This window comes from Acinetobacter baretiae (assembly GCF_015627105.1).
Classification (GTDB): domain Bacteria; phylum Pseudomonadota; class Gammaproteobacteria; order Pseudomonadales; family Moraxellaceae; genus Acinetobacter; species Acinetobacter baretiae.
Map to the genome: position 1 here is coordinate 1 of NZ_VTDM01000024.1, position 45,962 is coordinate 45,962.

The following is a 45,962-nucleotide window of genomic DNA, read 5'->3' on the forward strand; positions in this document are numbered from 1 at the left end:
AAAAATATAAGACAATATAAAAATGAGTTATTCAGAACATTTTAGACGAAAAGTGATAGCGAAGCTTGAGGAAGGATATTCCATACGAGCGGTCTCTGCACAATTTGAAATTGATAAAAATACAATTTTGAGTTGGAAAAAACGAATTGAAATTAAAAGAACCCGCCCACGGAAACCTTTTAAAATTGAGGATGATGCATTGCGTGCGGATGTTGAGAAATATCCAGACGATTATCAATATGAGCGTGCTGTGCACTTTTCCTGCTCAGCTGCATCTATTGGTTATGCATTAAAACGTTTAGGAATCACAGTGAAAAAAAGACCTTACGCCACCCACAAGCCAAAGAATCCCTCAGATCAGAATTTATCGAAGCTTTAGATCAGCTTAAACAAAAGCACCCCATTGTTTATCTTGATGAAAGTGGGTTTAAATCGCACGATTATAGACCTTACGGTTATTCTCTGAAAGGAACACCATGTTATGGCTCATTTAACTGGCAATTAAAGAACCAAACCAATGCCATTGGTGCATTATATCAAGGTCAACTATTTGCAGTTGGTTTATTCGACTGCAAAATTAATTCAAATGTATTTCATTTTTGGGTAGAGCAGTTTCTTATTCCCGAACTGCCCCAAAATAGTGTCATCGTGATGGATAATGCGGCCTTTCATAAGCGATCGGATATTCGGATATACAGGAGTTATTGGAACACTATGGGCATCAGATTTTATGGTTGCCTGCTTATAGTCCTGATTTGAATTCTATTGAAAAGACTTGGGCATGGATTAAGAAAAAAAGAAAAGAATGTCAAGAGGATTGTATTGATCGACTCTTTCAGATGTTTTTTCATGTCTGTATGAGTAATTAGATTGTTTGACTATATATTATGGTTATTTAAATGGGCTTCATTACTTACTGTACTCTCTTTGTGCTCTTGCCATTTATACAATCAGCATACACTTGATTAAATATACTCGGTGTTTTTCCAAGCTAAATAACTATTTTCTAAAAAAAATAGGCAAATCTAAAAAAATCTCGCTAAATATTCATAATTCAAATTTTTATGATGAATTAGAAAAGGATTACAACAACAATAGCTCTTTAATTATTCTTATTATCGTTATGTTATTCGCCACATTCTACTCATTGGTAAATACTGAAAACAAAGCAAAAGAAATGGCACAGAAAGATTTAGACTCTACAGACTTTAGAAAGGTAGAGCTCAAAAAAGAGAGTAAATCATCTGATCTATTTTTAATAAAGTGCGGCTCTAACGTATGTGCACTCATGGATAAAAACAGAAAGACGTATCTAGAAGATGCAAAAAATATCGTATTTTCTGTTCAACAAATAGATACTAAAAAGTAGTATTTAGTATGAACAATCCGAGTTGCTCATATACACAAAAAATGGAGCATGTTTAAAGCTTTTAATAAACACTCAGCCACTTATAAAGACATTAAAGACTTCCACACCAAAAGTGCCTGTGCAGTTGCTTCAACATCATGCACTCTAACTACACTTGCACCTTGTTGAACAGAAAGTAAATGCCCCGTTACACTACCCACTACACGCTCTGCCGCAATTGAACATTGTGTAATTTCACCAATAAAACGCTTACGAGATAAACCTGATAATATCGGATAACCCAATTCATGTAAGCGCCAAAGATTATTCAGTAATGTTGTATTGTGCGTAGTATTCTTCGCAAAACCAAAACCAGGGTCAATAATAATATGATCCGATTGTATACCTGCACTTTGTGCAAGTACTATTTTTTCTTTTAATTCATTTATCACCTCTGATACAACATCATCATAGCAGGCCAATTGATTCATTGTTGTTGGTTCACCACGCATGTGCATTAAGATCACAGGAATATTTAACTCAGCTGCCATCTCTAAAGCACCCGGACGAGTTAAAGCACGTACATCATTCCAAATGTGTGCCCCAGCCTCCATAGCAGCTTTCATTACTTCAGGCTCGCTGGTATCAATAGACAGCACTATATCTAAGGTTGACAGCGCTTTTACTACAGGAATAACTCGATTAATCTCATCTTCAACTGCAACAACAGATGCCCCAGGACGTGTGGATTCACCACCAATGTCAATGATAGACGCACCTTGTAATATCATATTTTTTGCGTGTTTAATTGCATATTCCACTTGATTATAATAACCACCATCACTAAATGAATCTGGTGTCACATTTAAAATACCCATAATTTGTGGCTGTGAAAGATCAAGTATTCGACCGTTACAATTTAAGATTCTATGAGGTAGGTGAGTAAGTTTCATACTGTATTCCTAGAAACGCTTTCAATGTAAATAAAAAAGAGCCACTTAAAGTGGCTCTTTTTTTAGTGTGTTGTAGGTAATGGCGGTGGTGTAGATGAATTATCTTTTACCACATCAATTACTGGATTTTCAGGAACATATACCTTAGGTGGTCTTGGATCTTGACCTGCCATAATATCTAAGACTTGATCACGATCGATTGTTTCCCAATCCATCAGGGCTTTCACCATCACGTGTGCTTTGTCTTTGTTTTGTTCCAAAATATCCCAAGCAACTTTGTACTGCTCATCTAAAATACGGCGTACCTCAGCATCAACTTGCTGTTGTGTTGCCTCAGAGATAGTACGGCTTGCAACACTACCTAAGAAAGATTGTTGGCTGTCATCTTCATATACCATGACACCCATCTTCTCAGACATACCATATTTCGTGACCATAGAGCGTGCCATTTTAGTTGCACGTTCAAAGTCATTTGATGCACCTGTTGATTGCTGATTGATAAAAATCTCTTCAGCAATACGACCACCAAACAAGATTGCTAATTCATTTAACATTTTATGTTTATAATGACTCACATTATCTTGCTCTGGCAATTGCCATGTCACACCAAGTGCCCAACCGCGTGGCATAATTGTGACTTTATGCACAGGATCTGTTCCTGGAAGAACTTCCGCAACAATAGCATGTCCTGCTTCATGGTAAGCCGTTGCTCGACGCTCTTCTTCACGAAGAACCATTGATTTACGCTCAGGCCCCATATAAATTTTGTCTTTTGCATCTTCAAAATCATGCATATCCACCGTATTTTTATTACGACGGGCAGCAAACAAAGCAGCTTCGTTCACCAAGTTAGCAAGTTCAGCACCTGAAAATCCTGGTGTACCGCGAGCCAACACTTTTAAATCAACACTTGTTACAGAAGGCAATTTCTTAAGGTGTACGCCCAAAATTTGCTCACGACCATTAATATCAGGTAAACCAACCATGACTTGACGGTCAAAACGACCCGGGCGAAGTAATGCTTTATCTAATACATCTGCACGGTTAGTTGCTGCAATAACAATAATACCTTCATTGCCTTCAAAACCATCCATTTCAACAAGCATTTGGTTTAACGTTTGCTCACGCTCATCATGACCACCTCCTGTACCTGAGCCACGATGGCGACCAACTGCATCAATTTCATCAATGAAAATGATACATGGTGCATGGCGCTTTGCTTGTTCAAACATATCACGTACACGTGATGCACCCACACCAACAAACATTTCAACGAAATCTGAACCAGAAATACTAAAGAAAGGTACTTTTGCCTCACCTGCAATGGCTTTGGCCAATAAGGTCTTACCTGTTCCTGGTGGACCGACCATCAATACACCTCGAGGAATAGAGGCACCAAGACGTTTGAATTTGGTTGGATCTTTCAAAAAGTCGACAATTTCGACAACTTCTTGTTTTGCCTCATCACAACCGGCCACATCTTTAAAATTGATTTTAATTTGGTCTTCAGCCAGCATTTTGGCTTTAGATTTACCAAAACTCATTGGGCCATTTTTACCACCTGCACCACCACCCATGTTACGCATGAAGAACATAAATAACAGAATAATCAGCAATACAGGGAAGCTTGCAATGAGTAATTGCATTAGCACACCTTGACGTTGAGGCGCTGTCCCCTCAACAATCACATTATTTTTTATTAGACCCGGCATAAGTTCAGGGTCTTGTACCGCAGGGCGGATTGTTTCAAAACCTGAACCATTCTTTTTTTCGCCAGTGATTTTCTCGCCATCAACTGTGACTTGCTTAATTTGGCCTGCATTAACCGCAGAAACAAACTCAGAATAGTTCATTTGCGATGGTTTATTGTGGTCACTGATGTTGCTGAATATTAAAATCAGCACTCCGAGTATCACCAGCCACAACACGGCGTTTTTAAAGAGATCGCTCAAAGCTTCATTCCCATATCATCAATCTAGTTTGATTTTAAGCCCAAATGACTTAAAACCTTTCACGAAAGTAAGTGATTGCACGTCACACCCTAAATTGTAACCATGCACAATTTTTGCAAGCTTAGCAAGTCACCATTTAGCCATTTTTTCTACGTTGTCCAATCAAAAATACTTCTTTTGATCTTGCACGAGATGCTTCTGGCTTAATTGTTTTCAATACCTGAAAGGTATCAACAACTTGTTTACGAAACTCATCAAATCCAGAACCTTGGAACACTTTAACGACAAACTGTCCATTAGGCCCTAATACCTTTTGTGCAAAATCTAGGGCAAGTTCACACAAATAAATTTGACGAGGTTGATCTACAGCCCGATTACCTGATGTATTGGGGGCCATATCTGAAATTACAACGTCTACTTGCCGACCATTTAAAATATTTAACAATTTTTCAAAGACTTCTTCCTCACGAAAGTCACCTTGTAAAAAAGTCACGTCTGGCAATGCATCCATTTCTAAAATATCAGATGCGATCACTAAGCCTTTTGAACCTACAAGCTTACCTGCAATTTGCGACCAACTTCCCGGGGCTGCGCCCAAGTCAACAATTGTCATACCTGGCTTAATCAGTTTGTACTTTTCTTGGATTTCTAACAGCTTATATGCTGCTCGAGCACGATAGCCCTCTTTTTGTGCTTTTTTCACAAAATGATCATCTAAATGCTCTCTCATCCACGCACGACTGCTTTTAGACAGCTTTTGGTTGGTGATGCGTGTTGCCATAATCATCTAAATTCAAAAAATAATTACTATATTGTACGCAAAAAACCACATACTTGCAGTAAAGAACTGTCAAGTGAGCATAAGTTTTTTGAATCATGTCTATCGTTTATATACACACTTTTTCATACGTCATAGCAATTTTAAGTGTTTCTCATTTAAAATTTAAAGTAGATCTAAAAAATACACCATCATATTTTTCAAAATTTAAACGAGCCACACCACTGACTTCAAGCAATCTAGCACACTTTAATCTACAAAATAAATGTCATACAACATAATGCCTTATAAATAACAACGCTTTCTTTAGTACAAAAGCAAGCAAATTTGATATACTACAACACTTATTTACAATAGGTTAAACCATGGCTTCTTTATCTATCCAAGAAATCAAACGTCTACGTCAAATCGGACACTCGCTCAACCCTGTTGTGATGATTGGTAGTCAAGGCTTGACAGAAAATGTAATTGAAGAAACATTACGTGCACTTAATGATCATGAGTTAATCAAAGTCAAAGTAGTTGGCGAAGATCGTGAAGTACGCAGTCAAGTTATTGAAACATTGGCACAGCAATCCCAATCTCATGTTGTTCAAAAAATTGGTAAAATTGTTTTGCTTTATAAAAAATCTGCACAGCAAAACCAAAAATTATCAAATCTTGTTCGCTTCGCGCATTTGTCTAACTAACTCATTATGGCAAGTTACGAACTGATTCCATTTGAACGCTGTGATGACATCAACATCATTGTTGCCATTGAACAACAGTCCTCTTTACTTAATGTCGGTTTTTGGGTTAAAGACCCATATCAATTTATTCAATGGCCTGCCGTACAACCACAATGTGGCACGGCAGACTTTTTGTGGCAACAAACCTGCTTTGAGCTCTTTATTGGCATAAAAGACTGCGATGACTATGTGGAAATTAATTTATCTCCCTCACAGCTTTGGCAATGTTATGACTTTGAAGAATACAGATACCCCGAAAGTATTCCACCACAACACAGTCAGGGCATTGAATTACTTGAGTTAAAACGTACTCACTATGGCATCAGCTCAACCATTGACATTGCAAACTTTATTGCAAAACACAATGTAAAAATGAATGATATCTTTATGGGTATATGTGCTGTTATACAGACAGCTCAAGGTGAAAAATTCTATTCTCTTCAACATAGTAGCCCTCAAGCAGACTTTCATAATAAAAGAGATTGGCTACATACACTTTAATATTTTCTAATCAAGAACATAAGACCAATAACAAAGTGATTGGTCTTTTTCTTTATCCATCTCATCTTACATTTGTACATCACAATTGATTGCTAGATAACTAGAAATAACATAGACTTTTTTTAGTGATATGCGTACAATGCGTTTTTAAGTTACAAACGTGTCAAAACCTTTAAATTCGGTGAACTCCCCTTCATTTAATGGTTTTCTTACAGCTTAAAAATCAGGAGCTTCAACTTGAGCACCCTCGCCATTTTAGCCCTTGCCGACGGCACCGTATTTCACGGTCAATCTATCGGCGCACAGGGATCCACGACTGGAGAAGTCGTATTTAACACTGCCATGACAGGCTATCAAGAAATACTGACTGACCCAAGCTATGCACAGCAAATTGTAACCTTGACGTACCCACATGTTGGCAACACTGGTTGTAATGTCGAAGATGCTGAGTCTGGTTCAATCCAAAAAGTATGGGCAAACGGTTTAATTATTCGAGACCTACCATTACTGCACAGTAACTTTCGTTCTAGTATCTCTTTGTCTGACTATTTAGTACAACAAAATATTGTTGCTATTGCAGACATTGACACTCGTAAACTCACACGTATTTTACGTGATAAAGGCGCTCAAAATGGCTGTATCTTAGCAGGAGACAATATTACTGCTGAAGAAGCTATTGCAAAAGCACGTGCATTTGGTGGACTAAATGGCTTAGACCTTGCAAAAGAGTGCTGTGATCCAAAAGGCTTTGAATGGACTGAAGGTTCTTGGGCTCTTGGCACAGGTTTTACACAACCTGAACTTAAATTTCATGTTGTTGCTTATGACTACGGCGTAAAAACCAATATTTTACGTATGCTTTCTGACCGTGGTTGCAAGCTAACAGTTGTTCCTGCACAAACATCTGCTGAGGATGTTCTTGCACTTAATCCAGATGGTATTTTCCTCTCTAATGGCCCAGGTGATCCTGCAGCATGTGACTATGCAGTTAAAGCCATTGAGCAGTTGTTGGAAAAAAGTGATATTCCAATGTTTGGTATTTGTTTAGGGCATCAACTATTGGCATTAGCCTCTGGTGCTCAAACTGTAAAAATGAATCATGGTCATCATGGTGCTAACCATCCTGTTAAAAATACAGAAGATGGTACAGTCATGATTACTTCGCAAAATCATGGTTTTGCAGTGGATGATAAAACGCTTCCAAGCAATTTAAAAACCACACATATTTCATTATTTGATGGCACATTACAAGGTATTCATCGTACCGATAAACCTGCATTTAGTTTCCAAGGACACCCTGAAGCCAGCCCTGGCCCACATGATTGTGCCCCACTATTTGACCATTTTATCGACTTGATCGAAGCATCTAAAAGTAAAAGCCATTAAGGATCGAAATAATGCCTAAACGTACGGATATTAAAAGCATCTTAATTATTGGTGCTGGCCCAATTGTTATTGGTCAAGCCTGTGAGTTTGACTATTCTGGTGCACAAGCATGTAAAGCACTTCGTGAAGAAGGCTTTCGTGTTATTTTGGTCAACTCAAACCCAGCGACCATCATGACCGACCCATCTATGGCAGATGCGACTTACATCGAACCGATTACATGGCAAACTGTTGAGCGTATTATTGAAAAAGAACGCCCAGATGCAGTTTTACCAACAATGGGTGGTCAAACTGCACTGAACTGTGCGCTAGATTTAGATAAATATGGCGTCTTAAGTAAGTACAATGTTGAGCTTATCGGTGCAAGTAAAGATGCCATCGAAAAAGCAGAAGACCGTAAACTTTTTGACCAAGCCATGAAAAAAATTGGCCTTGAATGTCCACGTGCAGCTGTTGCTGAAACAATGCAAGAAGCTTTAGATATTCAAGCAGGTTTCGGTTTTCCTGTCATTATCCGCCCATCATTTACAATGGGTGGCTCAGGTGGCGGTATTGCATATAACCGAGAAGAATTTCTTGAAATTTGTGAGCGTGGTTTTGAACTCTCTCCTACCCACCAATTGCTTATTGATGAATCTTTAATTGGTTGGAAAGAGTACGAAATGGAAGTTGTTCGTGACAAAAACGACAACTGCATTATTGTGTGCTCAATTGAAAACTTTGACCCGATGGGCGTACACACCGGCGACTCAATTACTGTTGCACCTGCGCAAACACTCACAGATAAAGAGTATCAACTGATGCGTAACGCATCAGTTGCTGTATTGCGTGAAATTGGCGTTGAAACAGGTGGTTCAAACGTTCAATTTGGTATTAATCCAAAAGATGGCCGTATGGTTGTCATTGAAATGAATCCTCGTGTCTCTCGCTCATCTGCTTTAGCCTCTAAAGCAACAGGATTCCCGATTGCTAAAATTGCAGCAAAACTTGCTGTAGGCTACACACTAGATGAGCTCAGCAATGACATTACAGGTGGCACAACACCTGCATCTTTTGAGCCATCAATTGACTATGTTGTCACAAAAATACCTCGCTTCAACTTTGAAAAATTTCCGCAAGCTGAACCTGTACTGACCACACAAATGAAATCTGTAGGTGAAGTCATGGCAATTGGCCGTAACTTCCAAGAGTCACTTCATAAAGCACTGCGTGGCCTTGAAGTTGGTAGCTGTGGTTTTGATGAAAAAGTTGATCCAAGCTTAACCAATCCAAAAGACAAAATTTTACTTGAACTTAAAGTGCCAGGGCCAGATCGTATTTGGTATGTCGCTGATGCATTTCGCCATGGCTTTAGCTTAGATGACGTCTTTGAAGCAACTAAAATTGATCGTTGGTTCTTAGTACAAATTGAAGATATTATCAAAACTGAAGAATACATTCGTACACTTGGTTTTGGTGATTTGACAGCACAAAATGTGCGTAGCTTTAAACGTAAAGGCCTCTCTGACTTACGTATCGCACATTTAATGGGTATTTCCCAAAAGCAATTTCGTAAACAACGTTGGAGTTTAGGTGTTTATCCTGTTTACAAACGGGTAGATACTTGCGCTGCTGAGTTTGAATCTAGTACAGCATACATGTATTCAACTTACGAAGAAGAGTGTGAAGCGAAACCATCAGATCGCCAAAAAATTATGGTGATTGGTGGTGGACCAAACCGTATTGGTCAAGGCATTGAGTTTGACTACTGTTGTGTACATGCTGCACTTGCAATGCGTGAAGACGGTTATGAGACCATCATGGTCAACTGTAACCCTGAAACAGTATCAACAGATTACGATACCTCTGATCGCCTTTACTTTGAGCCAATTACGCTTGAAGATGTCCTTGAGATTATTCGTATAGAAAAACCGAAAGGCGTAATCGTACAATACGGTGGTCAAACACCTTTAAAACTTGCACGTGCACTTGAAGAAGCAGGCACACCTATTATTGGCACATCGCCAGATGCCATTGACCGTGCAGAAGATCGTGAACGTTTTCAACAAATGATTCAACGTCTTCAACTGCGTCAGCCAAATAACAGCATTGTTAAATCTGCTGAAGAAGGTATTTCTGAAGGGGCAAAAGTCGGTTATCCACTTGTTGTTCGTCCATCTTATGTACTTGGTGGCCGTGCGATGGAAATCGTATATAACGAAGATGAACTCAAACGCTACCTTCGTGAAGCCGTACAAGCATCAAATGACTCACCTGTTTTACTAGATCACTTCTTAAACTCAGCGATTGAAGTCGATGTAGATTGTGTGTCTGACGGTAAAGAAGTCGTCATTGGTGGTATTATGCAGCACATTGAAGAAGCAGGTATTCACTCAGGTGATTCTGCGTGCTCCATTCCACCATACTCTTTATCTAAAGAGATTCAAGATGAAATGCGCCGCCAAACTATTGCCATGGCAAAAGAACTCGGTGTAATTGGCTTAATGAACGTACAATTTGCCGTTAAAGGGCAAGATGTCTATATATTAGAAGTCAATCCACGTGCCTCTCGTACAGTGCCTTTTGTATCTAAATGTATTGGTGAATCACTTGCCAAAGTTGCTGCTCGTTGCATGGCTGGTATTTCGCTACAAGATCAAAACTTTACCCAAGAAATTATTCCTAAACACTTTTCTGTTAAAGAAGCAGTGTTCCCATTTGCAAAATTTCAAGGCGTTGACCCAATGCTTGGCCCTGAAATGAAGTCTACGGGTGAAGTGATGGGTGTTGGTCAAACATTTGGTGAAGCATTCTATAAAGCCGTTCTTGGCTCAAACGAAAGATTACCTGGCTTGCCAACCGACAGTGAAACCAAACATGCCTTTTTATCTGTACGTGAATCAGATAAAAAAGATGTTGTGGCGATTGCTCAACAATTGATTGACTATGGTTTCAAACTCATCGCAACTCACGGTACACAAAAAGTGATTACCGATGCAGGTTTAAGTTGTGAACGTGTAAATAAAGTCACTGAAGGTCGTCCACATATTGTAGACCGCTTGAAAAATGGTGAAATACACCTTATTGTAAATACAACAGAAGGCAAGCAGGCTCAGTTTGATTCGGCTGCGATCCGTCGTGCTGCATTACAAGGTAAAGTGTACTACACCACAACCATTAGTGGTGCAGAAGCTGTTTGCCAAGCATTTGCCGTGAAATTACCAATGGATGTATATCGTTTGCAAGATTTAACCGTAACTAGTTAATCCGTACTACCGAAAGGTCCCGTCACCTACTCGGTGGCGGGATTTTTTATTTTTTAAACCAACTACATTTTATTTTGGAGGGACGACATGCAACGTTACCCGATGACTCCTGAAGGCAAAACTGCACTCGAAAAAGAACTTCAACAACTTAAAACTGTTGATCGTCCACGTATTATTCAAGCCATTGCTGAAGCTCGTGAACATGGTGATTTAAAAGAAAATGCTGAATATCATGCTGCACGTGAACAACAAGGTTTTTGTGAAGGACGTATTCAAGACATTGAAGCCAAACTAGGCGCTTCTCAAGTGATTGATGTAAATGAACTCGAACAAAATGGTCGAGTTGTATTTGGTGTGACTGTCACTATTGAAAACCTAGATACAGAAGAGCAAAAGACCTATAAAATTGTTGGCGATGACGAAGCTGATTTTAAGATTAATAAAATTTCAGTCAACTCACCAATTGCTCGTGGTCTATTAAGTAAAAGCGAAGGTGACGATGTAAAAATTACAACACCGCAAGGTGAAGTTGAATATGAGATTATAGCCGTCAAATACCTATAACTGATATCAGGCCTTAAAGAAAAACTTTAGGGCCTGTATTTATCTAATTTACCGATAAATAACAAGGTAATATATTGTAAATTAAAATATGAATTTTAAAATTATTTTGTGATCTAAATCATCTTATATTGACCATAATTTACTAATAATCACACATCAAGATATTCATGTGAGCGCATTAAGCTATATTTAAAATCCATTGTTTGATAGAAATAAAATGTATCAACAATGGAGAGCAACCATGATAAAAATCATTTTTGCATGTGCATTACTTTCAAGCTCTAGCATATGTCTTGCAAATGACATCTCATTTTCTGGCAAAATTGTTGAAGATAGCTGTCATACTCACCACATAGAATATACCGCTTGCTCATCATATAAAATTTCAAATTACACTCAAAACACTCTTCAACGATCTGCAAACCAGCGCGTATTGACACTCACTTACTTTTAATTCTCCCTCACTGCAAAAATTACTCTTGCGCGATCAGTTATTCATAAAAAATTGCTTTGTGTAAAAAGCATGAGGTATAGCTCCTGCTCTATTTTTCATTAGAGCATGGCTTTTTGTACTTTTAAGCAACCACTTTTCATTTAAGCCAAATTTTCGCTGTTATATCTACATTTTCAATAAATCGGTCACATTTTCTTGAAAAATCTCATTTTATAAATATAATGTGACACTGTTAACATTTTAAAGATTTAATGCACTAAAATACTTAATGATACTATAGGCTTTTAAATGAAAAAGATTGCTTTAGCACTCGTAGCAGTGGTTGCTACAATAACCGCAACACATGCAAGTGATGGAACCATTACAATTACAGGAAGCGTAACAGACAAAACATGTAATATTGCAACTGCGGCAGGTAAAAATTTTACTGTTGCTCTACCCACTGTGTCTAAACAAACACTTGCAAATGCAGGTGACGTTGCTGGGCGTACCCCATTTACGATTAATTTAGACAACTGTTCCGAAGGAAAAGTAGCAACCTATTTTGAACCAGGTGCAAATGTCGATTTCAATAGCGGTCGTTTAAACAATAAAAATGGATCTGCTCGAAATGTACAGGTTCAACTTTTAGGCAGTAATAATGGATTTTTACCGATTTTAGCAACCAATCCAACAGTCTCTGGTAGTCAAACAAATTCTCAGTGGGTTGATGTTGCTAATGGTAAAGCAGATTTAAATTACTATGCAGAATATTACGCAACAAATGCAGTGACTGCAGGGTCTGTGTCTACATCTGTTCAATACACGATTATTTACCAATAATCACATGCTAAAACTGTAGGTGGTCACACTTACTTCACGCTTATTTTTTCTAAAAGTTGTCTGACGATGAAAAAAAATCACATATTTTATTCGTGTTTATGGGTCATCACATGTTTCATCACAACGAATATTCACGCAGAAATGATTTTGCATGGCACTCGTGTGATTTACCCGTCAGACAGCAAAGAAGTTTCATTACAAATGACCAATGATGGCAACAGACCTGCTCTCGTACAAGCATGGTTAGACGATGGAGATGCAAACAGTACTCCCGATCAAGTAAGCTTGCCATTTATGATGACGCCACCTGTGTCGCGCGTAGAGCCCAACAAAGGTCAAACACTCCGTATTACAGCTTTACCCAATAGTGCCGAGTTGAATCAAAGCCGAGAATCTTTGTATTGGCTAAATGTATTAGATATTCCGCCTAAAGCAGCTGGTACCAATGCACCTGAAAATTTCTTACAACTTGCCATTCGGTCTCGTATTAAATTTATTTATCGACCATCTTCGTTAAAACAAGATATTAATAAAGCACCTGAACAATTACAGTGGAATAAATTGGGGCAACAAATTGTCATCAAAAATCCAACCCCTTTTTATATCACCATTACCTCTGCATTTGAAACAACCAACACAAAAAAAACCGATCTCGTGCCTAAAGGACTTATGCTTGAACCTTTTTCAGAGCAAAAAATTTCTTCACCAAATATGCAAATTGATAAGATAGAGTTTATTACGATCAATGACTATGGTGGCCGTACAGAACATATTACTCAACTTGTTCAATAAATTTGAATATGTTCAGTCATTTACCAATGCAACGTTGCAGTTAAAGTCATGGCTAAAACAATATCCATTCGTCACATTGTATTATTATTCGCTGTAATGAGTCTAAAAATCTCTACACATGCAGAAATGGCAAACTTGCAAGAAGCTGATTTTGACCCTGCTTTTATTATGGGAGATAAAAAAAATATAGATGTCTCACGATTTAAATATAGCAACCCTATTTTGCCGGGAGAGTATAATCTAGATGTATATATTAATGGCAATTGGTTTGGCAAAAGAAAAATTGTTTTTCAAGTCAAATCAGATCAAAAAAATGCAACCACATGCTTTGATCTTGCAACGTTACTCAGCTACGGCGTAAAAAAAGAAATACTGACTCAATCGTCCATACATGTTTCACACAATGAGAATATATGTATGGGAATTGACCAATGGGTTAAAGATGCCTATTACGAAGCAGATACCTCTAATTTAAAATTAGAAGTATCTATTCCTCAATATGCCATACAAAATAATGCTCAAGGTTATGTCGACCCTGCACTGTGGGATCGTGGTATTAATGCTGGCTTCATTTCTTATAATACAAGTATATATCAGTCAAAAAACTCAGCATCTATCCATCAAAATCATTTAAATGCTTTTATGAGTTTAACATTAGGGGCAAATATTGCAGGTTGGCAACTGCGCCATAATGCTCAAGTTCAATGGACGGATACACATGCGTATGCTAAAAAATCCCTTATATATACAGCAAACAATACTTATATACAAAAAGCATTTCCTAAATACCGTGGTGTATTGACGATGGGGGAAAGCTTTACCAATGGTGAAGTTTTTGACACCTTAACTTACCGTGGTATTGATTTTTCTAGTGATGATCGTATGTTACCGAGTAGCTTACAAGGCTATGCCCCACAAATCAGAGGGAATGCTAAAACTAATGCGAAAGTAGAGGTTAGACAACAAGGACAGTTAATTTATCAAACCAATGTTTCCCCTGGACCCTTTCAAATCGATGATTTGTACCCTACAGGATTTGGTGGAAGTATTGAAGTTACTATTATTGAAGCGGATGGACACATTCAAACATTTACGGTGCCTTATGCCTCTGTTGTGCAAATGCTCAGACCCAATATGGATCGCTACTCAGTCACCTTGGGTAAACTTCACGACAGCAATTTAGGCAATACACCTACTTTTATTCAAGCCAAATATCAACGCGGCCTCAATAATTATTTAACAGGTTATACAGGTATTCAAGCGACTCATGACTATACGTCTGTCATTTTGGGGTCAGCTTTATCAACCCCGATTGGTGCAGTCTCGTTGGATTGGACTTATGCAAACTCCATACTTAATCATCAGCACTTAAAAGGTCAAAGCTATCGTTTAAGCTACAGTAAATTAATTGTACCCACCAGTACCAATCTGACCTTGGCTGCTTATCGTTATTCAACTGAAAATTTTTATAGTTTACGTGACACCGCATTATTTAATACTTTGGCCCATCAAGACATCAATACTGCCGCTGTTGGAAAACAACGTAGTCAGTTTCAACTTACTTTAAATCAAGGACTGCCGCAGAAATTCGGCAATTTATATCTTGTTGGGTCTTGGTCTGATTATTGGAATCATAGCCAACACTCAAAACAGTATCAATTTGGTTATAGCAATAATTACAATGATATCACGTATGGAATATCTGCCATTCATCGCCTACTCAGCACAGTTGGAGGAACTACAAAATCAGATACTGAATATTTATTGAGCATTAATTTTCCACTAAGCATGAAAAAAATGGGATCTAATATCAATATGAATGCAAGTAAAGACAGCCAATCTTTCGGTATAAGTGGTGTGGTGAATGATCGTTTAAATTATGGCGCGAGTGTCTCTCAACAAAATCAGATGAAGGCATATAATATTAATGGTAGCTACAAGACAGATGTAACCACGCTTGCAACATCTTATAGCTACTCAGCAAACTATCAGCAAAGTATGCTTAGTGCACGGGGTAACGTTGTTTTACATCAAGGTGGATTACAGTTAGGGCCAGAGCAAGGCCAAACCATGACCATAGTATATGCCCCCAATGCTGTTGGTGCTAAAGTAAATAATCTATCAGGATTACGAATTAACAAAGCAGGCTATGCCGTTTTACCATACTTAACGCCCTATCGAATTAATGATGTTACTTTAGACCCACAAGAGATGTCAGATAGTGTAGAGCTTCAAGAAACAACCCAACGTATTGCACCTTATGCAGGTGCCATTACACAAGTCAGCTTCTCAACAAAAACAGGATATGCAATTTATATCCATGCAAAACGTGCAGACCAAAACACCTTGCCCTTTGCCGCAGAAGTATTGAATCAACATGGCGATGTGATTGGTTTAGTCGGACAAGGAAGTTTAGCCTATATACGCAGTCATCTTTTAAAAGATCAAGTGACTGTTAAATGGGGAGATGACATTTCACAACAATGTCAGATTAAATATGATATCCATCAAGAAAAAACATTAAGTCAAACAAGTATGGTCATGACTGAGGCTGTATGCCAATGAAAATTTTAATGACAGGTCTAATCGCCAGCATTTGCATCGGGTACTCCACTTTAAATTATGCAAGTTGTGTTCCGCAAAGAGGATTCACCACTGTTGATATTTCTATGTCAATTGGTCGAATTATTGTTAGACCAGACGACCCCGTTGGAAAAGTATTGAGTAAATCTAATTTTAATATTCCAGTCAACAACTCAACATATGCCTGTGATAGATATGGTGGAAAACTCATTTCTGCATTGACTCAAAATCGAAAATTAAGCAGTTTAGGTGACTCTATTTATGACACAAATATCCAAGGTATTGGCATACGTTTGTACAGAGAATTACCTGCTGTTTCCTATTTTTCAGGGTATTATCCCTATGAAAGACGACTCAACCCTTATCTTCAATATTTTTTAGCAGGTGGATATTTTGTGGTTGAAATTATCAAAACCGCAAATCAAACCGGTTCAGGGCGTTTATCTCAAGGAAAATACAGTAGTTATTATGCTGATGGTTACCCTAATACCCCCTTTCTCACCAGTACACTGTATTTAAACACAGCAAGTATCAGCTCTGCTTCATGTATCATACAAGGAAATACCAATAAAATTGTGACTTTACCTGCTGTCACAACCAGCAGCTTTAAAGGCATTGGATCAACCCAAACAGAACAACCATTTAGCGTCAGTCTGATGTGTAATGGTGGCTCTACAACATCTAACTATTTAGAAAGTAGTCAAGTGAGTTTAAGTTTTAACTTTATTGCTGATCAAACAACCTCTCAGGTCATCGCAAATACAGCAAACGGTTCAAAAAAAGCATCGGGTGTTGGTGTTCAATTATTATCTGATTATAAAAATCAAAATAAAATCATCGCCAATGGAGGAAAAATTGATTTAGGTGCTGTTTCAACCAATCAAAATATACAATACGATATTCCTCTAAGAGCACGTTATTATCAAACCAACCATAAAGTAACGGCCGGTGAAGTTAAAGGATTGGCAACATTAACTATTGAGTATCAATAATAAAAAAAACCTCATAGAAATAATAACTCTATGAGGTTTTTTATTCAAAAATCATAATCGCTTATGATTTTTGAGAAAATTGCAGATAAATTACGCTAATTTTTTAGATACGTAATCAATTGCAGTTTGTACAGTTGTTAATTCGTTTGAATCTTCATCTGGAATTGTAATATCAAAATCATTTTCAAAAGACATAACAAGCTCTACTAGATCTAGAGAGTCTGCACCTAAATCATCAGTAAAAGACGCTTCATTTTTAATTTCTTCAGCGTTCATACCAAGTTGTTCAGCTACAGCTTGTTTTACACGTTGTTCGATGTCGCTCACAGGAGGTCTCCTCATTACTTGCGGCGTTTTAAATTGTCGCTAGTTTAATTGAATATTTAAAATAATGGAAGTTTATACACGGACTTAGCCCATGTATAAACCACCGTTTACATGTAATACCGTACCAGTAATGTAACTAGATTTGTCACCTGCTAAAAAACTTACCGCATGTGCAACATCTTGTGCATTACCTAAACGACCAAGCGCAACTTGCTCAGTCATTTTTTTACGAATATCTTCACTCAGTTGATCAGTCATTTCAGTTGAAATAAAACCAGGTGCAACAGAGTTCACAGTAATCTGACGACTACCCATTTCTTTTGCTAAGCTACGGCTAAATGCTTCCATGCCTGCTTTTGCTGCTGAGTAGTTTGCTTGACCAGGGTTGGCAAAATGTGCAACCACTGAGCTAATATTAATAATACGTCCAAAACGAGCGCGTGTCATACCTTTGAGTACACGCTTAGATAAGCGATATACTGCTTTGAGATGAATATTTAAGATATCATCCCAGTCATCTTCACTCATACGTAACAATAAATTATCACGAGTGATACCCGCATTATTGACCAATACAAGTACAGAACCAAAACGTTGCTCTATATCAGAAACCAATGCATCTATTGCAGTGAGATCACGCACATCAAGTACAGCACCTGTGCCATTATCTGCAAAACTTTGCGTAAGCTTATCTGCACCTGCTTCAGAGGTTGCTGTACCTACCACAAAAAAACCATCTTGGATTAGTTGTTGTGCAATCGCTGCACCAATACCACGGCTTGCACCTGTGACTAATGCAATTTTACGTTGTTCTTGGCTCATACAATTTGTCCTTCTGCGACTAAAATAGTATTTAATGCATCGTCTATACGACTTGGTGTATCTAACGCGAATGTTTTTTCAAGCTGTGGTAAACGTTTTGCCATATTACTCAGTACAACACCTGGCCCACACTCAGCAATATAACGAACACCTTGATCTTGTAAAGATTGGATGGTTGATGTCCATTGTACCGAACGATAAAGTTGTTCTTTTAAGGCCAATCTTAATGCCACTACATCTTTTGCAACATCGGCACTGACATTATGTATGACAGGAACTTTAGGCAACTCAATGGCGGTTTGTTCCAATGCATCTGCAAATGCTTCGGCAGCAGGTTTCATTAAAGAACAGTGTGACGGTACAGATACAGGAAGAGCAATGGCTTTAGCACCTTGCGCCTTAGCATGGTCTATTGCAAGTTGCACTGCTGTCGCTGCGCCTGCAATCACCACTTGGCCTTTCGTATTATAGTTTGCAGCTTCAACTTGGCCTGAGCCTGCTTGTGTTGCAATTTGACACAACTCAAGCACTTGCTCATCACTCAAACCCAAAATGGCAGCCATTGCACCTTGCCCTTGTGGCACAGCACTTTGCATTAATTTGCCACGTAAATGCACTAATTTGACAGCATCTGTTAGACTTAGTGATTGAGCAGCAACCAATGCGCTATATTCACCTAATGAATGGCCTGCTAGATATTTAGGTCGAAGACCGCCTAGTGATAACCACACACGCCAAATGGCTGTACTTGCGGTGAGTAATACAGGCTGTGTATTTTCTGTTTGGTTTAAGCCTTCACCTGATTGTGCAATGTGCCACAGGTCTAAACCTAAAGCATCTGATGCTTCAGTAAAAGTCTCTTTTACAAGGCTAAATTGTGTAGCAAGTTCAGCTAACATCCCTGCTTTTTGCGACCCTTGCCCAGGAAAAACAAATGCTGTTTTTTCCGCTTGAGCACATTGCTCGAGTGGTTTAGCAGACATATTTAGTATCCTTTTATCTTCTTATGAAGTTCAGCCGTGCAATTTATCATTATTTTTTGTGCTTTTTAATTGCCAAATACAACATTTCACACATAAAAAAAGGAGCAAAATGCTCCTTTTTTATCAATCAAGTCGCCTTGACCAACGCCATCATTATTCAGCTGATACTTTAGCGAATAATTGACGACCACGGTAAAAGCCATCTTTAGTCACGTGGTGACGACGATGAGTTTCACCTGTAGTTTGGTCTACAGTTAATGCATTCTCGGTTAAAGCGTCATGAGAACGGCGCATGTCACGGCGAGAGCGACTTTTACGGTTTTGCTGAACAGCCATGATGGCTCCTTACAGAAATCGAAAAAATGGGTCAGAACAATTTGGTTGTCTTATACACAAGTATATCATACTTTATGAATTAAGTTTACCTTTCAAACTTGCTAATACATCAAACGGATTATCCCGTTTTTCTTCAGCGACGTCCTGCTCGGCAGGTCGATGCTTATGTTCACAAGCGTGGTGCTTAGGTGACAATGGCATCAACAATAATAATTCATCTTCTAACAATGACAATAAATCGACAATTGCAGGCTCATCAAATGAGCCTTTACTTGAAGATTCACTTTCACCTAGAACGACGAAATCAGCATCCTCATCCAAGCGCTCTATCAGTGACTCATTTTCAACCAATGCTAAATGCACTTGTGAAGTCAAATCAATATCAACGACATCCAAACAACGTTGGCAAGTCATCGGTACTTTGGCTTCAACATGCGCATCTAACCATACAAGGCGTAAATATGCGTCCATTGATAGTTTACAATTTATTTGAACCTGTTGATGATCAATGGGTCCAACTGTTTCACGGGCAATACGAGCAAAGCGTGACAAGGACAGATTTCCTGACCATGTAAAGCCTTGTTCAGCCCATTTAAACGGCTCAATGTGTGCCGGAAAGGTATTTGCTGACATAGTTTAGGCGGCAATTCTACAAATTCATCAGAACTCTGTCAAAGTTTAAGATACAATTTCTCACTTTTAAACAGAACTAACGGGTAAATAAGTTATGCAATCGCCTTTTTCAAAGCAAAAAACAGCGACTTGGTCACTCATTGATACCCTCAACCAACGTTGCTCACCACAGCCCATCGATCAAATCAAGCAAATGCCTTGGCCAGATCAAGCAACTGAAGCACAACAAGTGGATTGGCTCATCTTACACTTTAATGCATGGTTTTCCCACCATAATGTCAAACTAATTAAAGGAAAAGGTGAACCAGAATATTTTCCAGCCTCGGTAGAACAGCCTGCTCGAATTGAATTTGCGCATGGTTTTTTCAATAGTGCATTACATGAAATTAGTCATTGGACCATTGCAGGCCATGCACGCAGAGCTTTGCCTGATTTAGGTTATTGGTATGCGCCAGATGGCCGATCAGCGGAGCAACAAAAGCAATTTCAACATATTGAAGTAAAACCTCAAGCCATCGAATGGTTATTTAGTACAGCATTTGGCATGAAATTTAATGTTTCATTTGACAATCTCACAGGCGAGTTAGGTGATGATAGTCAAATATTTAAAGACCATGTTTTTAGTCAAGTTCAGGCTTATTTATCGGGCAAAGCCCCCTTACCTAAAGATGCTTTACTCTTTATTTTTTATATTTGTACAGCGGTGCGCAACGGTGAAATGCTCTGTATTGATGAGTTTCACCGTGAAACATTAGATTAGCTAATAAGAAACCGTTACAATGACAGTATCGCTATAGGTTCCCGGACTGACGGCAGTTTGTGCAATATTTGGAATACGACCATACACGGTACTCGTTTGTGCATTCCCTGTACCTGTTAAGTTTACCACTTGATTTGTATTCCATTGTCGTGTGCGAGATGCATCGGCATACAAATCATATGCAAGATACTCTTGACTGGCTGGGTTATACATTCTGCGTAAACCCAAGCTATTGCTATAATGATCACCCAATCCCAATTGAATACTATACGCCGTACCCGAATTACATGTACTACTTAATGCACCTGTTGCATCGTAATTCTGTCTAGATACATTAATACCAGACACATTACCAAAATTCATATTTGCTGTTGTACTGACTTGACAAAATTTTGGAATCACATATGAGGCTGTTAAGGTCATACTTCCTGAATCTGCATTGGTTGAATAATCTTGTGTGGTGTTTCGATCACAGGTTCCAGACCTCGACTGCATATCCCAATATATTGTTGCCGATGCCATATATGTTCCAATAGGGTAAGCCACTAAGCTCTGATTTTGAGCAGGAACCATGAGGCTCACATTATAAGTGATGGTATTGCCTGAACGTGAAGTCGTTACAGGACCATACCAAACGCCATCTAGCATATTAGATGTATTTCCACCACCACCTACGGTACCATAAACAACAACAGGCAAGCTTCTTCCACCATTAGAACTAGTCGTACCGTCAAATGATGCCATCACACAAATTCGAGCTTGACTGGTCTCATTATATGTCCCAAATAAACCCAATATATCCCAAAAAGGTCGAGAATATGTATAACAAACAATTGTACCACTCATAGTTACAGATGCATTAGTTGCAATGCTCGAAGATGTATAATTATACGTTCCTGACGTTGACCCTGAACTACTGCATATCGCATAACTAGCATGACTCAGCAGCAACGCCAATAAACCTACGCTGGTCAGTATAATATAACGCAAGTAACTTCGATGAGAAAAATCCCTACTTATTGACATACAAATGGCCCTATTTTTTCAATACCCGATGTCTTATCGTGATAGTCAAATTGTGCTGTACACTGACCTTGATCGAGCAAATCAACAGTGATTGTATTATGTTTAAGTAATCCATCTACAAAGACTTCACCATCATAACCAAGTACAGCTTGAGTTGTCCCATTTATGGTCACCATATATCCTGCGCCTAGATCAATATTTTTCGCATTCACCAAATGAACAATGGCTGAAACGACTTGACGGGCACCAAAATCAATTTTTGCACCTTTTTTATACCCTGTGGCAATTTTTCTTTCCGTACTATCTATACGCCAATCTAAAGGCAAATTTTCTGGATCTGCATAAATGGCATGTGTTCTGTAGGGGGTTATATCTGCAATAAAGAAACGACCTTTTGAATCTGCTTCCCCCAAAGTCACTCCACCATTAACAATTTTTGTTTTTGGACCTGCATGTGTGACCAAAGCATAGCCATCTCCAACTCTGTTTGTTGCAAAGAATCGATTTTCAGCAAAAACCAATGCACCTGATGCGGACAATCCAATTTGCTGTAAGTCATTACTTCGGCTATATCTTGCTGACAAATAGGCATAGCGGTCGACATAATTTAGATAACCAGATAAAGTTTGTGTTTGTTGACTTTGATTGGCTGTCACTCCCCAACCTAAACTACCTAAGCTTTGTGTTGATGCACTAGAAACATCTAATTGTTTAGAAGTCACACGATTATCTACCCCAATAGTGGATGTAAGATTGAGTGAAGAAGCTTTAGGCATATAACGTAAGGTTAAATAAGCACCGTAATTTTTTCGACTTATTAAATCTTGATATGCCGAGAAAAAAACACCCCATTGACGATTAATCGATGTGGTTAAATTCAAAGCCAATTGCTTGTAACGATTGCTAGGGGTTACTGCTGCATTATAACCAAGATACATGCCTGTACCTGCCGCAAACTGGTAGTTTGCACCCACTCGAAATACTTGTCTTGCTGAAGAGGTACTGTCACTGATATTTGACTCATTCGATGATGCATAACGCGTGGCATAATAATGATCGGATACTCGAGCAAGATTAAAATAACCATCAAAACTATTGAGTAAGCTAAAGTTCACATTGAGTTTTGAAGATACATTTAACTCTAAAGCTGCAGATGCCAAACTTCCCCGTTTCCCCCGATACTGGCTTGTCGCAAAATCCGTACTCAATACGCCTCGATCAAATATGTTTTTTGCCACTCCAACACCAACATTCATCAAACCATTAGATGAAGCCTCTAAACCACTATCGATGGTCATATTTGGTGTTAAACCATAGCGTATAGCGGCCGATGAGAATAACAGTTGTGATGCATAATCATCAGAGTGCAACCCATAATTAAAACGAGGCACGCCCACATCAATGGAAAACTGTTTAATTCCTTTTTGTAAAATTTTAACTGACGTATAGTAGGGCTTTGTTGTAACCATCTGTTGCCCATTCATATCTGTTGTTACAAGAGTGACCTGATTACCAGAGACGAATGGTAATGCCTTAATATCAAAAGGCCCTGAGGGAATGGCTTCTGAATAAATTTTTTGCTGATTCACATATAAATCAAGTGTAGAAGGTAATGTGGCCGAACCTGAAAAATCAGGTGAAGCAATGGTCATCAGATCACTACGTTGTTCATATGCACTTGCCCACTGCAAACCCAGCAAACGTACACTCGTATTCCATTGCGTGCTATTACTGATAAAATCACCAGCAGTATAAGAACGAATCTTAACAGGGTCAACATATTGCCAACTGCTTGAAAGTCTGACAAAATTCTTATTCAGTGGATCGATCTTTTTTTCGTTATTGTATAAAAATTGATTACTCAAACTGCCCCATGATTGATTGATCATCAATTGCCCATTCAGGGAAAAGTACTTTCTATTTTGGCTATAATTTTGATAGAGGTTATAATTTAAAATATTGGCATTAAATGTCTGAGACTCTACATTTTGGTCATCAACATTTGATTTACGTAAATTGACGGCATAAGTGGTTAAACGCTCAATAGGTACATCTAAAGATAAACTTTGATTCGCCAAGTCATAAACATACTTCAACCAAGGTAAATCTTTTAAATTCACCCATTGTGTATCGTTCACATCAGTATCAATTTTAAGCCGCAGTGCTCTTAAATCCATACCTGAAATGAAAAAATGACCGTCTGCATCTGTTTTAATTTTGATTAAGTCACGACTTGGATAATGGTTTACAGACACATTTAAGAATAAATCTGAATTTTGTTGCGCCTTAGACAAATCTAGAGGTATTGCTGGTGCAATGCTTGGAATACTATCTTCATCTAAGCTAAAGCTTGTGGTAGTCGTGTTTGCATACGCGAAAGTGGTATGAGTTAAAAAAATACCAAAAACAAACCGTATTTTTAACACAATAGCATTTAAAGCTGTGTATCTTTACCATTTACGTTAAGCTGTAAATGATATTGATGTGTTGGATCAAACACAAAGTCATGACCAATTGCATAACTCCTTTCACTTCCTGCTAAGACATAACCATTGACCGTACCAATTTGTAATGGGTACTCTTTTTTCGTGGTTGCATCAATCAATTTCACTTCTGTAATTAAACTACGCAAACCACCTTGATTCATAATAATCAATGCACTTTTTTCAGCACGTTGCTCAATTTTCCATGCCAATTTAAATTGGCTTTCTGGGTTACTGATAAATACAGGCAAAGAGATTCTCATCAAGACCGTTAGACCTTGTGACATTTTTCTTGAATCTAATGGTTTTGGAATTTCATCTAAGATTAAACGATAGCTTTTTTCATCTTTGATCGGCATTTTATCTAAACGAACAATGCGGTAATTATATGATGATGTTGCAGCTAAGTTGGTTACAGGTGGACTAACAACCACTTCAGTGGTCGGTACAAGAACATCTCGACCATTTTCTTGCGTCCATTTAAATACGCGAGCTTGTAAAGTTGCAGGTTCAGAAGATTCATTAAACACAGATAATGTTTGACTGTTTTGATTTGATTGAAGCTCAATCGTTGTAGGAGACACTCGAAGCGATACAGCAGCCACACTTGCTGAATATAGCCCAGCAACGCCTGTTAAGATCAGCCCCAAAACAGCAAACCTATGCTTATGCATATTTAATATCCAGTCATTTAAGTATTTTAAAATAAATGTTGGTGAATTCTAAAATTCACCAACATCATGCTTAACATAGAAACAGACTATAAATTTAGTATGTTACTGTCAACGTTACTGTATCTACATAATCACCAACACTTGGTAATATTGTCCCTGCAGGAATTTGACCAAATATTTGTGTAGATTGCACCTCACCTGAACCAGTACCTTTTAAAATGGTGCTACTGTCAATTTTTTGTGAATATGCAGAATCTGAATAAAGATTGTACGGTAGAACGTCATTACCCGAACCACCTTTCATATTACGTTGGCCAGAAGCTGCGTTTCCACCATTATCAAATGAAAGATTCCATGCTGTCCCTTTGTTACATAATACATTTACAGCACCTGCACCACTTGCATTGGTTTGTGCATTTGCATTTGCTGCCAAACTAGAAAGCGAACCAAAATCTAATGTGGTATTACCAAGGCTAGCACCCGTTGCGCTAGTATTTAAAACACAGCTCGATGTGATATTTGCTTTTACGGTCATTGAACCTGTTGTTGTTGCTGCGATTGCTGAGTCAGCAACAGGAATAAGAAGAGCAAACATTGATAAAAACTTATTCATACGTATTTCCCCTAAAGTTGGGAGGTGAGAGAAAATTGAGAGAGATACAACCGAATGTACACGAGGTACATGCCTTACACTAGTTAAGTATTGTAAGATAAAATATTTATTAATTATATAATAGTGGGTCGGCACTCCCTTGCCTTACTCAACACGACAATTTAAATTCTCACCCATATGAGTTTAAAAATCGATCAACCAATAGGTTCTATAATTACAGTGATTTAAAGCGCATATTTACTAAAATATAGTACATTTTATCACACCATTTTTAGCTTATTTTTTGTACTAAAAATCTTTTTCTTATTTACAAAAAATTACAATAAAATCTCAATAACCACATCTTAATTTTATTTTCAATGTCAAAATAAACCAAATAAAGTGCTATTCCGATCATATAGATTGAATATATCAATCGTTAAAATAATGCGATTTTATGCATTTTTGTTTTAATTTTAACCAATAGTCCCCATTATCTAGCCCTATTACAGGATCAATCGATCAATATACATTGGTCATAAATACCATATGATGACTGGCAATATGTACACAGTTTATGCATAATACGCCATCAAAAAATTACTGGAGTGCAGTCATGCTACACCTTCGAGTCCACCCTGATAATCCACAGCAACGACTCATTAAACAAGCTGTAGATATGATTCGTGACGGTAACATCATCATCTATCCAACAGATGCAGCCTATGCAATTGGCTGTAAAATCGGTGATAAAGCGGCGGTTGAACGCATATCTAGAATTCGTCAACTTGATGCAAAACACCAATACACCATTTTATGTAGTGACTTGTCACATCTTGCAAATTTTGCCAAGGTCGACAATCCAACCTATCGTTTACTCAAGGCACACACTCCATCTGCAACCACGTTTATTTTGCCCGCAACGAGCGAAGTCCCTAAACGTCTTATGCACCCTAAGAAAAAGACCATTGGCTTGCGTGTACCAGAAAATACGATTTGCCAAATGTTACTCCAAGAACTTGGTGAACCTTTACTGACCAGTACACTCATTTTACCGAATCAATCAGATCCACTTGATGACCCCTACGAGATAGAAATGCAATTAAGCCATCAAGTCGACGTGTTTATTGACAGTGGTTTTGGCACATTAAAAGAAACCAGTATTGTTGATTTATCTGGTGATCAAGCAGAAATTATTCGTTATGGTGCAAGTGATGTGAGTGCTTTTGAATAACATGTATTTACTTTTGTCATAAATAGACTAGAATCAAGCACTATATACTTTTGATCAAGCACATAACTCACTGCTTGATCTTCTCATGCCTTTGAAAATTCGCGTGGCTTAAATATTTCATGAACTCTGCTTTACAAGCTCCTGTAGCTCAAACACCTGCTATACGTGTATTTGATCAATATCAAAATAACATCCCTAACGATTTATACATTCCACCCGCGGCATTTCAAGTCTTGGTCAATTATTTTGAAGGACCACTCGACTTTTTATTATATTTAATTAAAAAAAATGGGTTTGACTTATTACAACTCGACATTTTACCCATTGCCACACAGTATTTAAGCTACATTGAACACATGAAATGCTCCGACATCGAGCTCACAGCAGACTATCTTGTCATGGCTGCGTTACTTGCTGATTTAAAATCGAGACTTTTACTCCCAAAACCAAGCACACTTCATATTGAAGATGATCCTAAACAACAACTGGTTGATCGCTTAGAACAATATTTACGCGTCAAAGAAGCTGCTTCTGCTCTTGATGATTTAGATATCTTAGAAAGAGATACATTTACACCACAAGTTGCACTCGGACAAACAAAAATTGATATTCATGGCCTCGATGCCAATATCTTAGTACAAGCATTACATTGCCTACTCAATCCACCCTCCCCTGTCGAACACCATATTCAGGTAGAAATGGTATCGCTTGAAGAACGTCTAAGTTACATTGAACATACGATAAAAAGTGGCCACAGTTATTGTTTTAATCAGCTCATTTCTCCTAAACAAGGTCATATCGGTATTGTTGTTACTTTTATGGCCGTTTTAGAGCTAATACGACAAGAGAAAATAACCATTTTAAGTACAGGTGTTGAAAAACCTTTGTCTATTTGTGGAGTGAATCTATGAATACCGCACAGCAACATGAACAATTAATGCAACTCGAAGCCATTATTTTTGCAAGCGATACACCTGTTTCAATTCAGTTCTTGAAAGCCGCTTTTAAAAATAAATATAATAAGCAAGAAATGAAAGTACTATTGCAACAATTAGCCACTTTGCAACATGGTCGCTCTATTGAACTGATCGAAACTGCGCAAGGATACCGCTTTCAAGTCCGTGCTCAATATCGCCCTACTATTCAAGAGATTTGGCCTGACAAACCCATTAAGCTCTCTGCATCTCTCGTTGAAATACTTGCTGTCATTGCTTACCATCAGCCAATAACACGGGCAGATATTGAACACATTCGAGGTGTGAGTAACAACAGTCAAGTGCTCAAAACATTATTTGACTGGGGTTGGATTAAAGAATCAGGATTTAGAGAAATTCCTGGACGTCCTGCCCTATTAATGACCACACCACAATTTTTAAATGCTTTTGGCGTCTCATCATTGAGCCAATTGCCGCCGCTACAGGATACCAAGGACGTATTCATGACACTTGATGCACATGCAACAACGTCGTGAAAAGGTGCACTGTTGATTGATTAATTCTAAGGTTTACTGTTATGAGTGAAAAGTTACAAAAAGTTTTAGCACGTGTTGGCCTAGGCTCACGTCGTTATATGGAAGAAGTCATTGCTGCTGGCCGTGTCAGCGTGAATGGTAAAGTGGCACATGTCGGTGAGCGCATCGAACAAGGTGATGAACTTCGTATAGATGGCCGTAAAGTACAATTTCAGCTTGAAGATGAAATTCGTCGCCGTGTACTCATTTATTACAAACCAGAAGGTGAAATTTGTTCACGCAGTGATCCTGAACAACGCCCAACCGTATTTGAACGCTTACCTCAAATTCCAAACGACCGTTGGGTGATGGTCGGACGTTTAGATATTAACAGTACAGGTTTACTTTTATTTACCAATGATGGTGAACTCGCTAACCGTTTAATGCACCCATCAAACGAAGTAGAACGTGAATATGCCGTCCGTGTCATGGGTGATCTGACGCCTCAAATGCGTAAAAAACTGATTGATGGCGTTGAACTCGATGATGGCCCTGCTAAATTTGAATCTATTTCAGATTTAGGTGGTGAAGGTATTAACCGTTGGTATCAAGTGGTGGTCAAAGAAGGTCGAAACCGTGAGGTTCGCCGTTTATTTGAGTCACAAGAATTGAAGGTGAGTCGCTTATTGCGTACTCGATACGGCTCAGTAATCTTACCACGTGAATTGCGCACAGGACGTTGGACTGAGTTAGATAAAAATGATATTGATGCTTTAACCAAATTGGTTGAGTTAAAACCACGCCAAGGTACAGGACTTTACGGTTTAGCAAAACGCCGTGCTGAACGTATGGCAGAAAGCCCAATGCCTGCACGTCGTGGCGGCTATTTACGCCAACAACCACGTGAAGACGACCAGTCTAACTCCAAATCAGCAAGACCACAGTCAAACTCACGCAAAGGTTATGCTTCAAAGCCTTATGGCTCACCTCGCCGTAATCGTCACAACGAATCAGAATAATTGTATCTAAAAGCCTCAAACGAGGCTTTTTTTATAGCACAGTATTTAAACAGCTTGGTTTAAATCGGGAATATCAATCCACATCGCTTGCGGAAAGTGGGTTTGTACATACTGTTTTAAATAACGCTTGCTATCTTGAGCAATACAGACATCTTTTGCATCATGGCAGACATTATACGCCAAGGCATGTAAAGTTATTTTTCGGTGCTGTAAAGCCTCTAAACTCAATAAAGTATGATTAATACTTCCCAAACGCCCAGAGGTTACTAAAATCACTGGGTAGTTTTTTTGACATATATAATCAATACTTAACAACTCTTCAGTTAAAGGAACCATCAAACCACCAGCACCTTCTAATAACACCACATCAAAACGTTGACTGAGTGTTTGAGTTGCTTGGTCTATTCGATCAAAATTGATTTCTCTTCCATCAATTTTTGCAGCCAAATGTGGTGATGCAGGATAACTAAAAATTTCAGGCATAGTTGTTTTATCATGATCTTCTACAAAAAATGGCGTGGCCATAATACGACGATGTTGCTCAATGTCCTCTGAAACATGGTGATTCCCTGTTTGCACCAATTTTTGAGTAATAACACGTTTTCCTTGTTGTAAATACTGCAATGCCAAATAACCTGTTGCATAGGTTTTACCAATTTCAGTATCTATACCACTAATAAAATAGACATTTTCCATTATTTTTTCCGAGCAATGATATAAATAGGATGGTACGTCAATGCATATTGACGATTGTGGTCTGCATCTAATTGACTAAACTGAAGATAAGCATCATAAAATTGTTGTAATTTTTGTTTGTTCCATACAAATTGATTTTGACTTGCCGTCACCCCTGTTGCCTTTAAATGTTTAAGCACTTTTAATGGATGAGAAAACCACAATGTCATAGTGTGTTGTTCTAAGTGTAACACCTCAAAACCTTGCCGAGTCAACATGGTGGTCGTATCTTCAACAGATAAATATGTTAAACCATGACCTGTTAATGCTTTAATTTCTTGTAAGTTTTTCTCAGAAAAACTAGAAAAGATGAACCAACCATGTGGATCTAAAGCTTGTCGTATTTGTGCAAATAATCTGTTAGGATCATTGACCCATTGCAACGCAGAACTTGATACCACAGCATTCAAGCCCGCAGGTAATAATATTTTTTCGATATCTCCAATACAAAAATGAAGGGCATCATTTGGTGGAAAAAATTGTTGTACTGGTGCGTAAATATCATTGGCAAAATACTGTAATGGTTGATATTGCAACAACATTTGTCGTGTTAAATTTCCAGAACCACAACCAATTTCTAGTATATGATCCAAAGGTTGAAAGACATACTTTTGCATGAGCATCATCAAATGCTGACAAATTTCCTGTTGAGCAATCGCTTGTTCGGCATAGCTTTCTTTGGCTCGTGCAAAACGCTGTTTGACTTTACTTTTGTCGACTGACATCAGAGTATATCTACCAAATCAAAAACATCTTGTTTTTGTATAGATGCCGTCAAAGAAATACGTAACCGTGCTTGATGCTTTGGCACTGTTGGTGGACGTACAGGCATAATGTAAAACCCAAGGTCTTGTAATTGCTTCGATTTTTGTACCGTTTGATCATTTTCACCAATCACAATCGGTACAAGATGACTACTCGATGGACAAACGTACCCTTTGGCCACTACTTGCTGTTTTAAATCTTGGCTCAATTGGTGTAAGTGTTGACGCTGAGTAGACATGCTTTGCATTTGTTCAAACATAAAGTGTGTCCATGCAACATTCACTGGAGGCAATGCCGTGCTAAACACCAATGGACGCATGGTATTAATCAAATATAATTTAATCACTTCATCACAGATTAAATACCCCCCTACAGAGGCCAATGCCTTACCAAATGTGCCCACCAAAAAATCAATGTGTTCGATCACGGCGTACTGTTCTGCACACCCTAAACCACGTTGACCACGCACGCCAATTGCATGAGCTTCATCCACATACAACATCACTTTATTAAATTGTTGTTTAAGTGCCACCAAACCGTGTAGATCGGCTTCATCGCCATCCATACTAAAAACACTTTCAGTCACCACAATAATGCGCTCAATCTCATCATCATGATATTTTTCTATCAATTGTTTTAAATGATTTAAATCATTATGGCGATAACGAACGTAGGTTGCAGCACTTAAGCGAATACCATCGATCATACTGGCATGAATCAACTTATCTGCCAAAATAAGGGTCTTAGAGTTACACAGCGCAGGCAATATACCAATATTCATGTGATAACCACTGTTGAATAATAAAGCTGAGCGCCCCTGAAACGCATCTGATAACGTCGACTCCAAACAAGTGTATTCTTCAAAATTTCCTGTCAGTAACCGTGACGATGAACTTGTCATTAAACTTTCATTTTGCTCAAAAAACTTCTGTTTCAACTCACTATGCTCCGCCAACCCCAAATAATCATTGGAGGATAAATTCAACATACGTTTCGATGCAATCGTGAGCCATTTTCCCTGCTGTTGATACTGCGTTAATTGGCGATAATTGCCTTGCTGTTTCAATACAGTTAAAGCTTGCTCATAAAAATCTAGTAATGACACATTACATCCTTTGATCACTGCTGTACCACATCACACAGTACCGTTAAAAGTTGAGTCAAATCCGCAGTTGAAATGACATACGGAGGCATTACATACACAAGCTTTCCAAAAGGCCTGACCCAAATGCCACGTGCCACAAAAACATCTTGCAATTGTTTTAAATGTACAGCCTCTTTCATTTCTATAACACCAATGGCACCAAGCACACGTACATCTTGCACACCCTCGACATCAATCAGCGCAGAAAGATGCGTGGTTAAAATCTTTTCAATACGTTGAATATTACTTTGCCAATCTTGCTCGAGTAAAAGCGTGGTACTTTTCAAAGCCACTGCACATGCCAATGGATTAGCCATAAATGTGGGGCCATGCATAAACACCCCTGCTTCACCACTTGAGATCACATCTGCGACATGGCAAGACGTTAATGTAGCCGCTAAAGTTAAATACCCACCTGTCAATGCTTTACCAATGCACATTATATCTGGTACGACATCTGCATGCTCCCATGCAAATAACTTTCCTGTTCGTCCAAAACCTGTCGCAATTTCATCAAAAATCATCAGCACATGATATTTTTCACACAATGTTTTGGCTTGACGTAAGTATTCAGGATGATAAAACCGCATCCCACCTGCACCTTGTACAATGGGTTCAATAATCATGGCCGCAATCTGTTCATGATGTGTGGCCAGTGTTTCTTCAAGTGCTTTTATATCATCTACATACCATTCCCCGCCATAACGACTTTGAGGAGCAGGTACAAAATAACGAATAGGAAGTGCTGAACCAAAAATCTGATGCATGCCCGTGACAGGATCACATACAGACATGGCATTCCATGTATCACCATGATAACCAGAATGCGTAGTTATAAAATTTGTTTTTTGATGCTGACCTTGAGCAGTCCAATACTGTACTGCCATTTTCAATGCAACTTCAACCGCCACTGAACCTGAATCTGCATAAAAAATTTTATCTAAGGCCTTAGGCGTTATAGCCAATAATACTTTACCCAATTCAATGGCAGGATCATGGGTCAGTCCACCAAACATAATATGTGACATGTTCTGTAACTGTATTTGAATGGCATCATTGAGTTCAGCATGATTATAACCATGTATTGCACACCACCAAGATGACATCCCATCGATCAATTGTTTTCCATTTTCTAGTTCAATGGTGGTTCCATATGCTCTTTTTACTTTAAATGTCGGCAGTGGATCAAGCATTGAAGTATATGGATGCCATAAATGCAAACGGTCAAATGAATCACTCATGGGCAAAGCTCAAAACAACAATAAAGGCGTTATGTTAATTTTTTCAATACCGCAATGCTATTGCGAGATGCGACAAATTGTTATCTTATCTATTGTGTAAATAATGCTGTATACGTTGGGCAACTTCTGTGGCATAAAATACAGGGAAACTATGACTCATATTATTCATAATTTCATAAGACACATTTTCCGAGAGTGCATGAGCCACAGCGATGGGCACCAATTGATCATGTTGTGCAAAAATATGATGACTTGGAACAGTCGCTAAAACGTCTAATACATTGAGTTGTCTAAGCCATGTAAGACCATTCACATAAAGTTCATGCTTAGCAACTGGTAAAAACTCCAACAATGTTTGCCACTGTGTTTTTGCCTGTGCATCTCCACGACAAATATTAAAATAAAACTGTTTTAATGTGGTTTGAGGATCTTGTAAATACTGTTTTTCAAACTGTTGAAAAACAGATTTTGGCATTGCATGTGACCAATCTTTAGAGGCCACAAAGCATGGGTTTGATGCCAAAGTAATCACTTTTTTTTCTTGTTGATCATGTTGTAAAAGATATGCCGATAACGTCATTGCAAGTTGCCCTCCTAAAGACCAACCAATCAATACATCTGCATTTAAAGCACAATTGATCAATGATGCAGGAATTTGATGAGGATTAAAAATATCGTGTACAGTCACACAATAACCTTGCTGTTGTAATGCATGACTCAACGGTTCTAAAGGTGTGGTTCCCATACCCCACCCTGTAATTAACATGATATGTTTTGTGCACATAATTTTAAAAAGATAAAGTCGACATCGCAATTATACGGTGTTATTCCTTTTGATCGATGCTTAAAATGCTCAGGATAAAAAAACCCAAACATCTTGGTTTGGGTTTTTACATACAATATTTAGAATTATTTAATTTTGCGTTGAATTTCTTGCTTTGCTTCTTCTAACATTTTGTTAAATGCTTTATCTGCATGTAAACGTGCCACGATTGCTGATCCAGTAATGCGCCCTGCATCGACATCACTTTGCCAATGTACGCCACAAATAACACGACTTTGGCCATATTCATAACCACGTTGTAAAATTTCATTTTGACGATCAGGTCTAATTTCCGCCAATACTAAAGCAGATGACCAACCAATGGTGGTATGGCCAGATGGATAAGCACCATTTTTACTTAAATTGGCTTCATCATTCGGGGTACAAGTATGTGAGTTAAAGAACATAAATGGACGTAAACGCATATAGTGCTCTTTTGCCGTTTTGGTCGCATAACTACCTGCATCTGTACGCAACTTTCTTAAAATTTCATAGGTAATCGGAGTATTTTGTGGTGAAATATCAATACCAAAAGCCTGTGAAAAAGGTTTACCTATATTTGCATCAGACAAATCTGCATCTTCTGCGGCTTGTTTCCAACGATCTGTACCTACAAGACTTTTTGCTTGATCATAGACCGCTTTATCTCGTAAAAAATCCACACTGTTATAGGTAGGTGGCGCAGGAACAATGGTTAAGCTGTCTGGAACTTGTGCCAATTGTAAGAAAGAATTACTCTGCTCTAAAGCGTAGCTTGTAGATACAGTACCTAATGTTGCAACCCATGCACATAACAGCGTTTTAATTTTCATATTTTTACTATTTGATAAATTATGCTTGCACTATAGAATCCTCATTTGACAAAAAAATGACACTTATATGTCATTAAAATGACAATATCTTTTTTAATCAAAATCACAAATTAGTCCAACAAAGCAACAACATGTCAAATCAAACGTCTTTTAGACAACAGAAATAAGTGAATTGTTGAACCTATTTCACTCATATAATTCTTATTTTTTATTTAAAATCAAATTTTTACATTCACCATAGAATATAAAATATATCTATTTTTCCATCACTTACATTAATTTTTTCAGTCAAATTGCATGATGTATCATCCAAAATATCCAATAAAGTAGCACAATCTAAATAAAACCATATAAAACAGCAATCTATTTACAAGATTTAATTAAAATTCAGGATATTAAGCTAAAATATGCTTAAAAGATAAATTATACATTTATTGCAACATTGATTTTTTAAATCAGTGCCAAAACTTCATTTTATGCGTTTATAGATGGCAAAACCATTTGATGACTCATACAACGATCAAAATCAAGATCTTTTCGAGTAAGGCGCTTTTCAGATTTATTTGTATGCATTGTTCAATGGTCTTACAATACAAAAAACGTATTTGTGCATGATTTTGTCTATTTTATGGCTCTAATAATCTCATACATTGATTCATCAAAAAAATCTTGCCTCGATCAAGGGCTAAAACCATATTAATATTGAAGCAAATAAACTCAAACCATAATTTTAACTGTTTTCACCCCGACATCACTCTAAAAGCTCATGCCATATATGAGTCAATTCCAATGAAGTCAGTAGATATTTTTAATAAAAAATTCAAACGATGCGATTTTATTGTGTACAAAATATGCCTCATACACCTTCAAAATGATTTCACTGTAGTGATATTTTGACGCACAAAAGCAACACAGTGCGCTCTTTGACTATTTTCCTGCCCTAAACAACAACTCAAAAAATGATCTTGTACCATTTGAGCTTGTTGTTCAATGCCATAATCTAAAAAATGCTTAGTGACTGAAAGTATATACCGATAACGACGATCAAATATTGCACGGCGTATGACTGGCAAACCATACTGTACTTGCCATACATGTACCATTTCATGAATAAACCAAGATTGAGTATAAATGTCTGTCTTTGAAAAATCAGTTTGCCATTGGCACGGGTGAATATAGATATGACCATTTGGACTTAATGCATAGTTTTTCAACATCAGTTGATGTGCCACAATGTTGACCTGATCAAGTGCGATACTCTTTGCAAAAACACGAGACACCAACTGTTTTTCACCGTGTGTTAATTGACGTTTTTTTTGCACAAAATGGGCATTTAATCGATGTAAAAACCGTGTAAAGCGCATACAACACCTATATAATAGAAAAACATGAATGTTATTCGTAATAAACTGTTATTTTTTATTATATTCACATCGTTTTTTAGATATTTAGGCCTAACCTTGGCAGTGTACTCTATAGATCACAGTATACTTGTTTTGAAACCCGATAGTATCAGTATACCATTACAGTGGGCTGAATAATTAAATTCAAGAAATCAACCCATTGTTATCCTTTAAAGGAATAGGATTTTGTTTAAATGAAAAATTTTAAAATAGCACTTGCTCAGTTTTCTCCGTACATTGGCAATCTTGAACACAATACGAAAAAGATGATTGAGCAGGCACATCAAGCCAAAAAAGACGGTGCAGACCTTATTGTCTTTCCTGAACTTAGTCTGGTCGGTTACCTTGCCGAAGACTTACTGCTTCGCCCAAGTTTAAAGAAACGAACTTTAGATGCATTTAAAGCATTAAGTGATGTAAAAGATATTGTTATGGTTTTTGGATTTGCTCATCAAACTGAACAGGGCCAAACCTTTAACTCTGCTGCTGTCATGAAAGATGGTGAAGTACTGGGCGTATACAACAAACAAAACTTACCGAATTATGGCCTATTTGATGAAAAAAGATACTTTACTGCAGGTCAACAGCACCTTGTATTTGAATACTTTGGTCATAAATTCGGTGTATTAATTTGTGAAGATGTTTGGACATTAAGTACCGTACAACAACTCGCTCAACTCAATATAGATACTGTTTTAGTCTTAAATTCATCACCCTACGAAGTTGGAAAACCTCAACATCGTATTCAAACACTGACCAAACTGGCTGAACAGCTCAATATTAATATTGTGTACGCCAACCAAGTTGGTGGTCAAGATGATCTTATTTTTGATGGTACAAGCTTTGTGGTTGGTCGCAATGCTCAATTGATACTCAAAGCACCTTCATTTGAAGAACAACTGTGTCACATTACTTACGACCAAACTCAGGCAGCATTTGAGGTTTCAACGATTGCACCTGAACTCGACACAATGGCTGAAATTTATCAAAGCCTTGTATCTGCAACACGTGATTACGTACAAAAATCAGGCTTTTCAGGCGTAATTTTAGGGCTATCTGGTGGAATTGATTCTGCATTAACTCTTGCAATTGCGGTCGATGCATTGGGTGCAGATAAGGTTCAAGCCGTCATGATGCCATACACCTATACCGCTAAAATAAGTATTGAAGATGCAACAACGCAAGCTAAAAATCTAGGCATCGCCTTTGGTGTCGCGGAAATACATCACATTGTAAATAGCTTTCAGCAAACCCTCTATCCATTTTTTGGTAACTCACCTGCCGATAGTACAGAGGAAAATTTACAAGCCCGTGCCCGTGGTACATTGCTCATGGGGTTATCAAATAAGTTTGGTAATCTGGTGTTGTCTACAGGCAACAAATCTGAACTTGCGGTCGGTTATTGTACACTTTATGGTGATATGGTAGGTGGCTTTGCTGTATTAAAAGACGTGTATAAAACCATTGTTTTTGAATTGGCAAAATATCGAAATACTTTGGCAGAGCAACCTGTGATTCCTGAGCGCGTAATTACTCGCCCACCTTCGGCTGAGCTTAAGGCTGAGCAAACCGACCAAGATGCTTTGCCAAGCTACGATGTGCTCGATGGCATTTTATATGCTTATATTGAAGAAGATCAAAGCCAAGATGATATTATTGCCAAAGGTTTTGACCGAGCTGTGGTAGAAAAAGTCATTCAAATGGTTGATCGCAATGAATATAAACGCCGTCAAGGTGCCATTGGCCCACGTATTAGCTCACGTGCATTTGGGCGTGAACGCCGTTACCCTATTGTGAATCAATGGCCTGCAGGTAAGTAAATAAATAACCTATACAGCCTTTTAGTCTATATAAATGACTGAAAGGCTTTTTTATGTTGAAATAACACAACAATTTAGAATTAAGCATATTCAGCATTGCCTCTTCAATATTCTGCTTTATTATATTCATAATTTTTTTACATTTTATATTTCATGACTTCTTCAGCTACACTTGCACTGAGTATAGAACTCTTACAGCAACCTTCCGTCACGCCCAATGATCATACTTGCCAACAGATTATTGCCAATCGTTTAGAAAAGCATGGCTTTCATATTGAACACATGCGTTTTGAGGAGGTTGATAATTTATGGGCGCGCCGTGGTACTACAGGGCCAGTTTTTTGTTTTGCAGGTCACACCGATGTTGTCCCTACAGGCAATGTTGAGGCTTGGGATTCTGCACCGTTTAACCCTGAAGTTCGCGATGGCAATCTATACGGACGTGGTAGTGCCGACATGAAAACTGCCATTGCAGCCATGATTACAGCAACTGAGCGTTTTGTTAGTAAGTACCCAAACCATCAAGGTTCGATTGCATATTTAATTACCTCTGATGAAGAAGGCCCTGCAAAACATGGAACGGTCAAAGTCATTGAAACGCTCGAAGAACGCCATGAAAAAATAAATTGGTGCTTGGTTGGAGAACCTTCAAGTACGGATCGTCTGGGCGATATTGTTAAAAATGGCCGCCGCGGCTCTTTAAATGCAAAAATTACCATTCAAGGTAAGCAAGGTCATGTTGCATATCCTCACTTGGCCAAAAATCCCATTCATTTGGCCACCACTGCCATTGATACCTTATGCAAAACCACATGGGATCACGGCAATGAATACTTTCCTGCTACAAGCTTTCAGATTTCTAATATTGCCGCAGGAACAGGTGCAACCAATGTTATTCCCGACATTTTAGAGATTACCTGTAACTTCAGATACTGTACGGAAGTGACTGCAGATCAACTCAAAACACGTGTAAAAGACATTTTAGATGCCAATCAATTAGATTATCAAATTGATTGGAATTTATCTGGGGAACCATTTATTACGCCTGTCGGTGACCTTGTCAAAGCAACCCAGCATGCCATTGAAAATGTATGTGGCTATAAAACGACTCTTTCTACCAGTGGAGGTACATCTGATGGTCGATTTATTGCCCCTACAGGTGCTCAAGTCATTGAGCTTGGTGTGCTCAATGCTACGATTCATCAAGTCAATGAACACGTCAATATTGCAGACTTAGAACCTTTGTCTGCAATTTATGAAGAAATTTTAATACAACTGCTCACATAATTTATTCAGGTCAACCTTAATCAATGGCTAGGAATTTTCTGACATATAGATTTTTTGGTTGGCCTGTAACAGTCATTCCCTCTACCGAGTACCCATAATTGCTGTAGAATGTGGGTTAGGTTTTTATTTATATTAGGACAATTTAACATGCGTGCGAGCCGCTTTTTGTTTGCAACTCTTCGAGAAAATCCAAGTGATGCAGAAATTATTTCGCATCAACTCATGCTAAGAGCAGGTATGATTCGCAAATTAGCATCGGGTTTATATACATGGTTACCTTTAGGCAAGCGTGTTCTAAATAAAGTTGAAACCATCATTAAAGAAGAAATGGATCGTTCAGGCGCATTAGAAGTATTTATGCCTGTAACCCAACCTGCAAGTTTATGGCAAGAATCTGGCAGATTTGTGCAATACGGCCCTGAATTATTGCGTTTTAAAGATCGCCATCAAAATGACTTTGTTCTTGGGCCAACACACGAAGAAGTAATCACAGATTTTGTACGTAACGAATTAAAAAGTTATAAGCAATTACCTATCAATTTGTATCAAGTTCAAACTAAATTTCGTGATGAAATTCGCCCGCGTTTTGGCGTTATGCGTTCACGTGAATTTATCATGAAAGATGCATATTCTTTTCATATCACCCAAGCTTCTTTACAAGAAACCTATCAGGTAATGTACGACACTTATTCTCGTATATTTACTCGTTTAGGACTAGATTTTAGAGCTGTACAAGCAGATACAGGCTCGATTGGTGGCTCAGGTTCACATGAATTTCATGTTTTAGCATCAAGTGGGGAAGATGCTGTCGTATTTTCCTCTGAATCTGACTATGCTGCCAATGTAGAAAAAGCTGAAGCATTATTGGTCGGTGAACGAGCAGCACCTACTGAAGAATTAAAATATGTTGAAACACCAGCACAAGATACGATTGCTAAAGTATCTGCATTTTTAGGCTGTTCATCTGAACAATCGGTGAAGGCATTGTTGGTACAAGGTCTTGCACAAGAAGATGGCAGTACACCTGTGGTTGCTTTATTTGTACGTGGTGATCATGAACTCAACACCATTAAAGCAGAAAATCACCCACTAATTGCTTCACCGTTAACCTTTGCAACAGAAGCACAGCTTAAACAGTATGACTTACCTGCAGGCTTTATTGGGCCACAAGGTTTAGTTGAAAAAGGTATTACGGTTATTGTAGATCGCTCAGCATCTGTGTTGTCTGATTTTGTTGCGGGTGCAAATATTGCAGACCAACATGCGGTAGGCGTGAATTGGGATAGAGATGCGAAAATTTCAGAAATCTATGATTTACGTAATGTAGTTGAAGGTGATTTATCGCCAGATGGTAAAGGCACTCTACACATTAAACGTGGTATAGAAGTTGGGCATATCTTCCAATTGGGTAATAAATATTCCGAAGCACTTAAATGCACAGTATTAGGTGAAGCCGGTCGCCCTGTAACTTTAGAAATGGGCTGTTATGGCATTGGTGTTACTCGTGTTGTTGCAGCAGCGATAGAACAAAACTTTGATGATAAAGGTATTATTTGGCCAACTGCTCTTGCACCATTTGAAGTTGCCATTGTGCCTATGAATGCACACAAGTCACCAAAAACTGTAGCTGCGGCTGAAACACTTTACCAAGAATTACAAGCGTTAGGTTATGATGTATTACTTGACGATCGTAACGAACGCCCTGGTGTAAAGTTTTCAGATTTAGAACTCGTGGGTATTCCACATCGTATTGTTATTGGTGAAAAAGGCCTCGATGCAGGTACGTTTGAATATAAAAAACGTACTGATCAAGAGTCATGCCATTTAAGTAAAGATGAGTTACTCTCGGTACTGCAAAAATAGTGAATTTAAGATGAAAAGCCGTGCATTATGCACGGCTTTTTGATTATGCTTTAGGTAAGGTAACACCTGTTTGACCTTGATATTTACCACCACGGTCTTTGTAAGAAGTTTCACAGACTTCATCACTTTCAAAAAACAACATCTGTGCAACGCCCTCACCTGCATAAATACGTGCAGGCAAGTTGGTAGTATTTGAAAATTCCAAGGTTACGTGACCTTCCCACTCAGGTTCAAGTGGCGTCACGTTAACAATAATACCGCAACGTGCATATGTTGATTTACCCAAACATACTGTTAATACATTTCTTGGAATACGAAAATATTCCACTGTACGTGCTAAAGCAAACGAATTTGGTGGAATAATGCAAACATCAGCATCGATGTTGATAAAACTTCTTTCATCAAAGTTTTTTGGGTCTACAATTGCAGAATGTACATTGGTAAACACTTTAAACTCAGGGGCACAGCGCACATCATAACCATAACTTGAGACACCATATGAAATAAGCTTTTCACCTTGCTCATCAAATCTGACTTGATTTTCAGCATATGGTTCGATCATGCCATGATTTTGGCTCATTTCACGAATCCAGCGATCTGATTTAATTGCCATATCTATTCCAAAAATTTACATATATTTATATCAACATACTTTAACTGAAATCATGCTGTATTGAAATGTTATACCGCTTGTGTCATTCAATAGATTTTTATCACAATGATGTTTCAAATCCTTCATGTCTCGTTTAAGTTCATCATTTGAATCATTTAAAACCACTCAACGATCAAAAATATATGGTTTACATTTATTTTTACATCACAAACAACATAAAAATATAACGGATTACGATATGTGGTATTTCTAAAATCTTAGAACAAAGCATTTGATATAATCATTTGTTTAGAATTAAGGTATGTATCTAAAATTTTTATGGTGACGTTTAATAACATCATTTAAATGTACAAATATTTAAACGCTATGAAAGATGACATTTGATTAAAAATAAAAACTACACCTAAATTTAGAATGCTTGCAGGTGTTTAAACGATGTTGGTCAAATTGATGTTACTCCGTTATACACCATTTCAAAGATAAAAACCCAACTACCTTCGACTGAAGATAATTGGGTTTACGTTTAAACAAAAAACGTATTTAGTCGAATATTACCATTGGTAACCTACAGATGCTGCACCACTCACATTACTTCTCGTGTCTGCTGATGCACCAAACTTCCAGACATATTTATTACTGTCTGTAATTGCACTCACACCTACAGCAACGGCACCTTCACCACGGTAACCACTGATCCCTGCGCTCACCATACTCTTACCTGCATCCGTTGGCTGTGGTAAGTTACCCACTGCCATCGCACCTGCAATACCTGCATTAGTGTCGTTACGTAGCTTGTTCATTTGCTGGCTTGTTTGGTTAAATGCATTTTCCAAGTTACCCACACGACCATCTAAGCCAGTGAGTTTACCATCAATTGCACCTACAGCACTTCCAACATTATTGTAAGCTGTACCACCTACTGTGTAGGTCGGTTGAGACACTGTACCATCTGCTTGTACAGATGAACCACCGCCAAGTGCAGCTGCCGTAGCCGCACTCACTTTATACACTTGGGCTCCGTTCACAGCATCAGTAGAACTCGCTGACACATTACCATTTGCAACACCGCTAATTGTACGGCTCGTACCTGCGTTGTTTGCCACGTTAATTTGTGTGCCTGCTGAATCTTTGCCAATGCTAACGGCTGCATCATTACTTGCTTGCTGTACAATGCCTGTTTTACCACTACCAATATTACTTACTGTGTTTTGTAAGCTATTAATATCATTGGTATTCGCTGTTACTTGGTTTTGTACATTTGCAAGTTGACCGCCATTGACTGCGTCTTTTGAACCTGCGGTAACAGCACCATCTGCAACATTCGTAATGGTTGTACCATTACTACCACCTAAAGTGATTTTGTCTTTATTTACGCTACCGTCTGCGTTGGTATCATATTGAACAGCACTGTTTGCCAATTGGTTTACACTACTAGAAACACCATTAACAGCAGAATCCAGTTGGCCTTTATTAACTGCGTCTGTTGCATTTTCACCATTTGCAACATTAGTTACTTTTTGACCACCTGCGTTAATACCAGATGAAGTAATACTTGCGCCATTAGATCCATCTTTATTTTTAATGGTCAATCCATTACTACTTACAGAGGTGCTTGAGCCATCTTTAGCAGTATATATGGAACTATCTGCACCATATTGTGCACTATTTCCTGTAGTTGTATTGGTCACAGCAAGCCCGTTTGCCGCAAGTTGACTACTGTTTCCAGCGCCATCTACTACAGCAACACCACTATTATTTACTGTTGTATTACCCGACACCACTGAATTAACAGTAATATCTTTACCACCAGTATTCGCTTTTTGAACTGCTTCATCTAAAGCACTCAAAGCTCCTGCCAATGTCGTTGAGGTTGTACCGTTAACTGTATACGTTGGATTTGTGATCGATCCATCGGCATTTACAGTTGCACCACCACCCAAAATATTCGCTACAGAAGTTGTGCTTGCATTTACTTTACCGTTAACAGATTTAAGCTGTGCTACATTTACAGCATCTGTATCTGCAGAACCTGCGGCAAGCCCAGTAATTTGACGCGTTACATCTGTACCATTACCGACAGCCACTGAACCTGTTGTAGATTTCCATGTTACTTGATTGTTTGTAGACGATGCATTTGTTACTGCATCATAGCCTGCAACATTACCTGCATTGGTTGTTCCAGAGCCTGTACCAAGTACAACGGAACCTGCAGTGGTTTGTTTTACTTCATTACCAAGTACAAACGTATTATTACTGCTTTGGGTAATATTATTATTATTACCTACAGAGTAACTATTTGCACCATCTACAACGGTTGGGTCACCAAAGGCACCTGAATTATTGCCTGTAACTTGGTTTCCTGTACCAATACTAATTGATTGATTTCCAGATGCTTTGGCACCATCACCAATGGCAATTGATGATTGACCAGATACACTTGAGTCATTACCAATCACGACTGAGTTCTTAGCCGTTGTTGCAGCAATTGCATTCACACCCAGTGCTGTTGAGTTTTCACCACCTGCACTTGAATCTTTTGCTTCAGTTGCTGCATTGGTATGAGCAAATTTCACACCCTCTTTATTCATTTTTTGAACAGTTTCACCAATTGTTAGGTTATCTGTTGTGGTTTGACCTGCTTTGTTGTATGTCAAGAATAATGAGTCTGGATTTGGATTGGTTCCACTATAGTTTTGATTCACCACCTGACCCGTCACACTTACGCCATTACCATTACCATCTTTTACATCGGTAATATTGCTGCTAATTGCAGAATCAAGCTGACCTTTGTTTATTGCGTCTGAAGCACCCACTGCATTTGCTACATTTGAAATGGTTGTTCCACCTCCTGTAACAATGCTATTTCCATAGCTATCTGTACCTAAAGTTGCAGTTGTACCTTTTCCATTACCTGCCACAATACTCGCATAATTTGTTGTACCATCAGTATTTTTGGCATATTGCACAGCCGAGTCACCAATTGAACCCAGTTGTTTTTGTAACTGTGATTGTACATCTGCAACTTGACCACCTGTCACCGCATCTGTAGATCCTGTTGCAATTTCACCACTTTTTAGATTGGTAATTGTGCCACCAGCAACATCTAAACCTGTTTTCGTCAGTGATGGTCCATTTGCAACTTTAACACCTTCTGCTGTTACAGCCGTACTGTTACCCAATGCATCTGCAACGGTTACACCTGAGGCAGTAGAAATTGTACTATTACCTGAACTGTCTTTCAGCGCATTACCTGTCGCAGTTAAGCTATTACTGTTACCATTTTTATCAGTCACATTTGTACCTGATGCTGTGGTTTCAGTTGTATTACCTACATTATCTTTAATCGAGCTACCTGTTGCACCATAGCTTGAGCTGTTGCCTTGACTGTCTTTTACTGTGTTTCCTGATGCAGTTGTTGTAGCGCTATTACCATTTGGATCACTCACACTTGTACTTGATGCAGTCGTTGTATTACTGTTACCTGCGCCATCTTTAATCGTACTGTTTGTGAGACCGTAGTTGGCACTAATTGGGTTGCCACTGCTGTCTTGACCTGTGAGATTGCTGCCAGATGCACCGTAAACGGCTTTGGTACTATTGCCATTGGCATCTTTACCTACAACCGTTGTACCTGTGGTGTCTAATACGGTATTGCCTGCAGTAACGCTGTCTACATCTAAATTACGATTTAAACCATATTTGATGTTGTTGCCATCTTTGGCAACCGTCAAGTTCTTATCGCCATCAACTGTACCGATGTCTAAACTGTCACCCGCTTTGATCACGCCCTTATTGTCGGCACCACCATTATTACCATTACTCGTTACCGTAAATCCTTGATCTAATGCAGCAATTGCGTCGCCTACATTGTTCTTGTCTTTACCGTTAACACTGTACGTTGGTGAAGATATCGTCCCTGTTGTTGGGTCATATGTTGAACCACCACCTAGTGCTGATGCTGTGCTTGTACCTGATGCACTTGTTTTTTCACCACCTGCTGACGTTACTTCATCAAGTAA

Annotated in this window: 41 protein-coding genes; 20 read left to right on the forward strand and 21 right to left on the reverse strand. The window is 38.3% G+C overall.

Annotated elements, in window-relative coordinates:
- Nucleotides 1–22: 22 nt before the first annotated feature.
- From I2F17_RS09840 to I2F17_RS12760, 3 genes are read left to right on the forward strand one after another with little or no spacing between them, the layout of a single operon-like run.
- The gene (locus tag I2F17_RS09840) at nucleotides 23–379 is read left to right on the forward strand and encodes an IS630 transposase-related protein (protein ID WP_211139781.1); all 357 of its coding nucleotides are present in this window, start codon (nucleotides 23–25) and stop codon (nucleotides 377–379) included.
- Nucleotides 380–402: 23 nt separating this feature from the next.
- Entirely contained in the window at nucleotides 403–759 is a 357-nt protein-coding gene (locus I2F17_RS12755; RefSeq protein ID WP_407926564.1) for a transposase, read from the forward strand.
- Complete coding sequence (locus I2F17_RS12760) at nucleotides 693–869, forward strand: transposase (RefSeq protein WP_407926565.1); 177 nt, start codon at nucleotides 693–695, stop codon at nucleotides 867–869. Before I2F17_RS12755 ends, I2F17_RS12760 begins: the two co-directional genes overlap by 67 nt.
- 580 nt (nucleotides 870–1,449) lie before the next feature.
- Here the strand turns inward: I2F17_RS12760 and folP are convergent.
- From folP to rlmE, 3 genes are all read right to left on the reverse strand, one after another.
- Complete coding sequence (gene folP, locus I2F17_RS09850) at nucleotides 1,450–2,301, reverse strand: dihydropteroate synthase (RefSeq protein ID WP_196423466.1); 852 nt, start codon at nucleotides 2,299–2,301, stop codon at nucleotides 1,450–1,452.
- Nucleotides 2,302–2,363: 62 nt separating this feature from the next.
- A complete protein-coding gene (gene ftsH / locus I2F17_RS09855) occupies nucleotides 2,364–4,253 on the reverse strand; it encodes an ATP-dependent zinc metalloprotease FtsH (protein ID WP_211139782.1) in 1,890 nt (629 codons plus the stop codon).
- 136 nt (nucleotides 4,254–4,389) lie between these two features.
- Nucleotides 4,390–5,034, reverse strand: a complete 645-nt coding sequence (rlmE, locus tag I2F17_RS09860; protein ID WP_196423464.1) for a 23S rRNA (uridine(2552)-2'-O)-methyltransferase RlmE — start codon at nucleotides 5,032–5,034, stop codon at nucleotides 4,390–4,392.
- Between the two features lie 362 nt (nucleotides 5,035–5,396).
- On the opposite strand from rlmE, the gene yhbY reads away from it, so the two are divergent.
- From yhbY to I2F17_RS09905, 9 genes are all read left to right on the forward strand, one after another.
- Nucleotides 5,397–5,720, forward strand: coding sequence for a ribosome assembly RNA-binding protein YhbY (gene yhbY, locus I2F17_RS09865; RefSeq protein WP_196423463.1), 324 nt, complete (start codon nucleotides 5,397–5,399; stop codon nucleotides 5,718–5,720).
- Between the two features lie 6 nt (nucleotides 5,721–5,726).
- The gene (locus I2F17_RS09870) at nucleotides 5,727–6,260 is read left to right on the forward strand and encodes a DOMON domain-containing protein (protein ID WP_211139783.1); all 534 of its coding nucleotides are present in this window, start codon (nucleotides 5,727–5,729) and stop codon (nucleotides 6,258–6,260) included.
- 237 nt (nucleotides 6,261–6,497) lie between these two features.
- Nucleotides 6,498–7,646, forward strand: coding sequence for a glutamine-hydrolyzing carbamoyl-phosphate synthase small subunit (gene carA, locus I2F17_RS09875; protein WP_196423461.1), 1,149 nt, complete (start codon nucleotides 6,498–6,500; stop codon nucleotides 7,644–7,646).
- Nucleotides 7,647–7,657: 11 nt separating this feature from the next.
- Nucleotides 7,658–10,891 (forward strand): carbamoyl-phosphate synthase large subunit, encoded by a 3,234-nt coding sequence (gene carB, locus I2F17_RS09880; protein ID WP_196423460.1) that lies wholly within the window; start codon nucleotides 7,658–7,660, stop codon nucleotides 10,889–10,891.
- A gap of 87 nt (nucleotides 10,892–10,978) precedes the next feature.
- A complete protein-coding gene (greA, locus tag I2F17_RS09885; protein WP_196423459.1) occupies nucleotides 10,979–11,455 on the forward strand; it encodes a transcription elongation factor GreA in 477 nt (158 codons plus the stop codon).
- A gap of 742 nt (nucleotides 11,456–12,197) precedes the next feature.
- Entirely contained in the window at nucleotides 12,198–12,731 is a 534-nt protein-coding gene (locus tag I2F17_RS09890; protein WP_196423458.1) for a fimbrial protein, read from the forward strand.
- A gap of 66 nt (nucleotides 12,732–12,797) precedes the next feature.
- Nucleotides 12,798–13,523, forward strand: a complete 726-nt coding sequence (locus I2F17_RS09895; RefSeq protein ID WP_196423457.1) for a fimbrial biogenesis chaperone — start codon at nucleotides 12,798–12,800, stop codon at nucleotides 13,521–13,523.
- A gap of 48 nt (nucleotides 13,524–13,571) precedes the next feature.
- Nucleotides 13,572–16,088, forward strand: coding sequence for a fimbria/pilus outer membrane usher protein (locus I2F17_RS09900; protein WP_211139784.1), 2,517 nt, complete (start codon nucleotides 13,572–13,574; stop codon nucleotides 16,086–16,088).
- Nucleotides 16,085–17,098: a fimbrial protein gene (locus I2F17_RS09905; RefSeq protein ID WP_211139801.1), complete on the forward strand. Its 1,014-nt coding sequence runs from the start codon at nucleotides 16,085–16,087 to the stop codon at nucleotides 17,096–17,098. Before I2F17_RS09900 ends, I2F17_RS09905 begins: the two co-directional genes overlap by 4 nt.
- A gap of 90 nt (nucleotides 17,099–17,188) precedes the next feature.
- Here the strand turns inward: I2F17_RS09905 and acpP are convergent, their stop codons facing one another.
- The 5 genes from acpP to I2F17_RS09930 form a co-directional block, all read right to left on the reverse strand.
- On the reverse strand, nucleotides 17,189–17,425 hold the full coding sequence (gene acpP / locus I2F17_RS09910; protein WP_092747615.1) for an acyl carrier protein: 237 nt from the start codon (nucleotides 17,423–17,425) through the stop codon (nucleotides 17,189–17,191).
- Between the two features lie 84 nt (nucleotides 17,426–17,509).
- Complete coding sequence (gene fabG / locus I2F17_RS09915; RefSeq protein ID WP_196423454.1) at nucleotides 17,510–18,247, reverse strand: 3-oxoacyl-ACP reductase FabG; 738 nt, start codon at nucleotides 18,245–18,247, stop codon at nucleotides 17,510–17,512.
- Nucleotides 18,244–19,230, reverse strand: a complete 987-nt coding sequence (fabD, locus tag I2F17_RS09920) for an ACP S-malonyltransferase (RefSeq protein WP_211139785.1) — start codon at nucleotides 19,228–19,230, stop codon at nucleotides 18,244–18,246. The genes fabG and fabD overlap by 4 nt, the downstream gene beginning before the upstream one ends.
- Before the next feature lie 153 nt (nucleotides 19,231–19,383).
- Nucleotides 19,384–19,566, reverse strand: a complete 183-nt coding sequence (rpmF, locus tag I2F17_RS09925) for a 50S ribosomal protein L32 (RefSeq protein ID WP_196423452.1) — start codon at nucleotides 19,564–19,566, stop codon at nucleotides 19,384–19,386.
- Nucleotides 19,567–19,638: 72 nt separating this feature from the next.
- The gene (locus I2F17_RS09930; protein ID WP_196423451.1) at nucleotides 19,639–20,199 is read right to left on the reverse strand and encodes a YceD family protein; all 561 of its coding nucleotides are present in this window, start codon (nucleotides 20,197–20,199) and stop codon (nucleotides 19,639–19,641) included.
- Between the two features lie 94 nt (nucleotides 20,200–20,293).
- Here I2F17_RS09930 and I2F17_RS09935 point away from each other — a divergent pair, with 94 nt between their 5' ends.
- Nucleotides 20,294–20,959, forward strand: coding sequence for an elongation factor P hydroxylase (locus I2F17_RS09935; protein WP_211139786.1), 666 nt, complete (start codon nucleotides 20,294–20,296; stop codon nucleotides 20,957–20,959).
- Here I2F17_RS09935 and I2F17_RS09940 read toward each other — a convergent pair whose 3' ends face one another.
- From I2F17_RS09940 to I2F17_RS09955, 4 genes are all read right to left on the reverse strand, one after another.
- Nucleotides 20,960–21,985, reverse strand: coding sequence for a Csu type fimbrial protein (locus tag I2F17_RS09940; RefSeq protein ID WP_211139787.1), 1,026 nt, complete (start codon nucleotides 21,983–21,985; stop codon nucleotides 20,960–20,962). It abuts the gene before it with no gap.
- Nucleotides 21,976–24,411 (reverse strand): fimbria/pilus outer membrane usher protein, encoded by a 2,436-nt coding sequence (locus I2F17_RS09945; RefSeq protein ID WP_211139788.1) that lies wholly within the window; start codon nucleotides 24,409–24,411, stop codon nucleotides 21,976–21,978. Before I2F17_RS09945 ends, I2F17_RS09940 begins: the two co-directional genes overlap by 10 nt.
- Nucleotides 24,412–24,419: 8 nt before the next feature.
- The gene (locus I2F17_RS09950) at nucleotides 24,420–25,142 is read right to left on the reverse strand and encodes a fimbrial biogenesis chaperone (protein WP_211139789.1); all 723 of its coding nucleotides are present in this window, start codon (nucleotides 25,140–25,142) and stop codon (nucleotides 24,420–24,422) included.
- 94 nt (nucleotides 25,143–25,236) lie between these two features.
- Nucleotides 25,237–25,755, reverse strand: coding sequence for a Csu type fimbrial protein (locus tag I2F17_RS09955; RefSeq protein ID WP_211139790.1), 519 nt, complete (start codon nucleotides 25,753–25,755; stop codon nucleotides 25,237–25,239).
- Between the two features lie 595 nt (nucleotides 25,756–26,350).
- Here I2F17_RS09955 and I2F17_RS09960 point away from each other — a divergent pair.
- From I2F17_RS09960 to rluB, 4 genes are all read left to right on the forward strand, one after another.
- Entirely contained in the window at nucleotides 26,351–26,968 is a 618-nt protein-coding gene (locus I2F17_RS09960; RefSeq protein ID WP_196423485.1) for an L-threonylcarbamoyladenylate synthase, read from the forward strand.
- Between the two features lie 119 nt (nucleotides 26,969–27,087).
- A complete protein-coding gene (locus I2F17_RS09965) occupies nucleotides 27,088–27,879 on the forward strand; it encodes a segregation and condensation protein A (protein ID WP_196423445.1) in 792 nt (263 codons plus the stop codon).
- Entirely contained in the window at nucleotides 27,876–28,439 is a 564-nt protein-coding gene (scpB, locus tag I2F17_RS09970; protein WP_196423444.1) for an SMC-Scp complex subunit ScpB, read from the forward strand. Before I2F17_RS09965 ends, scpB begins: the two co-directional genes overlap by 4 nt.
- Before the next feature lie 41 nt (nucleotides 28,440–28,480).
- The gene (gene rluB / locus I2F17_RS09975) at nucleotides 28,481–29,437 is read left to right on the forward strand and encodes a 23S rRNA pseudouridine(2605) synthase RluB (protein ID WP_196423443.1); all 957 of its coding nucleotides are present in this window, start codon (nucleotides 28,481–28,483) and stop codon (nucleotides 29,435–29,437) included.
- Between the two features lie 45 nt (nucleotides 29,438–29,482).
- On the opposite strand, the gene bioD is transcribed toward rluB, so the two are convergent.
- The 7 genes from bioD to I2F17_RS10010 form a co-directional block, all read right to left on the reverse strand.
- Nucleotides 29,483–30,133: a dethiobiotin synthase gene (gene bioD / locus I2F17_RS09980; RefSeq protein WP_213014472.1), complete on the reverse strand. Its 651-nt coding sequence runs from the start codon at nucleotides 30,131–30,133 to the stop codon at nucleotides 29,483–29,485.
- On the reverse strand, nucleotides 30,133–30,897 hold the full coding sequence (gene bioC, locus I2F17_RS09985; RefSeq protein ID WP_211139791.1) for a malonyl-ACP O-methyltransferase BioC: 765 nt from the start codon (nucleotides 30,895–30,897) through the stop codon (nucleotides 30,133–30,135). Before bioC ends, bioD begins: the two co-directional genes overlap by 1 nt.
- Nucleotides 30,897–32,042, reverse strand: a complete 1,146-nt coding sequence (locus I2F17_RS09990; protein ID WP_211139792.1) for an 8-amino-7-oxononanoate synthase — start codon at nucleotides 32,040–32,042, stop codon at nucleotides 30,897–30,899. Before I2F17_RS09990 ends, bioC begins: the two co-directional genes overlap by 1 nt.
- Before the next feature lie 14 nt (nucleotides 32,043–32,056).
- Nucleotides 32,057–33,322 (reverse strand): adenosylmethionine--8-amino-7-oxononanoate transaminase, encoded by a 1,266-nt coding sequence (gene bioA, locus I2F17_RS09995; protein WP_211139793.1) that lies wholly within the window; start codon nucleotides 33,320–33,322, stop codon nucleotides 32,057–32,059.
- Nucleotides 33,323–33,407: 85 nt separating this feature from the next.
- Entirely contained in the window at nucleotides 33,408–34,088 is a 681-nt protein-coding gene (locus tag I2F17_RS10000; protein WP_211139794.1) for an alpha/beta fold hydrolase, read from the reverse strand.
- Nucleotides 34,089–34,231: 143 nt separating this feature from the next.
- On the reverse strand, nucleotides 34,232–34,957 hold the full coding sequence (locus tag I2F17_RS10005) for an acid phosphatase (protein ID WP_211139795.1): 726 nt from the start codon (nucleotides 34,955–34,957) through the stop codon (nucleotides 34,232–34,234).
- Between the two features lie 866 nt (nucleotides 34,958–35,823).
- Complete coding sequence (locus I2F17_RS10010; protein ID WP_211139796.1) at nucleotides 35,824–36,321, reverse strand: type IV secretion protein Rhs; 498 nt, start codon at nucleotides 36,319–36,321, stop codon at nucleotides 35,824–35,826.
- Between the two features lie 233 nt (nucleotides 36,322–36,554).
- Here I2F17_RS10010 and I2F17_RS10015 point away from each other — a divergent pair, with 233 nt between their 5' ends.
- The 3 genes from I2F17_RS10015 to I2F17_RS10025 all read left to right on the forward strand — a co-directional run bounded on the left by I2F17_RS10015 (nucleotide 36,555) and on the right by I2F17_RS10025 (nucleotide 41,330).
- Nucleotides 36,555–38,180, forward strand: a complete 1,626-nt coding sequence (locus tag I2F17_RS10015; protein WP_196423436.1) for an NAD+ synthase — start codon at nucleotides 36,555–36,557, stop codon at nucleotides 38,178–38,180.
- Nucleotides 38,181–38,333: 153 nt separating this feature from the next.
- Nucleotides 38,334–39,467 carry a succinyl-diaminopimelate desuccinylase gene (gene dapE, locus I2F17_RS10020; RefSeq protein WP_211139797.1) on the forward strand — a complete coding sequence of 378 codons (1,134 nt, stop codon included), beginning with the start codon at nucleotides 38,334–38,336 and terminating at the stop codon, nucleotides 39,465–39,467.
- A gap of 147 nt (nucleotides 39,468–39,614) precedes the next feature.
- Nucleotides 39,615–41,330, forward strand: a complete 1,716-nt coding sequence (locus tag I2F17_RS10025; RefSeq protein ID WP_211139798.1) for a proline--tRNA ligase — start codon at nucleotides 39,615–39,617, stop codon at nucleotides 41,328–41,330.
- A 43-nt stretch (nucleotides 41,331–41,373) separates the two neighbouring features.
- Here the strand turns inward: I2F17_RS10025 and dcd are convergent, their stop codons facing one another.
- Both dcd and I2F17_RS10035 read right to left on the reverse strand, forming a co-directional pair.
- A complete protein-coding gene (gene dcd / locus I2F17_RS10030) occupies nucleotides 41,374–41,943 on the reverse strand; it encodes a dCTP deaminase (protein ID WP_196423433.1) in 570 nt (189 codons plus the stop codon).
- A gap of 551 nt (nucleotides 41,944–42,494) precedes the next feature.
- The coding region (locus tag I2F17_RS10035; protein WP_211139799.1) for a YadA-like family protein at nucleotides 42,495–45,962 on the reverse strand (3,468 nt) is incomplete at its 5' end.

Coding starts and splice junctions, on each gene's coding strand:
- I2F17_RS09840 (WP_211139781.1), top strand. CDS start 23: ATGAGTTATTCAGAACATTTTAGACGAAAAGTGATAGCGAAGCTTGAG.
- folP (WP_196423466.1), bottom strand. CDS start 2,301: ATGAAACTTACTCACCTACCTCATAGAATCTTAAATTGTAACGGTCGA.
- rlmE (WP_196423464.1), bottom strand. CDS start 5,034: ATGGCAACACGCATCACCAACCAAAAGCTGTCTAAAAGCAGTCGTGCG.
- yhbY (WP_196423463.1), top strand. CDS start 5,397: ATGGCTTCTTTATCTATCCAAGAAATCAAACGTCTACGTCAAATCGGA.
- I2F17_RS09870 (WP_211139783.1), top strand. CDS start 5,727: ATGGCAAGTTACGAACTGATTCCATTTGAACGCTGTGATGACATCAAC.
- carB (WP_196423460.1), top strand. CDS start 7,658: ATGCCTAAACGTACGGATATTAAAAGCATCTTAATTATTGGTGCTGGC.
- greA (WP_196423459.1), top strand. CDS start 10,979: ATGCAACGTTACCCGATGACTCCTGAAGGCAAAACTGCACTCGAAAAA.
- I2F17_RS09890 (WP_196423458.1), top strand. CDS start 12,198: ATGAAAAAGATTGCTTTAGCACTCGTAGCAGTGGTTGCTACAATAACC.
- I2F17_RS09895 (WP_196423457.1), top strand. CDS start 12,798: ATGAAAAAAAATCACATATTTTATTCGTGTTTATGGGTCATCACATGT.
- I2F17_RS09900 (WP_211139784.1), top strand. CDS start 13,572: ATGGCTAAAACAATATCCATTCGTCACATTGTATTATTATTCGCTGTA.
- I2F17_RS09905 (WP_211139801.1), top strand. CDS start 16,085: ATGAAAATTTTAATGACAGGTCTAATCGCCAGCATTTGCATCGGGTAC.
- fabG (WP_196423454.1), bottom strand. CDS start 18,247: ATGAGCCAAGAACAACGTAAAATTGCATTAGTCACAGGTGCAAGCCGT.
- fabD (WP_211139785.1), bottom strand. CDS start 19,230: ATGTCTGCTAAACCACTCGAGCAATGTGCTCAAGCGGAAAAAACAGCA.
- rpmF (WP_196423452.1), bottom strand. CDS start 19,566: ATGGCTGTTCAGCAAAACCGTAAAAGTCGCTCTCGCCGTGACATGCGC.
- I2F17_RS09930 (WP_196423451.1), bottom strand. CDS start 20,199: ATGTCAGCAAATACCTTTCCGGCACACATTGAGCCGTTTAAATGGGCT.
- I2F17_RS09935 (WP_211139786.1), top strand. CDS start 20,294: ATGCAATCGCCTTTTTCAAAGCAAAAAACAGCGACTTGGTCACTCATT.
- I2F17_RS09940 (WP_211139787.1), bottom strand. CDS start 21,985: ATGTCAATAAGTAGGGATTTTTCTCATCGAAGTTACTTGCGTTATATT.
- I2F17_RS09950 (WP_211139789.1), bottom strand. CDS start 25,142: ATGCATAAGCATAGGTTTGCTGTTTTGGGGCTGATCTTAACAGGCGTT.
- I2F17_RS09955 (WP_211139790.1), bottom strand. CDS start 25,755: ATGAATAAGTTTTTATCAATGTTTGCTCTTCTTATTCCTGTTGCTGAC.
- I2F17_RS09960 (WP_196423485.1), top strand. CDS start 26,351: ATGCTACACCTTCGAGTCCACCCTGATAATCCACAGCAACGACTCATT.
- I2F17_RS09965 (WP_196423445.1), top strand. CDS start 27,088: ATGAACTCTGCTTTACAAGCTCCTGTAGCTCAAACACCTGCTATACGT.
- scpB (WP_196423444.1), top strand. CDS start 27,876: ATGAATACCGCACAGCAACATGAACAATTAATGCAACTCGAAGCCATT.
- rluB (WP_196423443.1), top strand. CDS start 28,481: ATGAGTGAAAAGTTACAAAAAGTTTTAGCACGTGTTGGCCTAGGCTCA.
- bioD (WP_213014472.1), bottom strand. CDS start 30,133: ATGGAAAATGTCTATTTTATTAGTGGTATAGATACTGAAATTGGTAAA.
- bioC (WP_211139791.1), bottom strand. CDS start 30,897: ATGTCAGTCGACAAAAGTAAAGTCAAACAGCGTTTTGCACGAGCCAAA.
- bioA (WP_211139793.1), bottom strand. CDS start 33,322: ATGAGTGATTCATTTGACCGTTTGCATTTATGGCATCCATATACTTCA.
- I2F17_RS10000 (WP_211139794.1), bottom strand. CDS start 34,088: ATGTTAATTACAGGGTGGGGTATGGGAACCACACCTTTAGAACCGTTG.
- I2F17_RS10005 (WP_211139795.1), bottom strand. CDS start 34,957: ATGAAAATTAAAACGCTGTTATGTGCATGGGTTGCAACATTAGGTACT.
- I2F17_RS10010 (WP_211139796.1), bottom strand. CDS start 36,321: ATGCGCTTTACACGGTTTTTACATCGATTAAATGCCCATTTTGTGCAA.
- I2F17_RS10015 (WP_196423436.1), top strand. CDS start 36,555: ATGAAAAATTTTAAAATAGCACTTGCTCAGTTTTCTCCGTACATTGGC.
- dapE (WP_211139797.1), top strand. CDS start 38,334: ATGACTTCTTCAGCTACACTTGCACTGAGTATAGAACTCTTACAGCAA.
- I2F17_RS10025 (WP_211139798.1), top strand. CDS start 39,615: ATGCGTGCGAGCCGCTTTTTGTTTGCAACTCTTCGAGAAAATCCAAGT.
- dcd (WP_196423433.1), bottom strand. CDS start 41,943: ATGGCAATTAAATCAGATCGCTGGATTCGTGAAATGAGCCAAAATCAT.